This is a genomic window from Cryobacterium sp. TMS1-13-1 (assembly GCF_004403125.1).
In the GTDB taxonomy this organism is placed as follows: domain Bacteria; phylum Actinomycetota; class Actinomycetes; order Actinomycetales; family Microbacteriaceae; genus Cryobacterium; species Cryobacterium levicorallinum.
In genome coordinates, this window is record NZ_SOGX01000010.1 from 56,351 (window position 1) to 111,580 (window position 55,230).

A 55,230-nucleotide genomic window follows, 5' to 3' on the forward strand; every position below is an offset into this window, starting at 1 on the left:
CTCGTCTGCGGGCAGCGATCCCTTCCAGCCGGCGTAGGTGTCGATCATGATCAGGGTCGCGACGAGCCCAGGATGGCGGCGGTAGAGCTCAAGCGCCACAGTGCCACCCCAGGACAGGCCTGCGACGTGCGCGGGCCCGAGCTCAAGCGTTTCGATCAGCCTTGCGAGCCCGTCCGCAAAGCCTGCTAAACCGAAGCCCTTCGGAAGGTCGGAGGACCGGCCAGCCCCTGGCTCGTCCCACGCCACGACAGTGAATTCGTCGGCCAGGCCGGCAAGCTGCGGTTGCCAGATGCGACTGTCCTCAGCCGCGCCATGGACGAAGACTAAGGGGGGCCCCTCACCGACCCGCTCGTAGGCGATCTGGACGCCATCTGCCTCGACAAACTCCACGTTTGAACCATACTCGGGCCCAGACAGGGTGTCACGTGGGGAACCTTCTACGGGACAACGCCATGAGAGAACTGCCTGAATTGTCCGGCTCCCCGCATGATCACGAAAGGCACTGCGGTCGCGGCTGACATGTGTCTGTGCAGGAGCATCTCACCTTCGCCGGCCGGCTTCAAGCCAAATCAGTGCAACCAGGCTATTGGCGGCCGATCACAATGCTGATTGAGTCGCCGGCTGGCAAAGTGTCTCCGGCAGGTGGAGACATTGAAATGACGGTGCCAACAAGAGTTTGGTCGGAAACGGTCTGGTTCTGTGTTTGGACGTCGTAGTCGACAAGCGCCTGCTGCGCCTCTTCTTCGGTCATGCCGACAACGTCTGGAAATGTGGGCTGCACCCCAGTACTGGAGTACACAATGACCGTTGAGCCCAGTTGCGCCCGTGTACCGGCTGCCGGATCGGAACGTATCGGTGTTCCTTCGGGTTGATTGGCGGCTGTCTCTCCACCGCCGGCGTAGGTGAATCCTGCGGATTCCAGAGTCGTTTGTGCCTCTGCCATTGATAAGCCCCATACGTCAGGGACGGCGGCGCGAAGCGTGCGCAGGGCACTGGGGGAGGCGTCAACAAAGTCGTCTCCACCATATTTGGCATTGGCTACGGACATGACGTCAGGCCACATCCGATGGCGGGCCGTAGCGGCGTATCCGCTGTCAAAGTACATGGAGCGTTGGTCGAGGGAGCCCGTGACGCTCACGACACCGGCCACGGTTGCCACCTCGGTGCTGGCGCCACTCATCCAGGTATCGGCCGCGCCACCCGTGGTGCCGGTTTTTCCGATCATCGGAACACGGGGACTGGTCCGGTAGTACGACGAGCGGGCGGTGCCCTCACTCATCACGCGCTGCATCGCGTAGGCCATGGCCCCCGCGATGGCGGGTTCAACCGAGGCGCTGCACTCGGACTGGGGAACGGGCAGTTCGGTGTCATCGGCGGCCACGATTCGATCGATGACGACGGGTGTGCAGGTCACACCGTCGTTGGCGATGCCTGCGAAGGCGACGGCCATGGTGAGGGGCGCGACTTCGTTGGTGCCGAGCACGGAACTAGCACCCTGGCGAAGCGGATCACCGTCAGCTCGGTGCACGTCAAAAGCCTCCGCAGTCTTGCGGATACCACACAAGTCCAGCTCTTTGGCCATGCCCAGGAACCCCGTGTTGTAGGAATTTATGGTCGATTCGAGCGCGCTGTAATTGGAACCAGTTTGTCTCAATGAGTCGTTGCGGGGATTCCACCCTGGGTAACGCTGCGGACCCCGGCAACTGTCTTGAAATGCGCCCCAGTGAGACGTGCGCGCAGAGTCGACGCGCTCGTTGAGAGAATGCCCTTCGTTCAACCATTCGGCCAGCGTGAAGACCTTGTAGGTGGAACCGGGTTGGAAACCGCTCGAGCCCCCAGCCGCACGGTCGGTGTTGTAGTTGATCGCGGTGTAGTTGGCCCCGGAATTCAGCACGGCCGGATCCTGGCTGTAGTCCTTGTTCTGGGTCATCGCGAGCACCCGGCCGGTGCCGACCTGAACGCTGGAAATGACGGCACCCACGTCTCCCGCGTCGGAGATCTTGGGAATGTTTTCGTTCATGGTGGTCACGGCCGCACCCTGCAGGTCCAGGTCGAGCGTGGTGTAGACGTCGTACCCACCACGGCGAAAATTGAGCATCCGTGTTTCTTCGTCCTCACCAAAAGTGGGGTCCGTCTGCAGTGCGTGTACGACGTAGTCGCAGAAGTAGGCATTGGCACCGGACGTCGCGCAGCCGGTACTGGGCGCCGTGATGACCGGGGTGATCACCGTGGCGACCGCTCCCTCGTACTGGGCCGCAGAGATCTTCTTCTCGGCGAGCATCTCCCCCAGAATATAATCGCGGCGCATCTTGTTGGCGGCATAGCCGTTGGCTGCACCGTTGGTGACATTGTCCGGCATATCGAGCTGGAACTTTCGCGGGTTGTTCACGATCGCCACTAGGCTTGCGGCCTGCGGCAGGGTCACCGTCGACGCTGTCGTGTTGAAGTAATGATTGGCCGCTGCCTCAATGCCGTAGACCGTTCCGCCGAAGCCCGTGATGTTAAGGTACTGGCGAAGAATGTCTACCTTGTCGTACTCCTTCTCCACGGCGATCGCAAAGCGCATCTCCCTGAGTTTGCGCTCGACGGTGATCTCCGTGGCCGCCGTGTAGCAGAGGTCGCTCTGCTCTTGTTCGGCAATGACCTCGCACTTTTGTACAAGAACGTTTTTCACATACTGCTGGGTGATCGATGATCCTCCCTGCAGCGAATCATTAACCATGGTGCTCACAACCGCGCGCAGCGTGCCCTGAATATCGATACCGTTGTGCTCAAAGAAGCGAGGATCTTCACCGGAGACCGCGGCATCCTTCACAAATTGACTGATGGCATCCGATTCGACCTCGACCCGGTTCTGGTCGTAGAACGACGCAAGCAGCACACGGGTGCCATCGCTCTGGGTGGCATATATATTGCTCTTCTGCGAGAGCTGCTCGATTCCCAGATACCCCGGCAGGCTATCAAAGACCGTGATGGTGTTCGCCGCACTCAGGCCGGCCAACGCGACCACCGGCGTCATCCCCGCCGTCACAAGGATCCCGACGACCACACTCGTCCCGACAAGCCCCATAAATGCGCCGAGAGCCTTGCCTCGCGTTCTCGTGGGGACACTGACATTAGTACCTGAAATTATCGCTACCTCATAGATCGACTAGTACGCAAAAACGGGACGAGTGCGCCTCGTGCTTGCACGCCCTACACGGGGTCTCGGTCTCACCCGTGGTGGTTGAACTCCTGGAGGAGCCTCTACGGGCTAGATGCCAAGGATCAACAAATCTTCCGTCGAGGTCTCCCCAGCGGCCCCGGCAAAGAGTTCAAATGCAGAAACAATTGCGGCCTTTTCGTCGGGTGACAATACGGACAGGATTTCGGCAATATTGTCTCGGCGCTGCTCGAGGGCATGAGTGACAAGGTTTTGTCCCGCTGGAGTGAGTTCAATGAGTACCTCCCGTCGACTGGTTGGTCGGGTTGTCCGCCTCACCCAACCGGCTTCGACAATGCGATCGATTGCCCGGCTCAACGTGGAGGGGAGGACGCCGATGGCTTCGCCCAAGACGCCCATCCGCAGAGGCCCCGAGTTGTCCAACACCACGAGAACACGAAACTGGGGCAGAGTCACGATTTCCAGGACGCCTGCGACGGATCGAGCCACCACACCCATCAACGCACGAGAAGCTGTCAACGCGGCGTCCGCCGCGCGAGCATCAGAATCATTGACAGGAATTACGTGAGTCCTCATCTCTTGCAATAGTTGCAAACACGCAACGATTGCAAGCATACACTTTTGGTGAGTTTGCTCCAAGATGAAGCTCAATGCCAAAAGGTAATCACCTCAACGAAGTGGCTTCGTCGACTCCGGCTCTCGGAAACCTATCTACAGTTCGCACCGGAACTCGATAGGGGGAAACGTCACGCTGCGGGGCACGGTATGCGCCCTGGGTCCTATTCGTCTAAGGACCTGCCAAGGAGCCAGAGCGACTGCCGCCGCCGCCGGATAAACGAGGTCCCGCAAAGGGGACGCTGAGCGGGCACGTCCGCGTGGATACTGGGTTCTGCGGGTTACTAGCCCGAGGATGTCGCGTTTACCCCGCCCTTTGAACATTCTCGCTAGGGAGCTTCAACTGCGACAGCGAAGCAACTCCTTTTGCGGCCTTCGCAAAAGCCAAGGCTTGGCGATATCAACTAGATTCAGCGCGAGAGTAGAACGATGCCTCGACATCGCGGCGACGCGCGACATCGTCGACGACGCACTGCATGAAGTCCTCGTCGCGATCGTCAATGACAACGTCCTCCACGGCGTCGGCGGGCGCTTCGCCTGGCCATGACGTCTGCCGAGTCGAACGATCCCGATCCAGCCGCGTCCCCGAGATCGCGACCCATTCGCGAAGTCGCTGGCGGGCATCTGCGAAGTCACGGTGCCAGCCGAGCGGGGCGGATCCGTGCTGGTCGGGGTCGTAGGCGCCGAGCCAGTGGAGGTGCAGCGCGGAGAGTTCCCAGACGAGTTTGGGGTGTCGATGCCAGAACGGCGGCACAACGGATGCCGGCAGGCCGTAGGTGCGTCGCAGCCAGTTTACCCAGCGGTTGAGTTCGATCCTTTCGGCCTCGGCGTCGTCGGCGCTGAGGAGGTTCCAGTTGATCGGATGCGGCGGCTCCGCAGTGAGCGGTCCGTCGAGATCTTCCAACGAGCTTGCTCCGAACGCGTCGTCGTGTTCACCGGATGCCCACTCGACCAAGGACTCTGCCATCGCTGCTTCACCACCCCGAGCTGGCGTGAGCAGCTTCCGTCTCGCTGACGATTGCCGTCTGCGTTGCCGCAGCGTCCTGTTCGCTGCCCGGAGCCGAGCGATTGCTTCTCGTGACCTGATAGTTAGGGCGCGCGAGATCATGGCCGATCTTCTTGGCAACGAACTCTTCGCGTTGAATGACTTCGCCGTCGCGCTCGACCTGGAAGGTGCGCACATACCCTTCTGCGACAAAGCTGTCACCTTTGGCGAGTCGGTTAAGAGCCCGTTCGGCGGTGGCGCGGTAGGCGACGAGGTCGTGGAACGTCGGCTCGAGCGCGGTGAAGCTGCCGCTGTATTCGTGACGGAAGTGCGGCTGGCCGACGCGCACGTACAAAGTGCAGACCGTGCTCGACGGCAAGTGGCGCTCGCTCGATGGGCGGCCGATGCACGAGGCCGTGGTGGCGTTCTCCGAACTGCACGAATCCTTGTTCGCCGACGAGCTCACGCGAACGCTCGGTGTGCAGTGGCAGACGCGGGAGCGAGGGCGCGATCGCCACCCGGCGTGGGCTCTGACGGGCGTGCCTGAGGCGCTCGTCGCGGAATTCTCGACCCGGGCTCGGCACATCGATGTCGAGACCGACCGGCTGATCGAGGAGTATGTGACCAGTCATGGGCGGCGTCCGACGCTGGTGACGATCATGAAGCTGCGCGCGCAGGCCACGCTCGCCACCCGGCCCGCGAAGCAGGTGCACTCGCTGGCGGACCTCACGGCGGCGTGGCGCGAACGCGCTGCCCGCGTTCTCGGGCACGACGTTTCGACGTTGGCGGGTCTTACGTCGTCACCGGTGATACTTCGCGAAGAGGACCTGCCGCACGAGGCTGTGGATGCGCTCGGCTTGAGCGTGATGACGGCCGTCAGCGAGAAGCGCGCCACCTGGCGGCACTGGAATCTCACGGCGGAGGCCGCGCGCCAAACGATGCCGTACCGGTTCGCGTCGGCCTCCGATCGGGAAGCCGTCGTCGGCCTCATAGTGGATGCTGCCGAGCGCGCGTCCCTGCGCCTCACGCCACCAGAGCTGGCGGTGAGCCCTCTGGAGTTTCAGAGGGAGGACGGGACGTCGGTGTTCCGACCGAGGCATTCCATCGTGTTTACCTCGAGTGAGTTGCTCGCGGCAGAGGCTCGGCTGCTTGAGCGTGCTGCTCTTTTGACTGCACCACGGGTGGCGCTCGGTTCGGCCGCCGCCACGTGGCACCAAAACGGATGCGCCGTCGCGGCCTACCGAGACAGGTACGCCATCATCGGCGCGAAGCCGCTCGGCGTGGTACCGGAATCGACGGCCCAGAAGCTCGACGCATCGCGGGCACACGCCGCGCTCGCTGAGGCCCAGCGACTGGCTGATGGTCACGCCTTCGATGCACGCGGACTAACTGTCATCGCAGGTCTTCCACCTGCAGGCATCCGGATCTAAAATATTTCTTGGCAACCTCTATAACGCGCCGTCGCCCGTTGCGATGGCATGACTTTGAGTCCCTTCAGGTTCTTGTTGCCGAACATCTGAGAGGTCGCGCCATGTTCGAATTCATCCTGGCCGCCACGGCCCGCAGCTATTTCTTCTCGCGCCGGTTCATGCCGACCACCATCGTGATCGACGCCATCAACGCACAGCGCGGGCTGAAATGGGGGTGCCAGCGATGCTGCTTGCCGTTCCGTATGCGATCGCTGCTGCCTATTGCCGAGCCCAGATTGAAGCCGGTGGTGCGGGCTGGCTGAACCTGCTCGTGTTGCTTTTTCTGTGGAACACACTCAAGTTTGTTTTGATCGGGCCCATCAGCCTGCTGAAGTTGATCGCGGTGCGCGTTCGTGAAGCCCTGGCGCGGCGTCGCTTGACGCGGGCGCTGCTCGCTGACGGCGACAAGCGCTTCGGTGAGCCAATGCTCCTGTCGAGACGCAGCTGACGCCACGTCACAGCCGGCGTACCTCCTGGTAGCGGCATGATTGGCTCACACAAGTCCGCGCACAGGAGGCTTCACTATGACGATCCCGCAGGAGCATTTCGACGACCTGATCAGCCGCACCGCGCTCGCTGCGCTGTTCTACTATCCGGGGAACGCGGTCGATGATGACAGCCCCAACCTGCAGAACGACATCGCGTACTGCCTGGAGCCCGTCGTCGGGATTGCTGACGAGGACGCCGAACGGCTTCGGGTCGCGATCGGGCGTGTGATCACGAATCCGACGGCACATCGCTCGGAACTCCTTGCCCTGGTCATTGAGCTGGCTCCGCCGCCTGCTGAATAGTCATGAACGGTCCATCTGAGGAAGGTGACGCGGCGCGGAAGGCGCTGGCGGAGCATCCGTCTCTTGATGAAGCGGCGGAGAAGCGGCGCCAGTATGTGGCGGCAAACCGCGACCGGATCCGAGAGCTGAATCGTCTCTGGCGGGCGAACCATCTCGACCGGGCCCGGGAGCTCAATCGGGATTCGATGCGTCGGGCCGCGGCCCGTCGGCATCGCGAGGCGGAGGCGCGGGGGAGGGAGCGGGCGAAGCGCTGCGCTGGCGGGTGGAGCACCCCGAGCGCAAGCGTGAGTATCAGCAGCGGTGGGTGGCGGAGAATCGCGAGAAGGTACGCGAGTACTACAACCGCTACTACGAGGCTCATCGCGCTGAGGTGAATGCGCGGGCTGCGGCCAGGCGGGATGCTGACCCGGAGCACACGAAGCAGATCACCCGGCAGTGGGCCGACCGCAACAAGGAGCGCCGGGCCGAGTTGCAGCGCAATCGTCGCAGCGACCCGGAGATCTACCAGTCCGAGCTGGAGGCGCACGCAGCCGCGAGACGTCTCAAGCGCAGCCTGAGTCGGGCCGGCCTGCCTGCCGCCGAAGCTTCTGCACGCGACGACCGCGGCTGAGCGTCGGGCCAATGAGCGTGAAGCCGACGCGTATTTCAATGACCCGTCCCGGCCGGAGCATCTGCGGCAGTTCACAGTGTTCGCCGAGTCGCTGACCGAGCACATGCTCCAGAACGGTGCCAGCATACGCGAGTTCGCCGACGCCTACGTGGAGACCAGGGCGCGCTTGGGTCTCCCGCCAGTGCCGGTGGAGACCATCGTCTACGCCCGTGCCGTCGAGATAGTCGCCGAGCGGATGCGCCGGGTCGATCTCCTGACGGGCCGCGACGTCACAGCGGCCGTTCGTGCCACGAAGGCCATGGTTCGGCGCGAAGAGCGGCAGCAGCAGTTCGAGCGACTCATAAGAACGGTCGTGACTCATGCGCACCGCAACAGTGCACGGTTTCGCGTCGACGCGGAGATCGATTACCTGGCTAGGACTCATCGGGGAAAGCCTCGTGTGCCCGTCGAGTCACTGGTCGTGCAGCTTGCGATGCAGGAGGTCTTTGGGCGCGTGCCCACGAACAGGCTGACAATCGATGATGCTCGGAGTGTTGCCCGCGTCGCGAAGCAGCGCGTTGCGATGTCTTTCCAAGCTCGTGCGGATGCGGTAGACGAACGGATTCATCGACCGTCCGTCGGGTAACTGGCCTTTGGCTTGCCACATCTGGATGTAGGCGGATTTCGCGATCTCCCTGGACGCCTGCCCAGATCGGTCAAGCGCGGTCGCGACCGTTGTGCGGAAGCGCGGGGATAGTCACAGCCGGTCACCACATCAGGTGTGCAGCCCGAGACCAGGAGTTCGACGCGCGCTCGGTATCGTATGTCGACTGGGTGGGTTTGGGACCAAGCATGAGGACTTGATGCGCGCACGTTTATTCAACGTTTATTGCGTCGAGACCAGCCGAGATGGGCCGAGGTATTGCGATAGAATTGCAGCAGATATCACAGGGAACACCTGATCAGATCGAGATCGGACGAGATCTCGCGATGAGAGTCGCTCGTCCAAAAAGGGTCCGCCGCAATCCGATTGTCGTAGGTTCGATTCCTACCGGGGCACCACACGGGAGCGAACGGCGCAATCAGGTGCGAGCGCGTTTCTGCTGAATGCACATTCGGCCGTTTTATATTGTCTGGGCTGCACCGAGCCCCAGCATTCCGACCGCATAGAACACGTTGTCGCCGCTGACGGCACTCCACACTCCGAGGCCAAAGAAGACCAGGCCCAATATCATCAGCGCCAGCGGTGCTTCTGTTCGTTGTGTCATATCCGACTGACTCTTGTCGTTGACTCTGGAGACGAGCGGCTCCCAGTGTGGCGCGAATCGACGTGAAGGCCAAGGCTTCGTCTGCCGTCCGGGTGCTGCGGCAGCACGAATTCTCGAGGATTGCTAGATTCAAGTATGCGAGAACTCCAGGCGCGAATCATCGCGGAACTCAACGTCTCACCCACCATCGACCCGGCCGCCGAGATTGGCCGCCGGGTGAAATTTCTCAAGGACTACCTCAAGCGCACCGGCGCTGCGGGCCTGGCGCTCGGCATTAGCGGCGGTCAGGACTCCACCCTCGCCGGCCGGATGTGCGCGCTCGCCATCGATGAACTCGTCGCCGAGGGGCATCCGGCAACCTTTGTCGCTGTGCGCCTGCCATACGCGGTGCAGCGCGATGAAGCGGATGCCCAACTCGCGTTGGAATTCATCCGCCCGCAATCGCAGGCCGTCTTCAATATCGAACTCGCCGTCGAGGGTTTCGAAACCGAGTTTCTCGCAAGCCTCGACGTGGCGATGACCGACTTCACCAAGGGGAATGTCAAGGCGCGCTCCCGCATGATCGCGCAGTATGCGCTCGCCGGCCAGCTCGGCCTGCTCGTGGTCGGGACCGACCATGCAGCCGAAGCGGTCACCGGATTCTTCACCAAGTACGGCGACGGCGGCACCGATATTCTGCCGCTGACCGGCCTGACCAAGCGCCAGGGCCGGGCCCTGTTGATGGAGCTCGGCGCCCCCGAACAGCTCTATTTGAAGGACCCGACCGCTGATCTACTCGACCACACGCCCGGCCAGACCGACGAAGCCAATCTGGGGCTGCAATACGAGCACATCGACGATTTTCTCGAGGGGCTTCCGGTCGAGGACGAAGTGGCCGAGGCAATCGAAGCACGCTTCCTGAGCACGGAGCATAAGCGGCGGGTGCCAGCTTCGTTGTTTGACGACTGGTGGCAGTAAGCGCCCCAGCGCTACGAAAAAACGAGCCGGTCAGTGCTGCGAGAGCGCCGACCGGCTCGTTCAGGTGGTGCTGATTGACCTAGCTGGTCGGTGCGGAGGACGAACGCGTGAGCGGGTCTGTGCTGCGCACCTCGAGCTTGTTCACGTCGTCGAGCAGACGCTGGGTCTCCGTTGATGCGTCGGCCGTAGCCGCCGTCGAAGTGGCTGCCGGCGCACGGTTGACCGCCGCAGGAGTGAGCGGTGCAGCTCGCACCGATGCGGGGGCGGACTCTGCCGCGCTGTGCTGGTCGTGGTGCTGCTGGGCAACCCAGGCTTCCTGCTCGGCCAGCAGGTTCTTCTCGGCGCCGGAATTCTGGGCCTTCCAACGATCGAGATCGCCCTGGAAGATTTTGCGGGCACGCCCGGGCTTGTTCTGCCACTCCACCAGACGGTCGCGAAACTCGACCAAGGCCGGTTCCAGCTGGTACCCGAATGTGGCCGAGGTGCGCTTGAGCTCATACAACTCGTGGGCGGCCCAGTTCGCGGCGATGCCCGAACCGCGGATCGGCAGCAGTCGAACCTGAATGTCGGCCTGTCCGACCGCACGGTCGCTCATGACCTGCTCCTGCGGGGTCAGTGAATTCCAAACGGATGCCTCGGTGGCGGCATCGATGAGAGCGGCGATCGCGGCCACCTTAATCTCCCGATCCCGCTGAGTGAGGAGCCGCTTGACGGCCCCCCGGGAGATCAACGCCGCCAGCACGCTGGCGATGACAATCGCACCAATGAAGACGATTGCACTGAAAACCACCGGTTTTGTGCTGACGTCTGTGAGCCAGGTTACGAAGCTATTCCACCATTCCATGTCGAGGATTTTATCCGCGCAGTTTCTGTTCTGCGGGACCAGCCTCGGCGTGCCCCCACGCAATTGGGACCAATGGGTGCAGCGCGGCACCAATTTGAGCACTAGCGGAAACAATCGATGGCGTCTTCGATGCGGCAGAACACACCGAGATCGCGCGTGCGCATGGCGAAGACTATTCTGCGGGCGCTGTACCGCTCACCGTCGATGCCGGCGTGGCATTCGAGATAGCCGATGACAGCGCCAAGGGGGTCGACGACGCGCCACAGTCTCTCCCGCACGGGGATGAATTCACGGCCACGAATGCGGGCGATCGGTGCGATGAGAGTGGTCATGATTGCTCCTTCTGCTTCGGCCGGCCGCGGTTGTTTCCTCCACCGTATGGGCGACCACCGACATCCGCTTTCGGCGAACAGTCGGCGCTGCTGACGCAGCATTCGGCAGCGGCGACGCCGGACGAGTTAGGGTAGAGGAGTGCAAACTTTTGTGATCGCAGGTGGATGTTTCTGGTGTCTCGATGCTGTCTATCGGGTCTTACGCGGTGTGAGTGAGGTCGTGTCGGGGTATACCGGCGGCACCACCGCCGACCCGAACTATGAAGCGGTCTGTACCGGGCGTACCGGCCACGCCGAGGCCGTAGCGGTCACCTTCGACCCGAAGGTCATTCCGGCCAGCGTCATCCTTGACGTGTTCTTCACACTGCACGACCCGACCCAGCTCAACCGGCAGGGCAACGATATCGGGACCCAATACCGGTCGGCCATGTTCTACACCGACGATGAGCAGAAGCGGCTGTTTGAGACGGCCCGCGATCGGGCGAGCGAGTGGTGGGGCGCCGGCATCACCACCACAATCGAACCGCTCGGCGACTACCACGATGCCGAGGATTACCACCAGGACTTCTTCAACAAGAACCCCGGGCAGGGCTACTGCATGGCCGTTGCCGTGCCGAAGGTCAACAAAATTCGCAAGTCGTACTCCGAGTACCTCGTCGGCTAGTTTCTTCTCCACAACGGCTTGTCGGCGGGATTCTCCACTGATTCGCTTGAATCGATCCGTCGCAGCCCATGGGGGCGGCACACTCACAGTGTGCGACCCGGGAACGACGAAGACTGGCACGAGTTGTTGTTCCCGGGCCGTGTGCGCTCACTCTTTGTCGAGCGCCCAGCGAGCGTCTTCGCGACAACCGTGCCGGGAGAAACCATGAGCGACCACATCACGATATCCGGAGTCATCGGCACCGATCCCAGTGTGATTTTCGGCAAAAACGGGACCCCGATCACTTCCTTTCGGCTAGCCTCCCGTCAGAGCCACCATGACCAGGCCAAAGACGAATGGATCGTCGACGAAAGCTGCTGGTATTCCGTCAAGACCTTTCGCCAGCTGGCCACGAATGCGGGCAAGTCGCTGAAAAAAGGCGAGCACATTGTCGTCTCCGGACGGCTGGTCGTTCGCAAATGGACCAACGCCGAGAAATCCGGAACTTCCGTGGAGATCATTGCTGACTCTGTCGGCCACGACCTCACCTGGTACACCACGACGCCGGTGCGCTCTGCGGCACCCTCGCGTACCAGCACCGATAAGGCTGAGCCGGACCCGGTGGAATTCCCTGAATCGGAGGAATCGGCCAGCGCGTTCGAGGCGGAGCGCGGGCAGAACGATCCTGCCGGAGACGGCTTTGTACCGATCGACACCGACGCGGATGTGGATGCCTACGCGCGTTTAGACTCGTAACATCGTCCACGCGTGTGGACCGGGGGAGGCAATACGTGAGCGTGGCAGAACCACAACCGCAGGATCAGTTCGTCGTGACTACGGCCGGTCGGCGCGCCGGCCGCTCGCGGTTCTTTCTGTCTACCGTGGCCGCGGTGGGCGCTGTGCTGCTCCTCGGCGTCAGCCTCGCCGCGTGTACCGGTGTCCCCGCAGAGCCCGCCGCGACCACCGCCGTTCCCACTACGTCGGCGACACCGGATTCCTCGGCCACTCCAGCGCCCGACCCGGCGCTGATACCGACTGGAACCGCCGGGGAGAATCTGGTCTACTTCAACTTTCTGGCCGCGGCGGTAACCAAGGCCGACCCCGCTGCTGACGGCCGTGCCTACATCGACGCCCTCGTCGCCGGCGGGTTCGACCGCAGCGCGATGGAAGTGAGCTTCGACCGCACCCAGGCCGATCTCGTCGCCGACTCCGTACAATTCTCCGTGCGCTTCGCCGGCGAATGCCTGATCGGTCAAATCGGCCCGGCCAGCGACGGCTTCCACAGCGTGGTCGCGCCGATCCTCTCGACCGGTTTGTGTCTGGTTGGGTCCAGTCGACAAATAGACTGGTAGGTATTATGGCCGAATTTATTTACTCAATGGTCCGCGCTCGCAAGGCGATCGGTGAAAAGCTGATTCTTGACGACGTCACCATGTCCTTTTTCCCCGGTGCCAAGATTGGTGTGGTCGGCCCGAACGGCGCCGGAAAGTCCACCATTCTCAAGATCATGGCGGGTCTGGATACCCCCAGCAACGGCGAGGCGCGACTCTCCCCGGGCTACACCGTCGGCATCCTGATGCAGGAACCGCAGCTCGATGAGAGCAAGACCGTGCTCGAAAACGTGCAGGAGGGCGTCGGGCCGATCAAGGCCAAGGTCGACCGGTTCAATGAGATCAGCCTCGCTCTTGGCGAACCCGACGCCGACTTCGACACCCTGCTCGCCGAAATGGGCATTCTGCAGGAAGCGATCGATGCAGCGGATGCCTGGGACCTCGATTCCCAGCTCGAGCAGGCCATGGATGCCCTGCGCACCCCGCCGGGCGACTCCGAGGTCGCCAACCTCTCCGGTGGTGAGAAGCGCCGCGTAGCGCTGACCAAGCTGCTGCTGCAGAAGCCCGACCTGTTGCTGCTCGATGAGCCCACTAACCACCTCGATGCCGAGAGTGTCCTCTGGCTCGAGCAACACCTCGCCAAATATCCCGGCGCCGTGATCGCCGTCACCCACGACCGGTACTTCCTCGACCATGTTGCCGAGTGGATCGCCGAAATCGACCGCGGACACCTTTACCCCTACGAGGGCAATTACTCCACCTACCTCGAAAAGAAGCAGGAACGACTGCTCGTGCAGGGCAAGAAGGATGCAAAGTTGTCGCGCCGTCTCGCCGACGAGCTCGAGTGGGTGCGCTCCAACGCCAAGGGCCGTCAGGTGAAGTCGAAGGCCCGTCTGGCCCGCTACGAAGAGATGGTCACCGCCGCTGAGAGCACCCGCAAGCTGGACTTCGAAGAAATCGTGATTCCGGTCGGCCCGCGCCTCGGTGCCCAGGTCATCGACGCGACCAAGCTCGAAAAGGGCTTCGACGGGCGCATGCTCATCGACAATCTCAGCTTCACCCTGCCGCGCAACGGCATCGTCGGCATCATCGGCCCGAACGGTGTGGGAAAGACCACCCTGTTCAAGACCATCGTCGGCAAGGAACCGCTCGACGGCGGCGAGCTGAAAATCGGTGACACGGTCAACATTTCCTATGTCGACCAGGACCGTGGCGGCATAGATCCGAACAAGACCCTGTGGGAGGTCGTCTCCGACGGCCAGGACTACATTCAGGTCGGCAAGACCGAAATTCCCTCGCGCGCCTACGTCTCGACCTTTGGTTTCAAGGGCCCAGACCAGCAGAAGAAGGCCGGCGTCCTCTCCGGTGGCGAGCGCAACCGCCTGAACCTGGCTCTCACCCTGAAGCAGGGCGGAAACCTGCTGCTCCTCGACGAGCCCACTAACGACCTCGACGTCGAAACGCTTGGTTCGCTCGAGAACGCGCTGCTCGAGTTCCCCGGGTGCGCCGTGGTGATCACCCACGACCGGTGGTTCCTGGACCGGGTGGCCACGCACATCCTCTCGTATGAGGGAACCGACGACAACCCGGCCAACTGGTACTGGTTCGAGGGCAACTTCGAGTCCTACGAAGAGAATAAGATCGAGCGTCTCGGCCCCGACGCGGCCAAGCCGCACCGTTCCGCCTACCGCAAGCTCACTCGCGATTAGAAAGTCAAACAAGTGAAGCTGCACGTACCGATCCGTCTGCGCTGGTCCGACCTCGACGCCTACGGTCACGTCAACAACTCCGAGATGCTGCGCCTGCTGGAAGAGGCGCGCATCCTGGCCTTCTGGGTGACCGAAGACGACGGGGCGATCGGCGCGAGCACGGCCGTGCTCGACGGGCGTCCGGGAGCGGCGACCCTGACGCTGATCGCCCGGCAGGAGATCGAGTATCTGGCGCCGGTGCCCTACCTGCGTCAGCCGCTCGACGTGCGGCTGTGGCTCGGCAAGCTCGGTGGCGCGAGCCTCGACGTTTGCTATGAGGTGTACAGCCCTGAGGGGGTCATGCCGGAGATACTGTATGCGCGGGCGAACACGACCATCGTGCTCGTCGATGCGACGAGCCAACGCCCGCGCCGCATCAACGATACCGAACGCGCCGCCTGGACTCCCTACCTCGACGACCCGATCGAGTTTGCCCGCCGCTGAGCCAGCGCGGGCCATCGATCGCCGCGCCTGCCGGGATCGTTAACCGGCCAGAACCGTGTCGCCAGCGACAGTGACGGTGACCTGGTCCAGTGCACGTGGTGCTGGGCCGCCGAGCACGTCACCCGTGGCGAGGTCGTAGCGCGACTGGTGGCACGGGCAGTCGAATTCGGTGGCGGCGGGCTCCACCTTGCAGCCTTGATGCGTGCAGATCGCGCTGAAGGCGACGACCGTGCCTTCCGTCGGCTGGGCGAGCAGGATTGGTTGACCATCGAGGGTGGCCGCGATGCCACCGCCAACCGGGATATCGGCCAGTTTGGCGACCTCGGTCCCGGCGGGTGCCGTTTCCGCGCCGGGATCCGTGGCTGAACCGGTCGGATCGGTCGCGCTCTCGGTCTCGGTCGGGGACGCGTCCGTGGAGGCGGTACCGGTATCCGGGGTGCTGCTACAGGCAGCCAGGGCGACCGCTGCGGCGGCGCTTCCCCCCACCAGGATCATGCTTCGACGGGACAGGTTGATTGCCGGGGCCATGATTCTCCTTGAGGAACGTATTAGCGGGTAGGTTGGCGCTGCTTCAGCTATCAACGAAGCGGCTGGTGGTTCGGTTCAGTGTTTCAGGACGTCAATTGAACCGCAATGGCCCCGGTTCCGTGTTAGCAGGGGAGGTAGGCCATGGCCGATGAGCGTGCCGAACTATTGCGTGCCCTCCACGACGAGCACGGGCCTATGCTGTGGCGCTATGTTGTGCGGCTGACCCACGACACCGCCCTCGCCGACGACGTGGTGCAGGAGACGCTGCTGCGCGCCTGGCGCCGGCCACGCCTGCTCGATCAGACCGCGGTGTCGGCCAGGGCGTGGCTGTTCACGGTGGCCCGAAACCTGGTGATCGACGACCGACGCTCGGCCCGCGCCCGACATGAGATGCCGACCGACCAGCTGCCCGAACTGCCCACCGACGATCAGACCGACGCCCTGCTCGATGCCTGGCTGGTAGCGGATGCCCTCACCGACCTCTCGCTCGACCATCGGGCCGTCATCGTCTGCGCCTACTATCAAGGCCAGTCCGTCGCGGAGACCGCACGACACCTGGATATTCCCGAAGGAACCGTGAAATCCAGGCTGCACTATGGCCTGCGAGCCCTGCGTCTCGCACTGCAAGAACGAGGAGTGACGGAGCGATGAACACTCCTGCCGACCGGTACGCAGACTGGGACGGCGCCTACGTACTGGGCGCGCTTTCACCGGGCGACCGGCGTGACTACGAACGACACCTGAACGACTGCGCTGCCTGCAGTCAGGCCGTCGCCCACCTCGCCGGGCTGCCCGGACTGCTCGCTCTGGTGCCACTGAATCAAGCGGCGCAGCTCGGTCACGCGACCGGTGCGGCAGTGGACTCCGGCACATTGCCGTCCGTCGAACTGCTGCCCCGGCTGTTGACGGCGGCACGGGCCCGCTCCCGGCGGGCCCGCCGGCGCACGGTGGGGGCCGTGCTTGCGGCCGCCGCGATCGCGGCATCCGCTGCCCTGATGGTGCCCGGCTGGCTGGACCAGCGAGTCACCAGTGCCAGGGAACCGGCCGTGGCCATGACCGCCGTCGTTCCGAGTCCGCTCACCGCCAGCTTTCGCCTCACCGGCGAAAACTGGGGCACCCGCATCGACGCGAGCTGCAGTTACGCGAAGAGCGGCAACGACTTCGGCCCGCAGCCCTACGCCCTGTTCGTGACCGACACCGCTGGCGACGAGAGGCTGGTGGCGAGTTGGATTGCCGGCCCCGGCACCACGATCACCGCCGCGGGCACCATGAGTGTCGCCGAAGACGATATCGCGAGCGTGGACATTCGCTGGATGCCCGACGAACGCGTGCTGCTGGAGTCCAAACCGAGCTGGTAGCTGCGGAACTATTCGAGGATTATGGGCACGCGCAACATGCCCTCCTGCGCCACGGTGGCCAGAAGCACGCCGTCGCGGCTGAAAATGCTGCCCGTAGCAAGGCCGCGACCGCCTTGGGCGCTCGGCGAATCCTGCACGTAGAGCAGCCATTCGTCGACCCGGCCGAAGCGGTGCCACCACATGGCGTGGTCGAGGCTCGCGACCTTGAGACCCGGCGAGGCCCATGCGACGCCGTGCCGACGCAAGATCGGTTCCATGATCGAGTAGTCGCTCGCGTAGGCGAGCGCGGCGCGATGCACGTCGGGGTCGTCCGGCAGCGCCGAAAACGTCTTCATCCATACGGCCTGACGCGAGGTGTGCTCGCCGTTGACCTTGAGGTAGATCGGAGAGGGAACGTGACGCATATCGAAGGGGCGTTCGCTGGCCCAGTAGCGCGCCACCGAATGGTCGATGTGCGCGAGCGAAGCGGATGCCGTCGGCAGGCTTTCCGGGTCGGGAATGTCTTTCGGCATCTCGATGTGGTGTTCCAGGCCTTCGTCGGCGTCCTGGAACGAGGCAATCATCGACAGGATCGGCACACCGTCCTGATAGCACTGGGTGCGGCGGGTCGAAAACGAGCGTCCGTCGTGAATGCGTTCGACCGAAAAGGTGATCGGCTGGTTGACATCACCGGGGCGCAGAAAATAGCCGTGCATCGAGTGCACATGGCGTTCATCGGGCACGGTGCGCATTGCGGCGACGAGGGACTGGGCCAGCACTTGCCCGCCGAAGACGCGACCCAGCGGCATCCACTGGGAAGGGCCGGTGAAGATGTCTTCGTTGGTGCGGGCTCCGGTGTCGGTCAGATCGAGAACAGCCAGAAGGCCTTCCATCGGCTTGTGCATGCTGTCTCCTCTGGCAAGTTTGCGTGCGCGGCCAACGGTCGTGGCGCATCTTGGTAGTTTAGAAGGTGATGAGCCAGTCATTCACTCTTACCGATTCCCAGTCCCTCAGCGATCTGATCGTGTTTCTGTCACGGTCCGGTCGCGTTCTCGATGGTTCCGTGCGCTTGATCGCATCGGAGGGGGTGATCGCGGTGTACACCGCGATCTTCTACCCGCGCGGCCTGCTCGATGTCAGCCCGACCGTGCTCGGCTTGCGCACCTTCGCGTTGACCACGCCGGTCGATCTCGACAAGGTCGTGCCGGTGCGTTCCCTGATCGAGCGTCTCAAACGGCTCGAATCGACGACCAGCGACCTGACCTTGCCGGTGACGGTGACCGTTCCCCTCGAGGTAAACACCGTGACCTGGGCCGGAATCTCGCCGCCCAAGGGGGGCTGGGACCGGCACGGGCAGACGACGGCCGCGCATCTCGAAGCCGCCGCCCGCGCCGGCATCGACGAGGTCGCTGCCGCGATTCCGGAAGGAACCGGCGAAATGATCGTCGAGCGGGTGCGCGCCGAAGTGTGGGGCCGTCAGGTCGATGGACTCGAATTCGTGCCGACCGGCGCCGGGTTTGCCGCGTTCAGCCTCGGCTTTCTCGCCGCCGACGAACCGGTGCAGCTCTACGAGTCGGGCCTGTGGACCCGCCTCAGCACGAGTCGCGGTCACGTTTTGGTGCGGCGCAAGCCCTGGACCCTCCAGCCGTAGCAACGATCACCCCGGAGGCTTGTGCTGCTGGCCGTCGCGGTCGGGCGTCGTGCTTCTCGGGGTCTTAAGCGCGCCCTATCTCGTGGCCGGGCCAGCGGAGCGCTGCGATCTCATCTGCGTTGATGAACGGTAAGTGCCTGACAGGCTGCAATACCGCTTGGACAAACGTGGACTTGCCTGCACCATTGGACCCAGCAAGGACATGGAGGACGGGTGAATTCACGCGGTCTTGTCGTTGGGGCTGCGAACGACGGCGTTGCCTTGGCATCGTCTTCATGACGCACCTGAAGCACTCCGCTACAGGTTGCGACGAGGATAGCTGCCAACAGGAACGCCCGTAAGGGGAACCTGAAGTGGGGCAGCTACAACGTTCCGGCGGTGGATAACCTAACGCGTCGGCTGAGTCGCAGCGTGGGAGTTGGGCTAGCGTGGGCATTATGACGCGCGTGTGGCTGACGGAATGGGAATGGGCGTGCTGCGGCGATGCTTTTGCCATCGGCGATGAGGTCGACTTCGGTATCGAGACGCGAACGCCGCGTGCTGCTCTCGCTGACGTGCTCGGACCGGAACTTTTCGCCACGGTGGACACGATGGAGTCGCACCATGAGGAAGAGTTCACCGATCGTGTGCGTGGCCGGGTCGTCGCCATACACGCGGTCACGCAGGATGTTATCGAGCGTCGGTCGCTTCGTCGGCCCGGCCACGGCGCCCCGCCCGAATCGATCATGACGCCGGAGGGCGACGAGCGGGCGAGGGTTGGCCGCGAGTTCGGCAATGAATCGTTCCTCGCAACTTCACATTCTCGATACATGATCGAGATCGAGCCGGTTTCGAATACAGCGATGTTGACCTCGGTTCAGGGAGTTCGGCTGCGTATCGACGAAGAAGCCGAACCGCTCCCTGACTTCCCTGTTCCACCGCCCGAGAAACGCCGACGCTCACTGGAGGGCTGGCTCGTCGACGTGGGGGAGCACGCATAAAGCGTCCGCTCGCGGAACCCCCTGCGGGACAGGTGACGCAATGCCGATGAAGTAGCCGGTCGTGACTGCCTGCACCTACTTCGTTTGGTTGGGGTGTTTCGTAAACACGTTGACGATCTTCACCGTTCTGCCGTCAACGTAGAACCAGATGCGCGCTCCACCAGAGAGTTCGTACTGCCATTGATCGTGGGCAACGCCGTCGCGAACAATCGTCGCCAAATGGCCCTTGAGCTGATGGCACCTGGGGTCTGATTGATTGGGCGCTTTCGTGAGCCGGTCCCAGGCATCCACAGCGGAGCTTTGCTGGGTTGCGACGATGTCGCGCCACCCGGTCGCGGCCTGACTCGTGGAGTGCTCGATGACGAATTCTGACGATTTGAGCGGCCGAGAAATGGGCCCCTTCTTCGGGGGCACTAGACGCGGGGCTTCTTGACCGCCACCGGTTCGCTCAGCCAATCCGGTTCGTCCTGACCCCAGCCCGCAGCGACCGCCTCTGCGGTGTTCTGCCAAGCCTGAATCTCGGTGAGGATACGACCGGGCTGATTGACGACGAATGCACCCCGCGCGGTGTCGATGATGTCCCGGGCGCACGTGCGCTGATCCTGAACACTGAGAAGTTTGATCCATGGGAACGGGCCGGCCAAACGATCCTCTAAGGTGCCGTTTTCATCAAGCGACACGGCGATCAGCTGCGCCGCGACCTCAAGGATCCGCTCGTGGGCAGCAGCCTCCCGCTTGGTCGTGAGGACCAGGGATTCGCCATCACGCCGAGAGACCTCAACGGGCGCTTCCTCTGCGGCAGCGAAAACAGCCGCCGAATTGCGGGACAGCTCCGACGATTGCACGACGCGCTGGCCTGCAAAGTTGAATGATGTCGTCATAACCACATGCTATTCCGAACATGTTCTGAATTCAAGTCTTACGGAAGATAGGTGACCGGCAGGCGGTGCACGCGAGCGATACCGTGGAACGCCAAATCACGCGCCTCCCGCTAGACCGAGGGCTCGAGGCGGCAAAAGCGCCGACAGCAGTCCAGAAGGGGAACCCTACGGGAATTGGGCGGAGCCGAGCGAGCAGATAACCCAGTGGTCCCCGCGTGGCACTACGCCGCTACCGCCGAAATACTATGGCTAGGATCTGCACTTTCTGTGCGGTCTCTTCTTCTTCGTGATTGGTGCCTTCTCGGAGGAGGTGGCCACTGACGTGGTGGTCGTCGAACTCGGCAATACTACGGTTGGGTACGCCGATGAGGAGGCCCCGCCCCCCTATGTCGATTTCACGACATCGGCCAGAATTATGGCCACAGTAATGACCACTCCACCTATCGAGCGCAGCACTGTGAAGATACTTCTGAATTGCGTGCGGCTCCGGATAGTTGTTCCCATTTTGAGGCTCCCTTGCGATGTAGCCTATCGAGTCCAATAAAGCTCACACACGAGTCACGACCACTTCGATGAGACGACGCCCCAAAATCGAGCAAAATCCCGAGTCGCGAAGGCAATCGATTTGCGTCGGCGGCCCTCACTTGTGCCCGAAGGCCGAACCCTCTGCGGCACGTCCGCCCGTGGTGCGCGCCCGGGGCTGGTGCTAATGAACGTCAGGAAGCATCATTGACGAATGGCAGACGATGATGACATTGAGCTGGCGCTGATTGAGGCGCAAGATGCTGAGTACCGCAGGACGTTCGTGCCTCCGGTTCCGCTTCCTGATGACGTGCTTCGCGCGGCCGCGGGGTCCGACGACGTCTCTGTGAGGTGGCAGCTTGGCGCTTACCCATTTGTGTTGCCGGCTGACGTGTTCCTGGCCTTGATCGATGACCCCGAAGAGGCAGTACGGGAGTCCACAGTCAGGCATTGGGCGGCGACAACGAGTCAGCTTGAGCTCGCGCTGGCGCTGCGGCCGGAGCTCGACGAACAGTTGATCTTCCACGATCACGCACCGCGCAGGTTGATGGACCGGCGTCCGGTCGGCGTCGCTGATGGCCCGCTACGTCGGCACTACCTCGATCAGCACGGCGCGAGTGAAGCTGAGCGCGGCAAGTTTCAGTCGTTGTGCGACGACTGCCCGAGTGAAGAGCAGCTCACCGTGACTCTCGGAGATTTGTGGGAAATCGTCCACACGGGGTGATCGTCCGGAGATAACCGTCAAAGAAGGATCCAGGTTCGTCATCATTGCCGTTAGCGCGCGTACCAGAGGCGGAACCTTGATCGAGACGATGTCAGGCCAGAAGGAATGAACGCAGTGCGATGATCTAGGAGTCGAATGAATCGAGGTGTCCGTCGTGGGACGCCCCGGTGAGATCAACTCGTTTCACGTCTCGGCCGCGGTCGATGAACTCAGCCTCTTCTTGAGCGGTGAACATCCCCGCTTCTGCGCAAACAATAAGCTTGACCAGGATGCTTATAGGGTACCCGCGTATCAACGGGGTAGCCCGGTCAACCGTTTACCGTGCAATCCAGCGCGCCGGCGACACTGCCGGTTTGATTCGAAAAAAGCTTCACCGTGCAGCGCCGGAATCCGCACCTGTGCAGCCTAAACGTGAATTTCCGTATCGATCCTTTTCAGCCCCCTTCTCTTGTCGTCCAGCGGGTCTCGGTGGCAGAATCGGTGGCCAGCAGTGCCGCCCAGACGTCGGCGCGCGCCGGAAACGATCCCAGGTCGCGGGCGAGCAACTGCTCTGCCTGCTGAATGCGGGCACGCACCGTGTGTCGGTGCACGCCGAGCTGGTCGGCGGCCGCTCCGAACTGCCCGTTGCAGAGCAACCAGGCGTGCAGGGTGGCGAGTAGTTCCGTGCCGTGGGTCTGGTCGTGGGCGAGGACCGGGGCGAGCGTGGCCAGGCCGACCTCGCGGGCATCCGTTCTGGCCAGCAGCGCGAGCACACCCTGCCGCGCGACGACGTCAAAGCCGGTCACGCCCATGGCACCCTCCCGCGCCCGGGCGAGCGCCTGCTGGGCCTGGTCGAGGCCCCGAGGCAGCTGGCGATACTCGGTTGGCTCCGAGAGGCCGGCGTGCAACTCAAACAGCGTGCATAGGTCCGAGAGGATGCCGTCGGCCGCCCGGTCGAGACAGAGCACGATGGTGTCCTCCTGGCGGGCGAAGAACAGCTGCCTTGGAGAGTCCTCGACGCGCAGCTCCAGGTACTCCGTGATGGCGTCGCGGCGCGTGGCCGGCGCGTCAACGACCGCGACCAGCACCGGCCCGACCGGAAGTGCACCCCACATCTGCCGGGAAATCTGATCTACCAGTTTCTGGTCACCGCCGAGCAGGGTGTGCATCAGCCCGGAGCGCAGCAGCGCCTGTGCGCGATCGAGAGCGTTGTTCTGCTCGAGGGCGAGACCGGCGAGGGCGATCACGCTCGTGACGACCTCGGTGCTTGCCTGGTCGAGGGCACGCGGCCCGCCCAGGGCGAGCACGCCGCGCAGGTGGTTATGCCCGCCGAGGGTCTGCAGGGAAAGCGTCTCGCCGCCGGCCTCGACGCTGCTGCTCGATCGCTGGCCGCGCCCGAGCAGGCGGCGGGCTTCGTGCTGCACGGTCGCGCGGGTGTCGGGGGCTGCGCTGAACGTCTCGCGGGGAAACACCCGATCGAGGGTGCCGCTCGCGTCGAACAGCGCGACCCAGTGGCCGAGCTGGTTCGACAGCTCGGCGAGGGTCGCGCTCAAACCGTCGGGGCGGAGTGCGGCGAGCGCGATCGCTCGCTGTGCCCGCAACGCCCAGGTCGCCCCGGCGTAGCGATCCTCGGCGACGAGGTCGCCGGCCGCTCGCGCCACGGCAATGAACGGTGTGCGATACGGCACCTCGAACAGGGGAAGGCCGAGCGATTGGCAAGCGGCGAGCAGTCCCTCCGGGGTGCCGTTTCGAATGACTTCGGTACCGAAACCGAGCGCGGTGAGGCCCCGGTCGCGCAAACGCTGCACATAGCGGCGGTAGTCGGGATCCGCTTTCGGATCGGTGCCGAACTGGGTGCCGGTGGTGAGCAGCACCTGGTCAGCGGACAGGAAGGGGGTGGGGTCGACGAGGTCGGAGCTGTGTACCCACTCCACCGGTGCATCGAGCGCGACCGGTTCGGCGATGCCGAGCAGAGTCAGACCGAGCTGGGGATCAGCGAGCAGGCGGCGCAGTGTGGGGAGCATGGGAGGCCTTATACAGGTTGGAGATCTTGGTGGCCCCAACTATACAACCCGGCTATGTTGCGGCGGCCCGGTGTTGCCTAGCATTGCTCCGTGCTGCAAATGGCACAGTGCTCCCATGGCACAGCGGTATCGTGCCGCGATGCCGCCCGTCGTTTTGGATCGGAAACTCTGATGACCCTCCTGGATACCCCGCGCCCCACCAGTACACCGGTTGGTGGCCCTCAGCTGGCGCAGGAACGCAAGCTCGTCACGAGTATTCCCGGCCCGAAATCACGAGCGCTGAGCCAACGCAAGGCCCTGGCCGTGTCGGCCGGCGTCGGGATCACGCTGCCGGTGTACGTGGTGGCCGCCGGCGGGGGCGTTGTCGTCGACGTCGATGGCAACTCGCTCATCGACCTGGGATCCGGAATCGCCGTGACCGGCGTTGGTAACAGCGCGCCGCGCGTGGTGGCGGCCGTCGCCGCGCAGCTGGCCCAGTTCACCCACACCTGTTTCACCGTGGCGCCCTACGACTCCTACATCGAGGTGGCCGAAGCCCTGAACCGCCTCACCCCCGGTGACCATGAGAAGCGCAGCGTGTTGTTCAACTCCGGCGCCGAAGCGGTGGAGAACGCCGTCAAGATCGCCCGGCACTTCACCGGAAGGCAGGCCGTCGTCGCCTTCGACCATGCCTACCACGGCCGCACCAACCTCACGATGGGGCTGACCGCCAAGAACCAGCCGTACAAGAACGGTTTCGGGCCTTTCGCCCCCGAGGTGTACCGAGCGCCCATGTCGTACCCGTTGCGCGACGGCGGCCTGGACGGCGTCGTAGCGGCGAACCGGGCCATCTCGCAGATTGAGAAGCAGATCGGCGCGAGCAACCTCGCCGCCATCATCATCGAACCCATTCAGGGCGAGGGCGGCTTCATCGTTCCAGCTCAGGGATTCCTGGCCACTCTGCTGGCCTGGTGCCGCGCCAACGAAGTCATCTTCATTGCCGACGAAATTCAGACCGGCTTCGCCCGCACCGGCCACATGTTCGCCTGTGAACACGAGGGCATCGTGCCTGACCTGATCTGCACCGCGAAGGGGATCGCCGGCGGCCTGCCACTGTCGGCGGTTACCGGGCGCGCCGACATCATGGATTCGCCCCAGGCCGGCGGCCTCGGCGGCACCTACGGCGGCAACCCGCTCGCCTGCGCCGCAGCGCTCGCCACCATCGACACCTACGAGAGCGACCACCTGGTTGAACGGGCCGTCGCCATCGGAGCCATCCTGAACGAGCGGCTCGGCGCGCTCGCCGCCGCCGACTCGCGCATTATCGAGGTGCGGGGCCGCGGCGCCATGATCGCCATCGAACTCGTCGACCCCGCCACGGGGGAGCCGGATGCCGCCCTGACCGGTCGGGTCATCGCCGCCGCCCACGCCCAGGGCGTCATCCTGCTGGGCTGCGGAACGTACGGCAACGTCATCCGCTTTCTGCCGCCGCTCAGCATTCCGGACCATCTGCTGCTCGAGGGCCTGCAGGTTATCGCCGACGCACTGGCTGAGACACTGGCCGTCGCATGAGCGCCGTGTCCCTCACCGGCCAGCCGGCAGCGCAGGGCAGTGCAGAGCTGCTGGCCCGCGTGCCCGACCAGCTGTACATCAACGGCCAGTGGGTGAACGGGACGGAGGAGCCCTTTGCGGTGACCGACCCGGCGACCGGGCAGGCTCTCAAACAGATTCAAAACGCATCCGTCGCCGATGGTGCCCGAGCCCTCGACGCAGCGGTTGCCGCAGCGGATGCCTGGGCAGCGACCCCGGCACGGGTGCGCGCGGAGATTCTGCGCCGCGCCTTCGACCTGCTGCAAGAGCGTCGGGAGGATTTCGCCACGCTCATGACGCTCGAAATGGGCAAGCCGATCGCCGAGGCCAACGGTGAAGTGACCTACGGCGGCGAGTTTCTGCGCTGGTTCAGCGAGGAAGCCGTGCGTATCAGCGGCCGGTACGGTGCCAACCCGGAGGGCACCGGCACGATGGTCGTCACCCAGCGGCCGGTGGGCCCGTGTTACCTGATAACGCCGTGGAACTTTCCGCTCGCCATGGCCACTCGCAAGATTGCCCCGGCGCTCGCCGCGGGCTGCACCGTGGTCGTGAAACCGGCCGAGCTGACCCCGCTGACCACGCTGCTGTTCGTGCAGTTGCTCGCGGATGCCGGCGTGCCGGCCGGCGTGGTGAACGTTATTACGACGACCGAGTCGCAGGCGGTGTCGGCCCCGATCATCGCCGACCCCCGGTTGCGCAAGCTCAGCTTCACCGGGTCGACCGGCGTCGGGCGTGCCCTGATCGCCCAGGCCGCCCAGAACGTGCTGCGCACCTCGATGGAACTCGGCGGCAATGCCCCCTTCGTAGTGTTCGCCGACGCCGACCTCGAGCAGGCCGTCACCGGCGCCATGCTCGCGAAGTTCCGCAACACCGGCCAGGCCTGCACGGCCGCCAACCGGTTCATCGTGCACGCGTCTGTTGCCGATGAGTTCGCCCGTCGACTGACCGAGCGGGTCAATGCCCTCGTGTCGGGACCCGGCATCGATCCCACGGTGAACTTCGGGCCGCTCGTGACCGAGGCGGCCGTCGACAACGTGGCTGCCCTCGTGCAGGACGCCATCGCGCGCGGCGCCACGCTGCTCACCGGCGGCATCCGCTCAGAGGGGCCCGGCTCGTTCTACGCCCCCACTGTGCTGACCGGAGTGAGCGCCGACAGCCGCCTCGTGCTGGAGGAAATCTTCGGACCGGTCGTCGGCATCCAAACCTTCGAAACAGATGAAGAGGCCATTGAAATGGCAAATGACACCGAATATGGTCTGATCGGTTACGTTTTTACCACTGATATCAACCGTGGTCATCGTATGATCGAGAGTATCGATACCGGCATGATGGGCCTGAATACCGGCCTGGTTTCCAATGCCGCAGCACCATTCGGCGGAGTCAAACAGTCCGGGCTCGGTCGTGAGGGCGGCCTCGAAGGTATCCATGAATACCTCTCGACCAAGTACACCCTCATTCCCTCGTCATAACTCAGTCAACACAGGAGCAACCATGACCACGATTGATCGTGACGTCGTTATTATCGGCGCCGGGGCATCCGGTCTCACCGCCGCCACCGAACTGCAGAAGGCGGGCCTGAGCGTGGCCGTGCTCGAAGCCCGCGACCGTGTCGGCGGGCGCCTGTGGACTGATGAGATCGAGGGCGCCATGCTCGAGATCGGCGGCCAGTGGGTCTCGCCCGACCAGCACGCCCTCAAGGAGACCCTGGCCGAACTGGGCCTCGCCACCTACCCGCGCTACCGCTCCGGTCACAACGTGTACATCAACGGTTCCGGCGTGGTCAGCCGGTTCGACGGTGAGATCTTTCCGGTTCCGGCTGGCACCGAGGCGCAGATCGTCGGCCTCATCGACAAACTTGACGCCCTCGTGTCCGAAATCGACCCGGATCGACCGTGGGAGCATCCGCTCGCCAAAGAACTGGATGAGATCTCCTTCAGCCGCTGGCTGGAGACCCAGACCGACGATCAGGAGGCCCGCGACAACATCGGCATGTTTATTGCCGGGGCCATGCTCACCAAGCCCGTGCACGCCTTCTCGGCGTTGCAGGCGCTGCTCATGGCGGCAAGCGCCGGGTCGTTCAGCAACCTCGTCGACGCCGATTTCATTCTCGACGAGCGCGTGGTCGGCGGGTTGCAGCAGGTTCCGCTGCTGCTGGCCGAGAAGCTCGGCGGTGATGTCTATCTCGGGCAGCCGGTGCGCAGCCTGACCTGGGAGGGGGACGGAGTCATCGTCGTTGCCGACGGTATGACGGTCACCGCCCGGCACGCGATCGTGGCGGTTCCGCCGCCCCTGATCAGTCGGATCAGCTTTGACCCGCCCCTGCCTCGCCGCCAGCAGCAGCTGCACCAGCACCTCTCCATGGGCTTCGTGATCAAGGTGCACGCCGTCTACGAGACGCCGTTCTGGCGCGCCGACGATCTCTCGGGCACCGCGTTCAGCCCGTACGAGCTCGTGCATGAGGCCTACGACAACACCAATTTTGAGGACCCACGCGGCACCCTGGTCGGTTTCGTCTCCGATGAAGAAGCGGATGCCGTCTTCGCGCTGACCGCAGTCGAGCGCAAGGCCCGCATTCTCGAGTCGCTCTCGCACTACTACGGCGAGCAGGCGCTGCACCCGGTCGTCTACTACGAAAGCGACTGGGGCTCCGAGGAATGGACCCGCGGCGCCTACGCGGCGAGCTTCGATATGGGCGGACTGGCCCGATACGGCGCCGAACTGCGCAGTCCCGTCGGCCCGATCTCGTTCTCCTGCAGCGACATGGCCGGCAAGGGTTACCAGCACGTGGACGGCGCGATCCGGGTCGGGCAGGAGACCGCCGCGGCGATCCTTGCCACGCGCATGGTCGCGTGAGGTTTCTGGTCGGCTACACGGCGACCCCGGCGGGAGCGGATGCCCTCGCCCTCGGCGTGCGTCTTGCCCGCGCGCCCGGCGCCGAACTCGACGTGGTCCTCGTTCTCAATGCGGGGGATCGGGCGACGCTCACCCCCACCGATCCCGGCTACGACCGGCTGCTGCTCGAGACGGCCGAGGGCTAGCTGGCCGAAGCGCTCACCCTGGTACCCGCCGGAATTTCGGTGCGCACCCACCTCGAACACGCCGATTCCTTCACCCAGGGGCTGCTCGCCGCCGCCGCTCGGCTGCAGGCGAACCTGATCGTCGTCGGCGCGGCAACCCACGGACTGCTCGGCCGCTTCGCGATCGGCAGCGTCGCGGGCGGCCTGCTGCACTCCTCCCACGTGCCCGTGGCGCTCGCCCCCGAAGGCACCCGGGTGATGGGTACCGACGAGCCGATCCGCCGGGTCACCTGCGCGGTCGGAACCAAGGCGGGAGCCGACGGACTACTGACGGCCGGCATCCTCTTGGCGCGCACAGTGGATGCCCCGCTGCGGTTGGTTTCCCTTGTCGCGATCGATCGTCCCGGCGCCGACGAACAGACGATCGTATTGGCCGCCGACCATGCCCAGGCAGTGCTCGACTACGCCACCGACTACCTTATGGACGGGCTGGAGGTGACCGCCAGCGTCGCCTCCGGCAGCAGCATCGAGCACGCCGTGCGTGGCCTGCCCTGGGACCCGACCGAGGTCTGCCTGGTCGGCTCCAGCCGACTGGCTCAGCCCCATCGCCTCTTTCTGGGTTCCATCGCGGCCAAGATGCTGCGCGAACTGCCGGTGCCCCTGATTGTGGTGCCCCGTGATTTCACCGTGACAGTGGAGGAATAACAGAGCATGACTCAAGAACTCAACGCCATCGCCGCCGTTGACCAGAAGGTCGGCGGCATCTCCACGAAGGGCCTCAGTGCTGGCTCGGTCGGACTGGTCGGCGCCGTCATTATCGGCATCTCCTGCATTGCTCCGGCCTACACCCTGACCGGTGCACTCGGACCAACCGTGGCGGAGGTTGGGCTGCAGCTGCCGGCGATCTTCGTCGCCGGATTCATTCCGATGCTGCTGGTCGCCCTCGGCTACCGCGAGCTGAACAAAGCCATGCCCGACAGCGGCACCTCGTTCACCTGGGCGACCCGCGCGTTCGGGCCGTGGATCGGCTGGATGGCCGGCTGGGGACTCATCGCAGCGACCGTCGTCGTGCTCAGCAACCTCGCCGGGATCGCGGTCGACTTCTTCTACCTGATGCTCTCGCAGATCTTTGGCAACAGTGCTGAGATCGCGGGGCTCGCTGGCAACCCGTTCATCAACGTGGGCACCTGCCTGGTGTTCATCTTCGCAGCCACCTGGATCAGTTACCGGGACATGCAGACCACCCAGAAGGTGCAGTATTGGCTCGTCGGCTTCCAGCTGATCGTGCTGGTCGGCTTCGGCATCATGGCCTTCATTCACATTGCCAACGGAACGGCGTTCGACCCCACACCCGTCTCGCTGTCGTGGTTCAACCCGTTCGCCGTCACCTCGTTCTCGGCATTCGCGGCGGGTCTCAGCCTGTCGATCTTCATCTTCTGGGGGTGGGACGTCACCCTGACCATGTCGGAGGAGACCAAGGGCTCGCGCTCGACTCCCGGCCGAGCTGCCACGCTCACCGTGATCATCGTGATGGTGCTCTACCTCTTCGTCGCCATAGCGGCCATCTCCTTCGCCGGCGTCGGCGGCGTTGGCGTTGGCCTCGGCAATCCCGAGATCCAGGGAAACGTGTTCTTCGCCCTGGCGGGCCCGGCACTGGGCCCGTTCGCGGTGCTCATGTCGATCGCGGTGCTGTCCAGCTCGGCCGCCTCGCTGCAATCCACCTTCGTCTCCCCTGCGCGCACCCTGCTCGCCATGGGCCACTACGGCGCATTGCCGCCGGCCTACGCGAAGGTCAGCCCGCGATTCTTCACTCCCGGGTACGCGACCATCGCCTCCGCTGTCGTTGCCGCCGGGTTCTACACGATCATGCGTTTCGTCAGCGAAGATGTGCTCTGGGACACCATCACGACCCTCGGCATGATGATCTGCTTCTATTACGGTCTGACCGCGTTCGCCTGCGTCTGGTATTTTCGCCGGCAGTGGTTCGCCACCGTGCGCAACGCCTTCTTCACCTTCGTGTTTCCCTTGATCGGCGGCATTATTCTGTCGGTGCTGTTCTGCACCACCCTGGTCGACAGCATGGATCCGAACTACGGCAGCGGCTCCGAGATCTTCGGGTTGGGTCTGGTCTTCGTGCTCGGCATGGCGATCCTGCTGATCGGTGTCGTCATCATGATTGTGCAGGCGCGGGTACGTCCGGCGTTCTTCCGCGGCGAGACGCTCAGCCTGGCTGCGCCGCGCTTTGGCGAGCGGGAGGAGTAGCCGGGCTGCGGCATCCGCTGAGTGAAAGCGGATGCCGCCACGACGACGGCGACACGAGTGGGCACGCTCGCTGCCTCTAGGCTGTGGGAATGCCCATACTGTTGCAGCTTGACTCGTCCGCAGACCTCGTGACTTCGCGGTCGCGGGCTATCACGGCGACCTTCGCCGATACCTGGCGCAGTCTCGGCACCGACCACACCGTCGTTCACCGTGACCTGCACCGCGAACCGCTGCCCCACCTGACGGATGCCGTGCTGCACTTTCCGCCCCGGTTACGCCCCGCGGGTGCGAACCCGAGCGCGGAGCAGGAGGCCCTGCAGCAGGTTTTGATCTCGGAACTGGTCGCCGCTGACGTGCTGCTGATCGGCGTTCCGCTGTACAACTACTCGATGCCGTCGACCTTGAAAGCGTGGATCGATTACATCCACCTGCCGGCGGTGACCGCTCCGTTCGACGACCCAGCCAGCCAGCAGCCACTGGCCGGTCGCCCGGCCGTGCTCGTTTCGACTCGCGGCGGGGTTTACGACGCGGGAACATCCACGGAATTCGACGATCACGCACTGCCGGCGCTCAGCCTGATTCTGGCGGACGCACTGGGAATGACAGTGGAAACGATCGTGGCCACCCGCACGCTGAGCGAACGTTTCGGCGCCCCCGCCGACGAGGTCGCCAAGCAGCACCAGGAACTGGCCGCGGCGCACGGGTCCGCTGCCCAGACCGCTCGCCGCCTGGGCTGACCCGCGCTCGATCGGCCGGTCTGCTGCGTCGGTTGGAACGACTACTTCAGTCCAGAGCGGATGCGAAGTGCCCGGCCAGCTCCAGTACCTGGTCCCGGTCGGCTGCTTCAACCGGCCGTTGGCCGTTGATGAACGTGCCCAGTCGCACCCAGTCATCGCCGACGACGAAGTCGACCGCGCAGGCCGAGACCGTGCCGACCGGGCATAGGAGGTAGGCCGGTTCGGTGACTCCCGCGACGCTTACCGCCTCATGGTTTGTCCATACCCCGCTCTGCACCTGGGCGGGATCAAAGGCCCACGCACCGTGCGGCAGTATCTCCAGGTTGGCGAGGGATGCGTCCGAACCGGCCGGCCCCACGATGCAGCGAGTCACACCAGCGAGTGTTGCCGCTCCGGTCATGACGTTCCAACCGCCGCTGTGGTAGGTGGTGTGCACGGGCAGCTCGGCCACCTGACCTGCACGGTCAGTTCGTCATATGCCGGATTGGGAATACCACCCACAGGCACGTCGTAATTTCCCCAGGTGCAGCTCAACCCACCGGTGTTCTGCACGGCATAGGTCACCGGCGAGACGGATGGTGCCCAGTTCAATCTCGGCTGATAGTCGTTGGGATCAAAGAGAGCCTCGAGTTCGGCGGTCGAGACCAGGTTGGCGCAGGTCACATCGAACCGCGAAGTGGGCGCCGACGAGAGCCCGGCTGCTGGTGTTGTCGACGGAGCTGTCGACGGCCCCGAGGATGCTTGCAGCTGAGTCAGCGAAGATGATTGGCGGCACATCTCAGTGAGGCACAGATTGATTACCTGTGCCACCGATTATTGACGATCATAGATACCACCATCGCGGGGCCAATACTTCATCCGACTACGTCCGAAGTATTGCTACAACGGTGGCCACTGTGAGCGGACTGGGTGCCGTTGGTACCATGGTCGACACAACGAGGTTGGATGGCCCTAAAGCGGATGCCCGTCTCGCCTGGTTCATCGGGGGAGCGCTCCTGCTCGCCACGGTTATCATTGGCGTGGAACAACCGGCGATGTCCCAGATCCCCTTTGGGGGCAGTCTCCGAACGATGCTGTTCAGCGCAGCCGCGCTTCTGTTCGCCTGGGGTATTCGCGGTGCCGGCAGCGTCACGGCACGCCGTCCGCTCGGAACCGCCGCTTTGACGGCACTGGCCGCGTGGCTGCTCCTGGGATCGGCGCTGGAGGAGATCATCCCCGCAAGCTTTTCGAACGATCCTGCGCCGAGTGCGCTGTTGATGTTCGGCTATATTGACTCCTTTGTACGGTTCTCCCTGACTCTCCTCGGGTACGAATGTCGATATCGGATCGGAACCCGTGAAATTCTGCATGCAGAATGCATGCGGCGGGACTACGCTGTGGGCATGAGTACCGAGATCATTCAGGTTCGGGACGTGCCGGCCCAAGATGCCGAGGTTCTGCGTGCGCGCGCGGCTTCGCGGGGCATGTCATTGTCGAGCTACCTCCGCGAGCTGATTCACGACGACACGTCGCGCCCCACGATGGTCGATGTTCTTATGCGAATCGGTACCCGAAGCAGCGTTGCGGGCAGTCGTGACGACATCCGTTCGTATATTGAGGATGACCGCCGGTAGTGCCGGTCGTCGATGCCTCGATCGTCGTGCGGCTGCTGCAGAACCGTCGGGGCGACAAAGGACTTCAGGAACGGTTCAATCAGCAGCGGTACGTGCATGCCCCGACGCTGATCGATGCTGAGGTGAGCTCCGCCATTCGCGGGCTTCTACTGACCTCGAAACCCATGATCAAAATTGATCTCAACCGGGCGGAGGAGATGCTCGCCGATTTCGCGGACTTGCCCTTGTTGCGCTACCCGATGCAACCGTTCCAGCGACGGGTCCTGAGCCTGCGGCACAATTTCACCGCCTACGACGGGTTCTATGTAGCGTTGGCCGAGTCGTTGGCTATGTCACTGCTCACCGACGACCGCAAGTTCGTCACGGCCCCCGGTCACACTGCCATCATCGAAACTTGGCCTTAGGGGAGTGGATACACTGTTCGAGTGAAGGTGCTGGAGGGATTTCATCGGGCGGACCGGGCATTTTTTGCCCGCGAGGTGCTCGAACTCGCACCCGAAGTTCTCGGCTGCATCCTGCAACGCACGGATGACGATGGCACTGTGTCCATTCGAATAACCGAGGTCGAGGCGTATGCCGGTGAACGCGACCCCGGCGCGCACTCCTATCGGGGTATGACCAATCGGAATAAGACCATGTTCGGTCCCGCCGGGCACCTCTACTGCTACTTCACCTACGGAATGCACCACGCGGTGAACCTCGTCGCCGGCCAACCAGGCCAGCCCTACGGATGTCTCATTAGAGCCGGAGACGTGCTCGAAGGAGCCGATATTGCTCGCACTCGTCGAGAAAGCAAGCCACGAAAGGTTCCCCTGCTCGATCGGAGTTTGGCGCGAGGTCCTGGTTGCGTCGCGCAAAGCTTTGGGGCATCTCTGGCCGACGATGGCGATGATCTTTTCGGGGGACAGTGGACATTTTTCGTACCAGATGACGGGGCGGTCGTCCCGCATCTGACCGGACCACGCGTGGGCGTCAGCGGGCCCGGCGGCAGTGCGACGGACTTCCCCTGGCGATTTTGGCTAGCGGATGCCCCGTCGGTCTCGGCCTACAAACCGGGCCGCTCGTAATCTGGCTCAGGATCATCCTTCGGGTGGGTACCAGACGCGGTCAATGTCGAGCGTGGCTCTGCAATTCAGGAATTGAACTCGATGTCCTCACAGTCTCTGGAGAATCCCGGACGGGCGGATAGTTCCAGTGCCACGGTTCAGCGCGTGGCGATATCGATGCCGAAACGGGCTGAGCTGCGAGCCCCTCCGTGCGGAAGCGCGCGAGAGCCTTGGGAAGCTCGGTGCGGAGTTCACGGCTGGGGAGAACGGAGAAGGAGGCTGCGATTGTCATGTCGGCGACCTACGCCGCGTGACACGTTTGTGTGCACGCATGTGTGGCGTTGTCCGAGTAGTTCGGCAATCGCCCGCGGCTTTCCCGATCGAAGCCATGGCCGTCACGACTCCGAAAATAAGCGCCCGAGCCGACATCACGCGCGCGAGTCGTCTGCTGCTATTTGGCGGCGAGCAACCGTTCCACGCGTGGCTTGACCTCGGTGGCGAGCAGGGTGATGGACTCGAGCAGGTGTTCCTGGGGGAGTCCGCCGTGGTCGCCCTGCAAAAAGTGCCGCATGTGGCCGAGGTGTCGGTGCAGGTCGACGATGCGTTCGGCAACGTCGTCCGGGTCGCCGATGAAATAGGCATTGGGGGCGTCGACCTGGGCCAGGTAGGAACCTCGTTGCGGCGCTGGCCAGCCGCGCAGCCGACCCATCTCCACGTTGAGGTTGACCCAGCCCGGATACATCCGCTCCACCGCTTCCTTCTTGGTCGGAGCGACCAGGCCGAAGGTGGCGACCGAGACTTTGATGTTGTCGCCGGTGTGGCCGGCTTGCGCCGCCGACTGCCGGTAGAGATTGGCGAGCGGCGCGAACCGGTGCGGCTGCCCGCCGATGATGGCGTAGGCGAGCGGGAGACCGAGGCGCCCGGCCCGAGCCGACGACGGTGCGCTGCCGCCGGTGGCGATCCAAATGGGCAGGGAGCCCTGCACTGGACGCGGCACGACGTCGAGCTGGGGGAGCGAGGGACGCGCGGTTCCCGACCAGGTCACGTTCTCCGTGGCGCTGTTGTTGAGCGTGAGCAGCAGGTCGAGCTTCTGGGCGTAAAGCTCGTCATAGTCGTTCAATTCGTAGCCGAACAGCGGAAAGGTCTCGACCGAGGAGCCGCGGCCGGCCGTGATCTCGATGCGGCCGCCGCCGGAGATGGCGTCTGCCGTGGCGAACTGCTGGAACACCCGCACCGGGTCATCCGTTCCAATAATGCTGGCGGCGCTGCCGAGTTTGATCCGAGTCGTCGCCGCAGCGGCCGCGGCGATGATCGCGCCGGGTGATGAGGCGGGCATGGAGACGGTGTGGTGTTCACCGATGCCGAAATAGTCCAACCCCGCCTGGTCGGCGTGCACGATGGCGTCGAACAGGTTCTTGATCGCCTCCGCGGTGGAACGCGAGCTGCCGTCGGGGCCCCGTTGAGTGTCGCCGAAGCTGTAAGCGCCGATTTCCAAGGTGTTCTCCATTGTGTGAGTGACTTAGGCCGCGACCGCGAGCGGACGGGCCTGCTGAATAAGGGCGCGAAGCTGGTTCGCGGTGTGACTGCCGGTGAAGATCTCGGTGGCCGGCTCAAAGGAGCGGCCGGCGGCGAGGGGGCCGGCATCGATCGCGTCGTAGCCGAGTCGGTCGATGAAACTTTCGACGACTGCCTTGGCTTCGAGGTCGTCACCGGCCAGGGCGAGCGCTCGCCGCATCGGCACGCCCGCGGCCCTATCGTCTTCTTCGAGCTCGTGGTAGCCGATGTGGTTGAGCGACTTCACCACCCGGGCATCGCGCAGAAACTCTTCGACGACCTCGCTCGTTGTGCGCGAGTCGCGCTCGAAATCATCGAACACGCCGTCGACCGGTGCCCAATAGTTCATCGCGTCGATGACGATTCGGCCGGCGAGCTCGCCCGGGTTGAGCGTGCGGTACTTGTGCAGTGGAATCGCGAGTACCACCAGATCGGATGCCGCGGCCTGGCTTGATTCCACCGCCACCGCCCCCGGGGTCACAATGCCGACCAGCAGCGCGTTGTCCGCCGCGGGCTGCGTGGTCGCGATGCGCACCTGGTAACCGGCTTTCACCGCCTGCCGAGCCAGAGCAGTTCCGACCCGCCCGGCGCCCAGAATGCCGATAGTGGTGGTGTGCTGACTGCTCCTGGCACTTTGACTGCTCATAGCGCTGCTCCCGTCGAAATATGATGCTTTACAGATCATATGTCGCTAAGAATATCTATGCAACCGCATGGTTTGGGATAGGATGACTGGCATGACTTCCGAATCGATTCTGCCGGCCACCGTGCCGGGAGATCTGGGGTGGAACCTCGCGATGGTTTTGCGCGGCTATCAGCGGCAGCTGGAGACCGCTGTCGAGGGGCTGCCCGGGGGAGTGCGCTGCTATCAGGTGCTGTCCACCGTCATTCACCGTGACCTGCCGTCCCAGCAAGCCATCGGGGCGCACCTCGCCATCGATCGCACGGTCTTGACCTACCTGCTCGACGGCATGGTGGACGCCAAGCTGGTGGAACGCGTTCCCGACCCCACCGATCGTCGGGCCCGAAAGATTCGGGCCACAACAGAGGGCTTGAGCGTGCTCACCCGGTACGAGACGCGCGTTGCCGCTGTGGAAGCCAGCATCCTCTCCGGAATGGACGACGATGACGCCCACCGGCTGGCCGGGCTGCTCGGCGCGCTGGCCACGAGCGTGCACCGCGCCGATCCAACGGCGAGCCCCTGCGCGGCCGCCGAGTCGCTCGCACTGTAACAGGCCCAGCCCGGTTAGTTTGTCGGCTGGATCAGCCATTTGGAGCGCACCTGCACGTTGGCGTCCTCGTAGCCGAGGTGCTCGTAAAACCCCAAAACCAAGTCGTTGCCCGAACGCACCATGAGCTGAACCTTCACGACACCGTTGGCGCGAAGCCAGTCTTCTGCGGCAGCCATCATCCGCTGTCCCAACCCGGTTCCACGCATGCGGTCGTCGACCGCGAGATAGTACACCCAGCCGCGGTGCCCATCGTGGCCGACCATGACCGTACCCACCAACCGCTCCGCGTCGAACGCACCGAGCACCGTGGAGGTGTCGCCGTCGGCTCGGTACACCTAGTCCTCGAAGCTGTTCACCATCGCGAAAGCTGCACGTTCCAGATAATCCCAGAGGATGCCCTGCTGCAGCGGTGGCAGGTTGGCCGCGTCCACGGCGACTTTCATGTGGCCCAGCCACCGGTCGCGGGCATCCGGATTGACCTTGAACGGTTGGTGCCGCTGGCGCAGACGCGGGTGACCGCGCTGCTCGCTGTAAGTGCCTGGACCGCCCCAGAACTGCTCGAGGAACATGACCAGCCGGTGTTCGGCCGGGCCGAGATCCTCTTCGGGATACATCGGCTTGAGCACCGGGTCGGTCGCGACGCCCACATAGAAATCGTGCACGAGCCTTTCGAAGAATGGCGTTCCACCGACCTCGTCGAAGAACGTCGACACCGCGGCAGGGCCGTTCTCGCCATCGCGCAGGTGCACGCCAGCGGGGGTGGCGGGCTGATCGGTCGGGTGTCGTTCAGAGGTCATTCGGTGCAGCTTTCTCTTCGGTACGGGTCAGTCAATGCCGTCGCCGCGAATTTCGGGGTCTGGTGCCTTCATCGGAGCCGGCACGTCTTTGGGCTTGGCCTTGCGCGGCCCGCGGGGCTTCCGCACCGCGACCGGGCCGGTTCGCACGCCGGCTACGACGTCGGGCACGGCTGCCGCGGCCTCTTCAGCCGCGTCGAGGGCTCCCTCGATCGGTTCAACGGTCGAGCCGTCGATGGTGCCGTCGCCGGTGGTCATGACGACGCTGTTGAGCGGGGTCAGCGGAACGCCCATGCCGTCCAGGGCCTTCTTCATGTGCAGGCGCAGGTCGCGGGCGAAGTCCCACTTGGCCGAGACCCGGGTTTTGACTACGAGCCGGGTGACGAGGGCTTCGGCGCTGATCGACTCGAGGCCCCAGATCTCCGGCTTTTCGAGGATATATGCGCGCCACTTGCGGCTCGAGGCCAGGGCGCTGGCGACGCGCAGCAGCTCGTCCTGCACGGCCTCCACGTCGGAACTGTAGGGGATGGCGAGGTCGATGATGACGCGTGCCCAGCCCTGCGACATGTTGCCGACTCGCAGAATCTCACCGTTGCGCACGAACCAGAGCGTGCCGTCGACATCGCGCACCTGAGTGATGCGAATTCCGACCGTTTCGACGACACCGGATGCGAATCCCACGTCGACGATGTCGCCAACGCCGATCTGGTCCTCCACCACCATGAACAGGCCGTTGAGGATGTCCTTCACGATGTTTTGCGCACCGAAACCGAGGCCGGCACCGATCGCCGCGGTCAGCAGCGCGAAGGAGCCGAGGATGTCTTTGTTCAGGGTCGTGACGATGAGCAGCAGCGCGGTGATCAGAATGAAGACGTTGACGATGTTCGCCAGCACGGCGCCGAGTGTGCGCGAGCGCTGCACAACGCGCACGGCAGCCAGGGGGGAGACGTTCAGCGCCTGGGTGTCGTCGACCTTCTGGTTCTTCTTGACGCCAGAGACGATCTGTTGCACGACCCGGCGAATCACGAATTGCAGGGCCCAGCGCAGGGCGAAGGCGAAGACGATAATTGCCGCAATGGCGAAGATCTTTCCGACGTAATCGGTCCACGGAATTTTAGCGATGGAGGTGGCGAGGTTGGCCCAGAAAGTTTCCCAGTTCATATCCAAGCCAGTCTACCGAGGGGCCTCGGCGGTACCCGGGAAGTTGCCCGGGTCAGAGCGGGCGCAGCCCGCCATGCGGCCGACGCGGCCCGGCGCCGGCAACGCCGCCAGCCTGTCCTCTCGGTATGCGTGGAGTTTGCTGTGAACCTCCAGGGCAAACGAAAACCCCGCGACCTGGCTGGTCGCGGGGTTCGCAGTGCTCGGTGGTGCTAACTATTCGGCGTCGCGGGCCTGCACCCGGAGCGAACGCTCGACTCCGGCCAGGTTTTCGACCACGAGGCGGCGCAGAGCGGCCGGCTCCGGGTTGGAGTCGAGCCAGGCCTGCGTCGCGTCGGCGAGGGCCTGGTTGTTCAGCGGTGCCGGGTAGAGGCCGATCACGAGCTTTTCGCCGATCGAGAAGCTGCGCGCCTCCCACACCGACTGCAGCATGTCGAAGTACTTTGCGACGAAGTGCTCGAGCAGGCCTGAGTCGTTGACCCGCAGGAACCCGGCGGCTGTCGTGCGCACGATGGTCGTCGCGGCGGTGTCGACGTCGATGAGTGACGACCAGGCGGTGAGCTTACCCTCCGCAGTGGGCAGGGCGGCCCGGGCCAGGGCAGCCGACTGTGCGCCGGTCGCCGTGTTGTCGGCCGTGAGGGCCGCGTCGATCTCAGCGGCGTCAGCGCGGCCACCGGCCACGAGGGCGGTGAGTAGCTCCCAGGCCAGGTCGGTGTCGACGGTCAGGCCATCGAGTACGGTGCTGCCTGAGCGCAGCGCCGCCACGTTCTCGAGCTGCGCGGGGGTGGCTGCGACGGAGGCGAAGAACTTCACGAATTGGAACTGGGCATCGCTTCCGGCCGCCGCGCCCTGTGCGAGCGTCCAGAGTGCATCGGCGACCTCGGTCGTTACGGCTTCGCGGTACGGCTGCGCCACGTAGTAGCTCGCGGTGAGCACGACCTGGCCGAGCACGGTGCGCAGCGTGGTCGACTCGGTTTCGGTGGCGACATTGTTCAGCACCAGGCGCACGAAGTCGCGGGCCGTGGTTTCGGCGTCGCGGGTGGCGTCCCAGACCGAACCCCAGACCAGGGCGCGGGCGAGCGGGCTCTCAATGGCCGAGAGGTGCTCGAGCGCGACGGCCTCCGAGGCCGGGTCGAGGCGCACCTTGGCGTAGCTGAGGTCGTCGTCGTTGAGCAGGATCAGGTCTGGGCGTTTCTGGCCGACGAGAGCGGGGACATCCGTTGTGGAACCGTCGACGTCAAGCTCGACCCGGTGCGTGCGCACGAGCTTCTGCGCGTCGTTGAAGGTGTAGAAACCGATCGCGAGGCGGTGCGGGCGAATGGTGGGGTAGTCGGCTGCGGCGGTCTGCAGCACCGTGAATCCGGTGATCGTGCCTGTCTCGTCCGCGGCGATCTCTGGGCGCAGGGTGTTGACGCCGGCAGTCTCGAGCCAGAGCTGGGCCCAGCCGCTGAGGTCGCGGCCGCTGGCAGCTTCGAGCTCGACCAGCAGGTCGGAAAGCTCGGTGTTGCCCCACTGGTGCTTCTGAAAGTAGGAGCCGACGCCGGTGAAGAACGCGTCGATGCCGACCCAGGCGGCGAGCTGCTTGAGTACAGAGCCACCCTTGGCGTAGGTGATGCCGTCAAAGTTGACGAGCACATCGTCGAGGTCGCGAATTGTGGCGACGACCGGGTGGGTCGAGGGAAGCTGGTCCTGCTTGTAGGCCCAGCTCTTCTCCATCACGGCGAAGGTGGTCCAGGCTTCATGCCACTCGGTGGCCTCGGCAGTGGCGATCGTCGACGCCCACTCGGCGAAGCTCTCGTTGAGCCAGAGGTCGTTCCACCAGGTCATGGTGACGAGGTCGCCGAACCACATGTGGGCGAGCTCGTGCAAAATAGTGACGACGCGGCGTTCCTTGATCGCGTCGGTCACCTTGGAGCGAAAGATGTACGTTTCGGTGAAGGTGACCGCGCCGGCGTTCTCCATGGCGCCGGCGTTGAACTCCGGCACGAACAGCTGGTCGTACTTGTCGAAGGGGTAGGCGTAGCCGAACTTCTCCTCGTAGTAGGCGAAGCCCTGGCGGGTTTTCTCGAGGATGTAGTCGGCGTCGAGATATTCGCTGAGGCTCTTGCGGCTGAACACGCCGAGCGGGATGGTGCGTCCGTCGCTCGAAACGAGTTCGCCGCGCACGACGGCGTAAGGACCAGCGATGAGGGCGGTGATGTAGCTCGAGATCACGTGGGTCGGTGCGAACGCCCAGGTGCTGGCACCGTTGCCGGCGTCGGTCGGCTCGGGGGTGGTTGAGTTGGACACGACCTGCCACTTGCTCGGCGCGGTGACGGTGAAAGCGAATTTCGCCTTGAGGTCGGGCTGCTCGAACACGGCGAAGACGCGGCGAGAGTCGGGTACCTCGAACTGGCTGTAGAGATAGACCTCGTTGTCGACCGGGTCGACGAAGCGGTGCAGTCCCTCACCGGTGTTCGTGTACAGCGCGTCGGCGACGACCGTGAGAACGTTTTCGGCCTGCAGATCATCCAACTGAATGCGGATGCCGTCACTTACGACGGCCGGGTCGAGCGCCCCGCCGTTGAGGGTCACCGAGTGCACCGTGGAAGTGATTGCATCGATGAAGGTCGAGGCGCCGGGGGTCGCAATGAAGCGCACCGTGGTGGTGCTGCCAAAGGTGGTTGGACCGGTAGTGAGATCGAGCACGACGTCGTAGCTCGCGACGGTCACGAGCGCGGCGCGCTCCTGGGCTTCGATGCGGGTGAGATTTTCTCCAGGCAACTTGGTTCTCCAATTCGGTTCACGATTGTGAGGCTTTGGCGCTCGTGGCGCCATCGCACCCCTTAAGCCTAACCATGACTGGTTGCCGCGCTGGCTAAGGCGTGGCTCTGCTCATCCTGGTGAGAGTGAGCAAATGATGTGCAGGTTCGGCGGCAACTCGTCAGGGTCTGTTGGCGCCGGTCATTGGGTTTCGTCGGTATGGTCAGATGCGCCCGGGGCGTCAGCGGGTGGCTTGACCGTGACTGGCGGGGTGCTACCGCTCACCCTGAAGGAGGCGAATTGGCGCGTCATTACGGCCCCTGCACCGTGCAGCGGAACGTAGCTGCCGTCGTTCGGCCCGTCGCCTGGCTCCTGATCGGGCTGCCAGCGCCCAGTTTCGATGCTGCTTGTGCCCAGGAGTCGCCGGGTCGGTGCTGCACCCGTCGACAAGGCGCCGGCGTAGCGGCGGAACAGCCGCTCGCGTTCGGCCAGAGCGGGCAATGGCACCTCGACGGCGAGGTCGGCCCGGCCGGGCCGTTCGGCGAGGGCTCGCTCCAGGACTTCGACCCGGTTGGTGGTCATGACGAAGGCCGCATCGGCGTCACCGTCAAGTCCGTCGAGAGCGTCGAGCACCTCGAACAGCAGCGGCTGCGGCGTGGCGTGGCGCTGCATCGCGACCAGGTCGATGTCCTCAAGGACGACGATCGACGGCGCAAACGTGCGTGCGATCTCTGCTGCGGCTGCGATGTGCACGATGCTGGAGCCGGTGAGCAGTACGGCCGTGATGCCCGGTGTTTCGCTCAGCAGGTGGCGCACGGTGAGCGTCTTACCGGTGCCGGGAGGACCGTAGAGCAGTACTCCGCGCTTCAGGTGCTGGCCGGCGGCGAGCAGGGCCTGGCGTTGCTCACCGATTCCGATGACGTGGTCGGAAATGGTGCCGAGGATTCCCTCCGGCAGCACGATCGCCGCAGCGGGCACGAGGGGGCGTTCCAGAAAAGTGATTCCGGCGCCGGACCCGTATTCGGTTTGCACGAATGAGAGCACCTGCCGGCGCAGCACGCTGTGCTCGATCATGAGCTCGCGCAGGTGAGCCAGAAACGCGTTCACGATCTCCGGCGCGACCGCCATGATTTCGAGTTCGGCGGTGTTTCGCCCGAATTGCGGGTTCGCGGCGCGCTGCAGCACCGCTAGGGGCTGTCCGTCAAAGTGGAGGCGACGGAGTCCGAAGGCGACCACCTGACGGGTCGACGTCGGACCGGTCGCCCTGGCCGAGTAGTCCACCGGACCGGGGCCGAGGCCTTGAAACGGGCTCGCGACGAGCTCGGAAAGGGTGGAGTGAAACCGCTGCTGGCCGCCGGATACGCCGAGCAATGCATCAGGGTCGGGGCCGTTGAGGCTGGTCAGGGCGATATCGGCATCCACCAGTCGATGATCGGTGAGGGTCATCGCCGGCTGGGTTGCGACGACCGGGGTCGGAACGGTTCCGTCGGCGGTGACGAACACCGCGGCCACGTTATCGAGGGTGGCAATGTCGTCACAGGTGTAGGCGCTCGCCGCCGCTGTCGCCGCTGTCGCCGGTGCGATCGTCGCTGGCGGTTCTGACGGTTCTGACAGTTCTGCCGGGGGCTGAGCGGTGCATCCGCTGAGCGCCACGATGGCGAGAAGAACGGTCGGCGCGATGCGACTACGGCGTAACATTCGGTCAGCCTAGCAGCGGGCATTTTGGTGCATGACCTGCGCTTTCCTTGATATTCCGTAACCAAAAAGAGGGCATACCTGAATGGATCCCATAATGGTGTACTCACGGAATGAGCCGACAAATAGCGGTGCGCCTGCCCGACGAATTAGTGGAATACCTTGACCAGGCGGTGGGTGAAGGGCGGGAAAGTAGCCGTGCTTCCGTGATCACTCGAGCTCTCGAACGAGAACGGCGACGCGAACTCGCCCTGCGCGACGTGCGCATTCTGACCGACCGTTTCGCTCAAACCGACGATCTGGACGGACTCGCCAGCTTTGGCGCGAGTACTCCGTCTGACCTCGCCTAACGATGCGGGTAATTCACATAGCGCACCTCGACAAGGCCCGGCCGGTCCTCGTTCTCACCCGCGAACTCGTGCGCCCCCACCTCACCCGAGTTACCGTCGCACCGATCACCAGTACCGTGCGGGGCCTGTCGACCGAAGTCCCGATAGGCCCCGAGAACGGCCTCGACCAGGACTGCGTGGCGAGCTGTGACAATATCGTGACCATTCCGGTCGCCAGCCTCGGCCGCCAGATTGGCTTTCTGCTGCCCCAACAAGAGGTGCGGCTGAGTGCCGCCATCGCCGCCGCATTCGACCTCGACTGACTACCAGGCGCCCGGTTTGTAGTCCTTGAGGAAGACCCCGTAGACGTCTTCGCCGGCCTCGCCGCGCACGATCGGGTCGTACACCCTGGCCGCGCCATCAACCAAGTCGAGCGGGGCATGAAAGCCCTCCTCGGCCAGGCGCACCTTGGTCGGGTGCGGACGCTCATCGGTGATCCAGCCGGTATCGACGCTCGTCATGAGAATGCCGTCCTCGAGCATCTCCTTGGCGCTGGTGCGGGTGAGCATGTTCAGCGCGGCCTTGGCCATGTTGGTGTGCGGGTGGCCCGGTCCTTTGTACCCGCGACCGAACACGCCCTCCATGGCCGACACGTTCACGATGTAAGTTCGTCGGGCAGCGGATGCCGTGAGCGAGGCCCGCAGACGGCTCACCAACAAGAATGGTGCGGTCGTGTTGCACAGCTGCACCTCGAGCATCTCGAGTGGGTCCACGTCTTCGACGTTCGCGGTCCAGCTGTTCCGCGAGTGCAGGTCGGGTACGAGACCGCCGGCGTCGATCGCGGTGCCAGCGGCGAGTCGCTCAAGCGACGAGGACCCCGCCGCGAGTGCCAACCGGGTGAGGTCATCCGCTGTGAGGGCTCCGGCTCCGGACGCCGCCGCGAGCAGCGGGTGACCGGAGACCGACGCGGCCAGGGCGAGCGGATGCGCATCGTTGGTGTGCCCGAACGACACGATCTCGGGCAGCGGCCCGTCGGGCAGGGGAGATTCCTCGGCCTCGACGAGCGGGGAGTACGAGCCGCGCGAGCGGCGCACGGTCTGCGCTGCGTTGTTGATGAGAATGTCGAGCGGACCCTGGGCCGCAACCGAATCGGCCAGGGCGATCACTTGGGCCGGGTCACGCAAATCGATACCGACGATGCGCAGGCGGTGCAGCCAATCCTTCGAATCGTCCATCGCGGCGAAGCGGCGCACGGCATCGCGCGGAAACCGGGTGGTGACGGTGGTGTGAGCGCCGTCACGCAGCAGGCGCAGTGCGATGTACATGCCGATTTTGGCGCGGCCGCCGGTGAGCAGGGCCCGCTTGCCACTGAGATCGGTGCGAGCGTCGCGCTTGGCGTGACTGGAGAGGGCGCAGCTCGGGCAGAGCTGGTGGTAGAACGCGTCGACCACGGTGTACTTCTGCTTGCAGATATAGCAGGCGCGCGGAACGAGCAGCTCGCCGGCAGTCGCCGCGCTGGTGCCGAGGGAGAGCTGGGCGCCGCGGGTCTCGTCGTCGATGCGGGTCGGGGCGCCGGTCGCTGTGGCGGCGATGACGCTGCGATCGGCGTCGGCGATGACCGCGCGTTTCTCCAGGCGCCTGGACATCTTGACCGACTTGAACATCTTGGCGGTCGCTTGGCGCACGGTGACGAAGTCGGCGCTGTCCGGGTCCACGTCGCGCAGCGAGGCGAGCACCCGCAGGGTCACTTCGAGGTCCTCCGGGTCGATTCCGGCGAATTCGGGGGCCGGCTCGCTCGATTCGGCTGCGCTCGCGTTGATGGGCGCAGTGGTGGGGGGCGCGGTGGTCATCCGCGAATTCTACGCGGGCCGACTGTGAGCATCCGTTCAACCGACGACAAACGGGCGTGCGCGACCGAAACCGCCCACGCCCGCCGGCAACTACTGAACTAGTTCCTGAATGGGAATGGCGATGGTCGGCGGCTCGTAGGTGTGGTCGAACGGCATCTGGTCAGTGTCGAGCAGCGGGTTGTCGTCCTGCGTCTTCACCAGTTCGTGCGCTTCCTCGTGGGTGTTCACGCTCGGCATCGAACCCGGCAGTGGGCGGTTGGCCGATTCCCGCAGGAAGAAGATGGCGATCGCCCCGATGAACGAGGTGGCCATCAGGTAGAAGGCCGGCATCATGTCATTGCCGGTGCCCACGATGAGCGCCGCAATGATGAACGGCGTGGTTCCGCCGAAAATGGCTACGGCGAAGTTATACGAGATGCCCATCGCTCCGTAACGGCTCGCCGTCGGGAACAGCGCCGGCAGGGCGGAGGCGAGGTTCGAGACGTAGAACGTGACCGGGAACGCAATAAGCGCCAGGCCGAATAGCGTCGACCAGATGTCACCAATACCGATCAGCAGGAACGCCGGGTACGCCAGCACCACCGTGCTGATTGCCCCGATCCACAACACCGGCCTGCGCCCGATTCGGTCAGACAGGCGGCCGGCCAGCGGGATGCACAGAGCCATGACCACGAGAATCGGAATGGTCAGCGCCGTACCGTGCAGCTCGTCATAGCCCTTGTTCTCGGTGAGATAGGTGGGCATATAGGAGGTCAGCGCGTAACCGACGGTGTTCGCGGCGGCGACCAGGATCATCGCGATGATGATGTTGCGCCAGTACGCCTTGAAGATCTGGATCGGGCCCTTAGGGGTTTCGGCCGTGGCGCCCACTGGGTTCTTCTGGGCGGCTTCCTGGGCGTCGAGGGTGGCCTGAAACGCGGGCGACTCGTCGATCTTCATACGGAAGTAGATGGCAACCAGGCCGAGCGGCCCGGCAATGAGGAATGGGATGCGCCAGCCCCAGGCCTCCATAACATCCTGGCCGAGCGTGAGCTGCAGCACAGAGACGAGGGAAGCGCCGATGGCGAACCCGAGGTAGCTGCCCATGTCGAGAAAACTCGCGAAGTAGCCGCGCTGCTTATCGGGCGCGTGCTCACTGACGAAGGTCGTCGCACCGGCGTACTCGCCACCGGTCGAGAACCCTTGTACGAGTTTGACGAACACCAGCAGAACCGCTGCCCAAACGCCGACCTGCGCGTAACCGGGAAGCAATCCGACGGCAAATGTCGAGGCGGCCATCAGAATCAGCGTTGTGGCGAGCACCTTCTGGCGGCCGATTCGGTCACCAAGCCAGCCGAAGAACACGCCGCCGAGTGGGCGGGCGAAGAATGTGGCGGCGAAGGTGCCGAGCAGAAACAGCGTCTGGACGGATGCGTCAGCCTCCGGCAAGAAGACCGGCCCCATGGTGGTGATGAGGTAGCCAAAGATGCCGACGTCGTACCACTCCATCGTGTTTCCCACGATGGTGCCGCCGAGGGCGCGCTTCATGATCGGTTTGTCAACGACATTAACGTCGGACACTGCAATGCGGCGACGCCGGAGAGCCTTCGTGGGCTTGACTGTGCCGGCGCCGGTTACGCCGGAATTCTTGTTGGACGGGCTTCGGTCAATGGGCATGTTATTTCTCCCAGGGAGATATTGTGCTTGCGACGTGTAGCTGTACTGCGTGGTGCAGATTTTTTTCAACCCGTCTACACTACCCGAACGGGGGGTATCTCCCTAATGGAGGTCTCAGGATCGGGGATGACCGAACCCCCGTGGGGCACGCTTAGGCTGGTGCGATGACTGATTCCGTAGATTTCTGGTTTGACCCCTCGTGCCCCTGGGCCTGGATGACTTCGCGCTGGGTTGACGAGGTCGCCCGCCTGCGCAATTTTGACGTGACCTGGCATGTGATGAGCCTCGCCGTTCTCAATGAAGACCAGGAGGTGAGCGACGAATACGCGGCGTTCTTTCCGCGGGCACTCAAGTACACCCGGCTCGTGGCAGCCGCTGCCGAATTGCACGGCCAGCCGATGGTCAAGGCGCTCTACGACGCACTGGGCCAGCAGATTCACCCAGGCAGCAATACGAACCCGGACGAGGTCATTCCGGCCGCACTCGCCGAGGTCGGCCTGCCGGCCAGCTTCGCCGCCTACGCCGACAGTGACGAGTACGACCGCCAGATGCGGGCGAGCCACTTTGACGGCATCAACCGGGTCGGTCAGGACGTCGGAACGCCCGTGATCGCGGTGAACGGTGTCGCTTTCTTCGGCCCGGTCATTTCCCCGGCCCCGATGGGTGAGCAGGCCCTGGCCCTCTGGGACGGCGTCGTCGCGCTGGCGAGCTACGACGGATTCTTCGAACTCAAGCGCAGTCGAACCCGCGAGCCTATTTTCGCCCAGGCCGTCAGCACGTCGGCCAGCACAAAATAGACTGCTCATATGCGCATCCACATCGCCACGGACCATGCCGGTCTCGACCTCAGCCACCACCTGATCACGCACCTGCGTGCGGCCGGGCACGAGGTCGTCGACCACGGGCCACAGACCTACGACGCCCTGGATGACTACCCTGCTTTTTGTATTAATGCAGCGCAGGCCACCGTCGACGACCGGGAAACCGGCATCGAGGCGCTCGGTGTCGTGTTCGGCGGTTCGGGCAACGGCGAGCAGATGGCCGCGAACAAGGTGTCCGGCGCCCGCGCCGCCCTGGTCTGGAACCTCAGCACGGCCCGTCTGGCCCGTGAACACAATGACGCCAACGTTATTTCCATCGGTGCCCGCGAGCACACGATCGAAGAGGCCACCAGCTTCATCGACGCGTTCATCGCCGAGCCGTTCAGCGACGAGGAGCGTCACGTGCGTCGTATCCACCAGCTCGGAGAGTATGAAACGACCGGAACCATCGCCGGAAAAGACGTCGACGGCGTCGTGAACTGAGGTGCCAGAGGGCCACTCCGTTCACCGCATCACCCGCCAGTTTCAGCGCAACTTCGTCGGTCACCGGGTCACCGTTTCCTCCCCGCAGGGACGGTTCGTGATCGGTGCCGCCCAGCTCAGCGGGCACACGGTGACGGATGCCCGCGCCGTCGGCAAACAGATGTTTCTGGAGTTCGACCACTGGTTGTGGTTGCGCATCCACTTGGGCATGTATGGGGCGTGGGATTTCAGCGGCGAGATTCAGATGGATGCCACGATGGCTTCGGCCAACGGCCGGATGGGGCAAACCAACCAGCACGGCACGGATCTACCAACGTTTGACGCTGCGGGGGAGAACTCGATCTTCAGCATCGGTGCGCCCCGCCGCACCCGGGTGCGCATGTCGGAGCAGGAGAAAGAGATCGACCTCGCCGACGCTTTTCCGCCGGAGCCGGTCGGTCAGGTGCGGGTGCGGCTGCTCAGCGGCACGGTGTGTGCCGACCTGCGCGGACCGACCGCCTGCGAGGTGCTCGACCCGTCCCAGGTCGAGGCCGTGATCGCCAAGCTGGGGCCCGACCCCGAGCTTGAGAATACGCCGGAGGCGGAGCAGCGCTTCGTCAGCGTCGTGCGCAAGAAGCCCACGCCGATCGGCCGCCTGCTGATGGACCAGACCGTGGTCAGCGGAATCGGCAACGTGTATCGCGCCGAAATGCTCTTTCGCGCGGGACTCAACCCACACGCCCCGGGTAAATCGCTCAGCGACGAGACCGTACGCGACCTGTGGAGCGACTGGGCACACCTCCTCCACATCGGGGTGGCGACCGGCCAGATGATGACCATGGACGGCCTCGACGGCGAGCCGTACCGACTCGCCATGAAGAATCGGGCCGACCGGCACTGGGTCTACAAGCGGGAGGGGCTGCCCTGCCGGGTCTGCGGCACCCACATCGTGCTTGAAGAGATGGCCGCCCGCAAGCTGTACTGGTGCCCGCGCTGCCAGGCCTGAGTCCCTGTGGTGTCAGCGCACCGGGCGGACTGCGAAAATAGAAGCATGAACCGAATTGCCAGGCCCCGTCGTCGCGTCGCAACTTTTGTGAGCGTCGTCGGTGCGGTCGTGTTGGCCCTCGGCCTCACCGCGTGTTCCGGCGAAGACGGGGCCGGCGTGATCGACACGGTCGGCAGCGTTGACTTCGTGAATCCGCTGGCCATTCCGCCGCTGGCTGAATCAACCGTCAACGCCGCCGGTGAGCGGATGTTCGACCTCACGGCGGAGGCTGGCACGACCGAGTTCACTCCGGGCGTCGCGACCGAGACCTGGGGCTACAACGGCAGCTACCTCGGCCCGACGATCGTCGCCCGGCGCGGCGAAAACGTGCGCATCAACGTCAACAATGACCTCGACGTAGCCACCACCGTGCACTGGCACGGCGCCAATTTGCCCGCCGAAATGGACGGCGGACCGCACCAGATGGTCGAGCCCGGCGCCGAATGGAGCCCCAACTTCGAGATCGACCAGCCAGCCTCAACCCTCTGGTATCACCCGCACCCGGCAGGCGACACCGAGCACCAGGTGGAGATGGGTCTGGCTGGGGTCTTCATCGTGCAGGACGACGAGGAGGCAGCCCTGAACCTGCCGCGCAGCTACGGCGTCGACGATATTCCGGTGGTGGTGCAGGACCGCCGTTTCGACGAGAACGGGCAGTTCGTCACCGACGTGCGCGGCTACATCGGTCCGATCGGTGACCAGCTGCTCGTCAACGGCACCCTCGCGCCCTACCTCGACGTCACCTCCGAGGTGGTGCGCCTCCGACTGCTCAACGGGTCAACCTCCCGGGTGTACGACTTCGGATTGAGTGATGGCCGGTCCTTCGACCTGATCGGAACCGACGGCGGACTGCTGGAGGAGGCGGCGCCGATGGACGGCATCCGTTTGTCGCCGGGGGAACGCGCCGAAGTGCTCGTTGAGCTGGTGCCGGGGGAGACCGTGAACCTGCAGTCGAACCCGCCAGACCTCGGCATCTCAGCCAGTGCCGCGACGCGCAACGCCGGTGACGACACCCTCGATGTGCTGGAGCTGCGCGCCGCCGACACGCTCAGCAGCATCGGGGAGACCGCCAGCACCCTCGCGAGCATCGAACCGCTCGACAAAGCGGATGCCACAGTCGACCGGTCGTTCACTTTGAACGGTTACACGATCAACAATCGGCTGATGGACATGACCCGCATCGACGAGACGATCGAGGCCGGCGCGACCGAGGTCTGGACCGTCGACAACGCCATGCCGCTGCCCCACAACTTTCACGTGCACGCCGTGCAGTTTCAGGTGCTGCGGGTGGGCACCGAGCCGCCGCCCGTCGAGCTGGCCGGCTGGAAGGACACGATCTACCTCGAGCCCGGAGTGCGCTACGAACTCATTATGCAGTTTGCGGAATATACCGACCCCGACTTTCCGTATATGTTCCACTGCCACATGCTCTCGCACGAGGACGCGGGAATGATGGGCCAGTTCGTCGTGGTCGAGCCCGGCGAGGAAGCAGGCACCCCGCCGACCGCTCACGACGCCATCGTTCCCCAGTCGAACCTGGCCGTCGGGAGCGGGCCGCGGGCACTCGCGCCGGCCCACGGTCACTAGCTATCCGCATCCGCTTAACGAGAGAAAGCCGCCAGCTTGAGCTGGCGGCTTTCAGTGTTTCTGCATTAAACAGAGGGGTCGACGGGAATCGAACCCGCGTCATAAGTTTGGAAAACTCAGGCTCTACCATTGAGCTACGACCCCAGGCCCAAAATCTGGGCACTCGAATATCGTAGTACAGGAAACCGGGGGTCGTTTGCCAGTGCGGGCGCATCCGCTCGAAAGGCGTGCATTAGACTGGCTGAGGTCAATCCGTGTGTCGCGAGCTATCGCGTGCGCCACCGGATTGGTTCCCCAACAAAGTAGTACCGATGGGTCGAAGTAGATCCGGGGCGTAGCTCAGCTTGGTAGAGCGCTCGTTTTGGGGGCGAGAAGTCGCAGGTTCAATTCCTGTCGCCCCGACATTATCCGCAGCACACCGTTTCAATACACAGGAGAGTCTCGAGTGAAGTCCACGGTCGAAAAACTGAGCCCCACGCGCGCCAAGCTCACCATCACGGTGAGCCCAGACGAGCTGAAGCCAGCCATCACCCATGCTTACGGCCACATTGCCGAAGACATCAACATCCCCGGTTTCCGTAAGGGCAAGGTCCCGCCGGCAATCATCGACCAGCGCGTCGGCAAGGGCGCCGTTCTGGAGCACGCCGTCAACGAGGGTCTCGACGGTTTCTACCGCGCGGCTGTCGAAGAGAACAAGCTGCGCCCGCTCGGCCGTCCAGAGGCCGACATCGTCGAATGGCCCAGCAACACCGACTTCTCCGGTGACCTGCTCCTCGCTATCGAGGTTGACGTGCGCCCGGAGATCGACCTGCCCAGCTACGCCGGCCTCAAGCTCACCGTTGACGCCGTCGCGGTGTCCGACGAGGAAGTCGCCGAAGAGCTCGACAAGCTGCGCAGCCGCTTCGGCACGCTCATCACGGTGGATCGCCCCGCCAAGACCGGCGACTTCGCCCAGATCGACCTGAACGCCGCGATCGATGGGGAAGAGGTTGACACCGCGAGCGGAATCTCCTACGAGGTTGGCTCCGGCGACCTCATCGACGGCATCGACGAGGCGCTTGACTCGCTCAGCGCCGGCGAGACCACGACCTTCAACTCCGACCTCATGGGCGGAGACCACGAGGGTGAGACGGCCGAGATCACCATCACGGTTATCGCCGTCAAGGAGCGCGAGCTTCCCGAGGCGAACGACGACTTCGCTCAGATCTCGAGCGAGTTCGACACGATCGCCGAGCTGACCGAGAGCCTCAAGGTTCAGGTTGAGAAGTCCAAGGCCTTCGGCCAGGGCAGCCAGGCCCGCGAGCGTCTCCTCGAGACGCTTCTCGGCTCGGTGGAGGTACCGATCCCTGCCGCGATCATCCTCGACGAAGTCAACCGTCACCTCGAAGGCGAAAGCCGTCTGGAAGACGACACGCACCGCGCCGAGGTCACCGAAGCCAGCGAGAAGACGTTCCGTCAGCAGATTCTGCTCGACACGATCGCCGAAGCCGAGCAGGTCAAGGTCAGCCAGGACGAACTCACCCAGTACCTCATTCAGGGTGCCAGCCAGTACGGAATGGACCCCAGCGAGTTCGTGCAGACGCTCAACACCAACGGCCAGATCCCGTCGATGGTGGCTGAGGTTGCCCGCAACAAGGCTCTCGCCATTGCCCTGGGCAAGGCCGAGGTCGTTGACTCTAACGGCAAGCCGGTCGACCTGAGCGAATTCACCGGCCCGGTCGGCGACGACACTTCTGTTGAAGCGGATGCTGCTGACAGCGCAGTCGAGGCAGCTCCGGCCGCCGAGGCTGACGCTGAGGTCGCAGCTGAGGCCGACGAGAAGCCCAAGAAGAAGAAGGCTGCTGCCAAGAAGTAGTACCGGTGTGCGTGAAAGGCCGGCTGGCCAGTACTTTTCATAGGTGCTGGTCAGCCGGCCTCTTGCATGCCGCCGGGCACCTGTGCGATGGCCGGTAATCTGCCGAGGGCGAACAGAGCCATTTTGACGCTCGCGCTCCGATAGATTCATTGAGAAGCGACAACTGAAACGGAGCACGACATGGCCGACCCGACACCCACCAATGGTGTATTTGACCGACTGCTGAAGGACCGCATCATCTGGCTCGGCTCAGAGGTCCGTGACGAAAACGCGAACGAGATCTGCGCCAAGATCCTCTTGCTGGCAGCGGAAGATTCCAAACGCGACATCTACCTCTACATCAACTCTCCCGGCGGCTCGATCACCGCCGGCATGGCGATCTACGACACGATGCAGTTCGTACCCAACGACATCGTCACGGTCGGTATCGGCATGGCAGCCTCGATGGGTCAGTTCTTGCTTACCTCGGGGACCAAGGGTAAGCGGTACATCACCCCGAACGCTCGCGTGCTTCTGCACCAGCCGTCCGGCGGGTTCGGCGGCACGGCCGCCGACATCCAGACCCAGGCTCGCCTCATCCTCGACATGAAGCAGCGCCTCTCCGAGATCACGGCCGCGCAGACCGGCAAGACCCCCGAGCAGATCAACGCCGACGGTGACCGCGACAACTGGTTCAGTGCGCAGGAAGCCCTTGAGTACGGTTTCGTCGACCATCTCCGCGCATCCGCTTCGGATGTCATCGGCGGCGGCGGCACCGACCCCGACGCCACCAAGTAGTCCGCCGAAACTGAACAGGAAGAAATCATGACTATCCCCACATTCGGTGGAACGGCCTACAGCTCGATGGGCGGCTCGACCAAGCACTTGACTAATAACGGCGCACCTGAATCGCGCTACATCCTCCCCACCTTCGAAGAACGCACCGCCTACGGCTACAAGCGCCAGGACCCGTATGCCAAGCTGTTCGAGGACCGCATTATCTTCCTCGGCGTGCAGGTTGACGACGCCTCCGCCGACGACGTGATGGCCCAGCTCCTCGTGCTCGAAAGCCAGGACCCGGACCGCGACATCACGATGTACATCAACTCGCCCGGTGGATCGTTCACCGCCATGACGGCGATCTACGACACTATGCAGTACATTCGTCCGCACGTGATGACGGTGTGCCTCGGCCAGGCGGCATCCGCTGCGGCCGTATTGCTCGCCGGTGGAACCGCCGGCAAGCGCCTCGCGCTGCCGAACGCGCGGATCCTGATTCACCAGCCCTCGGTTGGTGGGCAGGGTGGCGGCCAGGCGTCGGATATCGAGATTCAGGCCGCCGAGATTCTGCGCATGCGGGTCTGGCTCGAAGAGACCCTCGCGCACCACTCCAACCGGAGCGTTGAGCAGGTCAACAAGGACATCGATCGCGACAAGATCATGAGCGCGGCGGAGGCCCTCGAGTACGGCCTGATCGACCAGGTTCTGACCAGCCGCAAGAACCTTCCGATGTTGGTAAAGTAGCCTCACACCTAAATACCGCTGCGGCGCGTCGCCTTCGGGGGGCGCGCCGTTTCGGTTTGTGGCGCGCTGCACGCAAGTGTCGTACGCACAGGCTAGGCTCAATTGCAGCGAGACCAATGGAGGAGGCGGACATGGCTCGAATAGGCGAAAGTGCCGACCTGCTCAAGTGTTCCTTCTGCGGAAAGAGCCAGAAGCAGGTACAACAGCTCATCGCCGGCCCCGGCGTGTACATCTGTGACGAGTGCGTCGAGCTGTGCAACGAGATCATTGAAGAGAGACTGGCAGAGGCCGGCTCTGAAGCGACCGCCGGTGAATTCGACCTCCCCAAGCCCAAAGAAATCTTCGGTTTCCTCGAGGAATACGTCATCGGCCAGGAACCCGCCAAGCGTGCCCTCGCCGTCGCCGTGTACAACCACTACAAGCGTGTGCGGTCTCGTGCCACGCTCACCGCGGCCGAGGCGATCCACGACGATGTCGAGATTGCCAAGTCCAATATTCTGCTGATCGGCCCGACCGGCTGTGGCAAGACCTACCTGGCCCAGACCCTGGCCAAGCGTCTCAATGTACCCTTCGCCGTAGCGGATGCGACGGCCCTCACCGAGGCCGGCTACGTCGGTGAAGACGTCGAGAACATTCTGCTCAAGCTGATTCAGGCCGCCGACTACGACGTCAAGCGCGCCGAGACCGGAATCATTTACATCGACGAGATCGACAAGATCGCCCGCAAGGCCGAGAATCCGTCGATCACCCGCGACGTCTCCGGGGAGGGCGTGCAGCAGGCGCTCCTGAAGATCCTCGAGGGCACCATTGCCTCCGTGCCCCCGCAGGGTGGGCGCAAGCATCCGCATCAAGAGTTCATTCAGATCGACACCACGAACGTGCTGTTCATCGTGGCCGG

61 protein-coding genes and 2 tRNA genes (2 of these 63 only partly in view) are annotated in these 55,230 nt (G+C 64.1%); 39 read left to right on the forward strand and 24 right to left on the reverse strand.

Translation table 11 applies throughout. The features are described 5' to 3' along the window. The 5 genes from E3T31_RS09560 to E3T31_RS09580 all read right to left on the reverse strand — a co-directional run. A protein-coding gene (locus E3T31_RS09560; protein ID WP_134468542.1) for an alpha/beta fold hydrolase crosses the window boundary here: on the reverse strand, window positions 1–390 show its start. It extends 414 nt beyond the left edge of the window; the window shows 390 of its 804 coding nt (coding positions 1–390); its start codon is at window positions 388–390; the stop codon falls past the left edge of the window. 193 nt (window positions 391–583) lie between these two features. Further along, window positions 584–3,049, reverse strand: a complete 2,466-nt coding sequence (locus tag E3T31_RS09565) for a transglycosylase domain-containing protein (protein WP_206750313.1) — start codon at window positions 3,047–3,049, stop codon at window positions 584–586. A gap of 204 nt (window positions 3,050–3,253) precedes the next feature. Continuing rightward, entirely contained in the window at window positions 3,254–3,778 is a 525-nt protein-coding gene (locus tag E3T31_RS09570; protein ID WP_092342381.1) for a MarR family winged helix-turn-helix transcriptional regulator, read from the reverse strand. A 400-nt stretch (window positions 3,779–4,178) separates the two neighbouring features. Next, window positions 4,179–4,745, reverse strand: coding sequence for a hypothetical protein (locus E3T31_RS09575; RefSeq protein ID WP_241977808.1), 567 nt, complete (start codon window positions 4,743–4,745; stop codon window positions 4,179–4,181). A gap of 7 nt (window positions 4,746–4,752) precedes the next feature. Further along, the gene (locus E3T31_RS09580) at window positions 4,753–5,112 is read right to left on the reverse strand and encodes a single-stranded DNA-binding protein (RefSeq protein ID WP_134468544.1); all 360 of its coding nucleotides are present in this window, start codon (window positions 5,110–5,112) and stop codon (window positions 4,753–4,755) included. Window positions 5,113–5,128: 16 nt separating this feature from the next. On the opposite strand from E3T31_RS09580, the gene E3T31_RS09585 reads away from it, so the two are divergent. From E3T31_RS09585 to E3T31_RS09605, 6 genes are all read left to right on the forward strand, one after another. Further along, the gene (locus tag E3T31_RS09585; RefSeq protein ID WP_370304434.1) at window positions 5,129–6,193 is read left to right on the forward strand and encodes a relaxase domain-containing protein; all 1,065 of its coding nucleotides are present in this window, start codon (window positions 5,129–5,131) and stop codon (window positions 6,191–6,193) included. Between the two features lie 101 nt (window positions 6,194–6,294). Next, a complete protein-coding gene (locus tag E3T31_RS18700) occupies window positions 6,295–6,495 on the forward strand; it encodes a hypothetical protein (protein ID WP_370304436.1) in 201 nt (66 codons plus the stop codon). Then, a complete protein-coding gene (locus tag E3T31_RS09590) occupies window positions 6,417–6,680 on the forward strand; it encodes a hypothetical protein (protein WP_370304438.1) in 264 nt (87 codons plus the stop codon). The genes E3T31_RS18700 and E3T31_RS09590 overlap by 79 nt, the downstream gene beginning before the upstream one ends. A gap of 76 nt (window positions 6,681–6,756) precedes the next feature. Further along, on the forward strand, window positions 6,757–7,023 hold the full coding sequence (locus E3T31_RS09595) for a hypothetical protein (RefSeq protein ID WP_134468546.1): 267 nt from the start codon (window positions 6,757–6,759) through the stop codon (window positions 7,021–7,023). A gap of 304 nt (window positions 7,024–7,327) precedes the next feature. Further along, complete coding sequence (locus E3T31_RS09600) at window positions 7,328–7,633, forward strand: hypothetical protein (protein WP_134468547.1); 306 nt, start codon at window positions 7,328–7,330, stop codon at window positions 7,631–7,633. A 76-nt stretch (window positions 7,634–7,709) separates the two neighbouring features. Next, window positions 7,710–8,258 (forward strand): hypothetical protein, encoded by a 549-nt coding sequence (locus tag E3T31_RS09605; RefSeq protein ID WP_134468548.1) that lies wholly within the window; start codon window positions 7,710–7,712, stop codon window positions 8,256–8,258. A 478-nt stretch (window positions 8,259–8,736) separates the two neighbouring features. Here E3T31_RS09605 and E3T31_RS17785 read toward each other — a convergent pair whose 3' ends face one another. Continuing rightward, window positions 8,737–8,880, reverse strand: coding sequence for a hypothetical protein (locus E3T31_RS17785; protein ID WP_166788458.1), 144 nt, complete (start codon window positions 8,878–8,880; stop codon window positions 8,737–8,739). 135 nt (window positions 8,881–9,015) lie between these two features. Between E3T31_RS17785 and nadE the strand changes: the two genes are divergently transcribed. Next, on the forward strand, window positions 9,016–9,837 hold the full coding sequence (gene nadE, locus E3T31_RS09610; protein ID WP_134468549.1) for an ammonia-dependent NAD(+) synthetase: 822 nt from the start codon (window positions 9,016–9,018) through the stop codon (window positions 9,835–9,837). A gap of 79 nt (window positions 9,838–9,916) precedes the next feature. On the opposite strand, the gene E3T31_RS09615 is transcribed toward nadE, so the two are convergent. Then, the gene (locus tag E3T31_RS09615) at window positions 9,917–10,681 is read right to left on the reverse strand and encodes a hypothetical protein (protein WP_174844870.1); all 765 of its coding nucleotides are present in this window, start codon (window positions 10,679–10,681) and stop codon (window positions 9,917–9,919) included. A 101-nt stretch (window positions 10,682–10,782) separates the two neighbouring features. Then, window positions 10,783–11,013, reverse strand: coding sequence for a hypothetical protein (locus E3T31_RS09620; RefSeq protein ID WP_134468550.1), 231 nt, complete (start codon window positions 11,011–11,013; stop codon window positions 10,783–10,785). Window positions 11,014–11,152: 139 nt separating this feature from the next. Between E3T31_RS09620 and msrA the strand changes: the two genes are divergently transcribed. From msrA to E3T31_RS09645, 5 genes are all read left to right on the forward strand, one after another. After that, entirely contained in the window at window positions 11,153–11,677 is a 525-nt protein-coding gene (gene msrA / locus E3T31_RS09625; protein ID WP_134468551.1) for a peptide-methionine (S)-S-oxide reductase MsrA, read from the forward strand. A 204-nt stretch (window positions 11,678–11,881) separates the two neighbouring features. Beyond that, window positions 11,882–12,412: a single-stranded DNA-binding protein gene (locus tag E3T31_RS09630; protein ID WP_134468552.1), complete on the forward strand. Its 531-nt coding sequence runs from the start codon at window positions 11,882–11,884 to the stop codon at window positions 12,410–12,412. Between the two features lie 35 nt (window positions 12,413–12,447). Further along, entirely contained in the window at window positions 12,448–13,008 is a 561-nt protein-coding gene (locus E3T31_RS09635) for a hypothetical protein (RefSeq protein WP_241977809.1), read from the forward strand. A gap of 5 nt (window positions 13,009–13,013) precedes the next feature. Beyond that, window positions 13,014–14,696: an energy-dependent translational throttle protein EttA gene (gene ettA / locus E3T31_RS09640; RefSeq protein WP_134441430.1), complete on the forward strand. Its 1,683-nt coding sequence runs from the start codon at window positions 13,014–13,016 to the stop codon at window positions 14,694–14,696. 12 nt (window positions 14,697–14,708) lie between these two features. Then, the gene (locus E3T31_RS09645) at window positions 14,709–15,179 is read left to right on the forward strand and encodes a thioesterase family protein (RefSeq protein WP_134468553.1); all 471 of its coding nucleotides are present in this window, start codon (window positions 14,709–14,711) and stop codon (window positions 15,177–15,179) included. 39 nt (window positions 15,180–15,218) lie between these two features. Here E3T31_RS09645 and E3T31_RS09650 read toward each other — a convergent pair whose 3' ends face one another. Then, window positions 15,219–15,707 carry a ubiquinol-cytochrome c reductase iron-sulfur subunit gene (locus tag E3T31_RS09650; protein ID WP_134468554.1) on the reverse strand — a complete coding sequence of 163 codons (489 nt, stop codon included), beginning with the start codon at window positions 15,705–15,707 and terminating at the stop codon, window positions 15,219–15,221. A gap of 141 nt (window positions 15,708–15,848) precedes the next feature. Between E3T31_RS09650 and E3T31_RS09655 the strand changes: the two genes are divergently transcribed. After that, window positions 15,849–16,358: a sigma-70 family RNA polymerase sigma factor gene (locus E3T31_RS09655; RefSeq protein ID WP_134468555.1), complete on the forward strand. Its 510-nt coding sequence runs from the start codon at window positions 15,849–15,851 to the stop codon at window positions 16,356–16,358. After that, window positions 16,355–17,065, forward strand: coding sequence for a zf-HC2 domain-containing protein (locus E3T31_RS09660; protein WP_134468556.1), 711 nt, complete (start codon window positions 16,355–16,357; stop codon window positions 17,063–17,065). Before E3T31_RS09655 ends, E3T31_RS09660 begins: the two co-directional genes overlap by 4 nt. An 8-nt stretch (window positions 17,066–17,073) precedes the next feature. Here the strand turns inward: E3T31_RS09660 and E3T31_RS09665 are convergent, their stop codons facing one another. Next, the gene (locus E3T31_RS09665) at window positions 17,074–17,949 is read right to left on the reverse strand and encodes an acyl-CoA thioesterase II (RefSeq protein WP_241977810.1); all 876 of its coding nucleotides are present in this window, start codon (window positions 17,947–17,949) and stop codon (window positions 17,074–17,076) included. 68 nt (window positions 17,950–18,017) lie between these two features. Here E3T31_RS09665 and E3T31_RS09670 point away from each other — a divergent pair, with 68 nt between their 5' ends. Both E3T31_RS09670 and E3T31_RS09680 read left to right on the forward strand, forming a co-directional pair. After that, window positions 18,018–18,695 carry a hypothetical protein gene (locus E3T31_RS09670; RefSeq protein WP_104133071.1) on the forward strand — a complete coding sequence of 226 codons (678 nt, stop codon included), beginning with the start codon at window positions 18,018–18,020 and terminating at the stop codon, window positions 18,693–18,695. 437 nt (window positions 18,696–19,132) lie between these two features. After that, entirely contained in the window at window positions 19,133–19,675 is a 543-nt protein-coding gene (locus tag E3T31_RS09680) for a DUF6578 domain-containing protein (RefSeq protein ID WP_134468557.1), read from the forward strand. A gap of 75 nt (window positions 19,676–19,750) precedes the next feature. Here E3T31_RS09680 and E3T31_RS09685 read toward each other — a convergent pair whose 3' ends face one another. Both E3T31_RS09685 and E3T31_RS09690 read right to left on the reverse strand, forming a co-directional pair. Continuing rightward, window positions 19,751–20,089, reverse strand: a complete 339-nt coding sequence (locus E3T31_RS09685; RefSeq protein WP_241977811.1) for a hypothetical protein — start codon at window positions 20,087–20,089, stop codon at window positions 19,751–19,753. Further along, window positions 20,089–20,556: a prevent-host-death protein gene (locus tag E3T31_RS09690; protein ID WP_134468558.1), complete on the reverse strand. Its 468-nt coding sequence runs from the start codon at window positions 20,554–20,556 to the stop codon at window positions 20,089–20,091. Before E3T31_RS09690 ends, E3T31_RS09685 begins: the two co-directional genes overlap by 1 nt. A 736-nt stretch (window positions 20,557–21,292) precedes the next feature. On the opposite strand from E3T31_RS09690, the gene E3T31_RS09695 reads away from it, so the two are divergent. Further along, window positions 21,293–21,802, forward strand: coding sequence for a hypothetical protein (locus tag E3T31_RS09695; RefSeq protein WP_134468559.1), 510 nt, complete (start codon window positions 21,293–21,295; stop codon window positions 21,800–21,802). A gap of 434 nt (window positions 21,803–22,236) precedes the next feature. Here the strand turns inward: E3T31_RS09695 and E3T31_RS09700 are convergent, their stop codons facing one another. Then, window positions 22,237–23,805, reverse strand: a complete 1,569-nt coding sequence (locus tag E3T31_RS09700; RefSeq protein WP_134468560.1) for a PucR family transcriptional regulator — start codon at window positions 23,803–23,805, stop codon at window positions 22,237–22,239. A gap of 171 nt (window positions 23,806–23,976) precedes the next feature. Between E3T31_RS09700 and gabT the strand changes: the two genes are divergently transcribed. The 7 genes from gabT (at window position 23,977) to E3T31_RS09730 (ending at window position 31,390) form a co-directional block, all read left to right on the forward strand. Further along, complete coding sequence (gabT, locus tag E3T31_RS09705; RefSeq protein WP_134468561.1) at window positions 23,977–25,356, forward strand: 4-aminobutyrate--2-oxoglutarate transaminase; 1,380 nt, start codon at window positions 23,977–23,979, stop codon at window positions 25,354–25,356. Further along, window positions 25,353–26,843 carry an NAD-dependent succinate-semialdehyde dehydrogenase gene (locus E3T31_RS09710; protein ID WP_134468562.1) on the forward strand — a complete coding sequence of 497 codons (1,491 nt, stop codon included), beginning with the start codon at window positions 25,353–25,355 and terminating at the stop codon, window positions 26,841–26,843. Before gabT ends, E3T31_RS09710 begins: the two co-directional genes overlap by 4 nt. Window positions 26,844–26,865: 22 nt before the next feature. Continuing rightward, window positions 26,866–28,227, forward strand: a complete 1,362-nt coding sequence (locus E3T31_RS09715) for an NAD(P)/FAD-dependent oxidoreductase (RefSeq protein ID WP_134468563.1) — start codon at window positions 26,866–26,868, stop codon at window positions 28,225–28,227. Next, a complete protein-coding gene (locus E3T31_RS18325) occupies window positions 28,224–28,412 on the forward strand; it encodes a hypothetical protein (protein WP_241977812.1) in 189 nt (62 codons plus the stop codon). The genes E3T31_RS09715 and E3T31_RS18325 overlap by 4 nt, the downstream gene beginning before the upstream one ends. Before the next feature lie 33 nt (window positions 28,413–28,445). Continuing rightward, entirely contained in the window at window positions 28,446–29,096 is a 651-nt protein-coding gene (locus E3T31_RS09720; RefSeq protein WP_370304595.1) for a universal stress protein, read from the forward strand. A 6-nt stretch (window positions 29,097–29,102) separates the two neighbouring features. After that, window positions 29,103–30,653, forward strand: coding sequence for an APC family permease (locus E3T31_RS09725; RefSeq protein ID WP_134468564.1), 1,551 nt, complete (start codon window positions 29,103–29,105; stop codon window positions 30,651–30,653). Between the two features lie 89 nt (window positions 30,654–30,742). Further along, complete coding sequence (locus tag E3T31_RS09730; RefSeq protein WP_134468565.1) at window positions 30,743–31,390, forward strand: FMN-dependent NADH-azoreductase; 648 nt, start codon at window positions 30,743–30,745, stop codon at window positions 31,388–31,390. 46 nt (window positions 31,391–31,436) lie between these two features. On the opposite strand, the gene E3T31_RS09735 is transcribed toward E3T31_RS09730, so the two are convergent. Beyond that, the gene (locus E3T31_RS09735; RefSeq protein WP_134468566.1) at window positions 31,437–31,841 is read right to left on the reverse strand and encodes a hypothetical protein; all 405 of its coding nucleotides are present in this window, start codon (window positions 31,839–31,841) and stop codon (window positions 31,437–31,439) included. 436 nt (window positions 31,842–32,277) lie between these two features. Between E3T31_RS09735 and E3T31_RS09740 the strand changes: the two genes are divergently transcribed. Genes E3T31_RS09740 through E3T31_RS09750 form a run of 3 tightly spaced genes read left to right on the forward strand, consistent with a single transcriptional unit; the run spans window position 32,278 to window position 34,070 of the window. Then, window positions 32,278–33,003, forward strand: coding sequence for a hypothetical protein (locus tag E3T31_RS09740; protein ID WP_134468567.1), 726 nt, complete (start codon window positions 32,278–32,280; stop codon window positions 33,001–33,003). After that, window positions 33,003–33,407 (forward strand): type II toxin-antitoxin system VapC family toxin, encoded by a 405-nt coding sequence (locus E3T31_RS09745; RefSeq protein WP_134468568.1) that lies wholly within the window; start codon window positions 33,003–33,005, stop codon window positions 33,405–33,407. The genes E3T31_RS09740 and E3T31_RS09745 overlap by 1 nt, the downstream gene beginning before the upstream one ends. A 21-nt stretch (window positions 33,408–33,428) precedes the next feature. Beyond that, window positions 33,429–34,070 (forward strand): DNA-3-methyladenine glycosylase, encoded by a 642-nt coding sequence (locus E3T31_RS09750; RefSeq protein ID WP_134468569.1) that lies wholly within the window; start codon window positions 33,429–33,431, stop codon window positions 34,068–34,070. Window positions 34,071–34,500: 430 nt separating this feature from the next. On the opposite strand, the gene E3T31_RS09755 is transcribed toward E3T31_RS09750, so the two are convergent. Together E3T31_RS09755 and E3T31_RS09760 are read right to left on the reverse strand one after the other, a co-directional pair. Beyond that, a complete protein-coding gene (locus E3T31_RS09755) occupies window positions 34,501–35,556 on the reverse strand; it encodes an LLM class flavin-dependent oxidoreductase (RefSeq protein WP_134468570.1) in 1,056 nt (351 codons plus the stop codon). 12 nt (window positions 35,557–35,568) lie between these two features. Next, window positions 35,569–36,249, reverse strand: coding sequence for an NADPH-dependent F420 reductase (locus E3T31_RS09760; protein ID WP_134468571.1), 681 nt, complete (start codon window positions 36,247–36,249; stop codon window positions 35,569–35,571). A gap of 91 nt (window positions 36,250–36,340) precedes the next feature. On the opposite strand from E3T31_RS09760, the gene E3T31_RS09765 reads away from it, so the two are divergent. Continuing rightward, window positions 36,341–36,835: a MarR family winged helix-turn-helix transcriptional regulator gene (locus E3T31_RS09765; RefSeq protein WP_166788460.1), complete on the forward strand. Its 495-nt coding sequence runs from the start codon at window positions 36,341–36,343 to the stop codon at window positions 36,833–36,835. Between the two features lie 14 nt (window positions 36,836–36,849). Here E3T31_RS09765 and E3T31_RS09770 read toward each other — a convergent pair whose 3' ends face one another. The 5 genes from E3T31_RS09770 to E3T31_RS09790 form a co-directional block, all read right to left on the reverse strand. Beyond that, a complete protein-coding gene (locus E3T31_RS09770) occupies window positions 36,850–37,170 on the reverse strand; it encodes a GNAT family acetyltransferase (RefSeq protein WP_134468573.1) in 321 nt (106 codons plus the stop codon). Then, entirely contained in the window at window positions 37,171–37,632 is a 462-nt protein-coding gene (locus E3T31_RS09775) for a globin (protein ID WP_134441191.1), read from the reverse strand. Window positions 37,633–37,659: 27 nt separating this feature from the next. Continuing rightward, window positions 37,660–38,790: a mechanosensitive ion channel family protein gene (locus tag E3T31_RS09780; protein WP_134468574.1), complete on the reverse strand. Its 1,131-nt coding sequence runs from the start codon at window positions 38,788–38,790 to the stop codon at window positions 37,660–37,662. Window positions 38,791–39,003: 213 nt separating this feature from the next. After that, the gene (gene pepN, locus E3T31_RS09785; protein WP_134468575.1) at window positions 39,004–41,550 is read right to left on the reverse strand and encodes an aminopeptidase N; all 2,547 of its coding nucleotides are present in this window, start codon (window positions 41,548–41,550) and stop codon (window positions 39,004–39,006) included. A 180-nt stretch (window positions 41,551–41,730) separates the two neighbouring features. Then, window positions 41,731–43,227: an ATP-binding protein gene (locus tag E3T31_RS09790; RefSeq protein ID WP_241977816.1), complete on the reverse strand. Its 1,497-nt coding sequence runs from the start codon at window positions 43,225–43,227 to the stop codon at window positions 41,731–41,733. A gap of 110 nt (window positions 43,228–43,337) precedes the next feature. Here E3T31_RS09790 and E3T31_RS09795 point away from each other — a divergent pair, with 110 nt between their 5' ends. Beyond that, complete coding sequence (locus E3T31_RS09795; RefSeq protein ID WP_134468576.1) at window positions 43,338–43,574, forward strand: YlcI/YnfO family protein; 237 nt, start codon at window positions 43,338–43,340, stop codon at window positions 43,572–43,574. 2 nt (window positions 43,575–43,576) lie between these two features. Next, window positions 43,577–43,876: a type II toxin-antitoxin system PemK/MazF family toxin gene (locus E3T31_RS09800; RefSeq protein ID WP_134468577.1), complete on the forward strand. Its 300-nt coding sequence runs from the start codon at window positions 43,577–43,579 to the stop codon at window positions 43,874–43,876. On the opposite strand, the gene E3T31_RS09805 is transcribed toward E3T31_RS09800, so the two are convergent. Both E3T31_RS09805 and E3T31_RS09810 read right to left on the reverse strand, forming a co-directional pair. After that, window positions 43,877–45,403: an SDR family oxidoreductase gene (locus E3T31_RS09805; RefSeq protein WP_134468578.1), complete on the reverse strand. Its 1,527-nt coding sequence runs from the start codon at window positions 45,401–45,403 to the stop codon at window positions 43,877–43,879. 90 nt (window positions 45,404–45,493) lie between these two features. Next, complete coding sequence (locus E3T31_RS09810) at window positions 45,494–47,059, reverse strand: MFS transporter (RefSeq protein ID WP_134468579.1); 1,566 nt, start codon at window positions 47,057–47,059, stop codon at window positions 45,494–45,496. A 164-nt stretch (window positions 47,060–47,223) separates the two neighbouring features. Between E3T31_RS09810 and E3T31_RS09815 the strand changes: the two genes are divergently transcribed. From E3T31_RS09815 to E3T31_RS09830, 4 genes are read left to right on the forward strand one after another with little or no spacing between them, the layout of a single operon-like run. Further along, window positions 47,224–47,856, forward strand: coding sequence for a DsbA family protein (locus E3T31_RS09815; RefSeq protein ID WP_134468580.1), 633 nt, complete (start codon window positions 47,224–47,226; stop codon window positions 47,854–47,856). 9 nt (window positions 47,857–47,865) lie between these two features. Beyond that, window positions 47,866–48,363 carry a ribose-5-phosphate isomerase gene (locus E3T31_RS09820; protein WP_134468581.1) on the forward strand — a complete coding sequence of 166 codons (498 nt, stop codon included), beginning with the start codon at window positions 47,866–47,868 and terminating at the stop codon, window positions 48,361–48,363. 1 nt (window position 48,364) lies between these two features. Continuing rightward, window positions 48,365–49,348 (forward strand): Fpg/Nei family DNA glycosylase, encoded by a 984-nt coding sequence (locus tag E3T31_RS09825; protein WP_134468582.1) that lies wholly within the window; start codon window positions 48,365–48,367, stop codon window positions 49,346–49,348. Window positions 49,349–49,393: 45 nt separating this feature from the next. Continuing rightward, a complete protein-coding gene (locus E3T31_RS09830) occupies window positions 49,394–50,974 on the forward strand; it encodes a multicopper oxidase family protein (protein ID WP_134468583.1) in 1,581 nt (526 codons plus the stop codon). Between the two features lie 73 nt (window positions 50,975–51,047). Here the strand turns inward: E3T31_RS09830 and E3T31_RS09835 are convergent. Beyond that, window positions 51,048–51,118: transfer RNA gene (locus E3T31_RS09835), tRNA-Gly, on the reverse strand. Window positions 51,119–51,302: 184 nt separating this feature from the next. Here E3T31_RS09835 and E3T31_RS09840 point away from each other — a divergent pair. The 5 genes from E3T31_RS09840 to clpX all read left to right on the forward strand — a co-directional run. Continuing rightward, window positions 51,303–51,376, forward strand: a tRNA-Pro gene (locus E3T31_RS09840). A 43-nt stretch (window positions 51,377–51,419) separates the two neighbouring features. Further along, a complete protein-coding gene (gene tig, locus E3T31_RS09845; RefSeq protein ID WP_166788461.1) occupies window positions 51,420–52,829 on the forward strand; it encodes a trigger factor in 1,410 nt (469 codons plus the stop codon). A gap of 180 nt (window positions 52,830–53,009) precedes the next feature. After that, complete coding sequence (locus E3T31_RS09850) at window positions 53,010–53,606, forward strand: ATP-dependent Clp protease proteolytic subunit (protein WP_092450832.1); 597 nt, start codon at window positions 53,010–53,012, stop codon at window positions 53,604–53,606. Window positions 53,607–53,672: 66 nt separating this feature from the next. Further along, complete coding sequence (locus E3T31_RS09855; protein ID WP_241977922.1) at window positions 53,673–54,332, forward strand: ATP-dependent Clp protease proteolytic subunit; 660 nt, start codon at window positions 53,673–53,675, stop codon at window positions 54,330–54,332. A gap of 131 nt (window positions 54,333–54,463) precedes the next feature. Then, window positions 54,464–55,230, forward strand: partial view of an ATP-dependent Clp protease ATP-binding subunit ClpX gene (gene clpX / locus E3T31_RS09860; RefSeq protein WP_092450827.1) — the 5' portion only. 511 nt of this gene lie beyond the right edge of the window; 767 of the gene's 1,278 nt are visible here — the first part of the coding sequence; its start codon is at window positions 54,464–54,466; its stop codon lies beyond the right edge, outside the window.

Excerpts from the sequence above, each read along its gene's own strand:
- E3T31_RS09855 (WP_241977922.1), top strand. The coding sequence starts at position 53,673 with ATGGGCGGCTCGACCAAGCACTTGACTAATAACGGCGCACCTGAATCG.
- E3T31_RS09595 (WP_134468546.1), top strand. The coding sequence starts at position 6,757 with ATGACGATCCCGCAGGAGCATTTCGACGACCTGATCAGCCGCACCGCG.
- E3T31_RS09830 (WP_134468583.1), top strand. The coding sequence starts at position 49,394 with ATGAACCGAATTGCCAGGCCCCGTCGTCGCGTCGCAACTTTTGTGAGC.
- E3T31_RS09615 (WP_174844870.1), bottom strand. The coding sequence starts at position 10,681 with ATGGAATGGTGGAATAGCTTCGTAACCTGGCTCACAGACGTCAGCACA.
- ettA (WP_134441430.1), top strand. The coding sequence starts at position 13,014 with ATGGCCGAATTTATTTACTCAATGGTCCGCGCTCGCAAGGCGATCGGT.
- E3T31_RS09775 (WP_134441191.1), bottom strand. The coding sequence starts at position 37,632 with ATGACCTCTGAACGACACCCGACCGATCAGCCCGCCACCCCCGCTGGC.
- nadE (WP_134468549.1), top strand. The coding sequence starts at position 9,016 with ATGCGAGAACTCCAGGCGCGAATCATCGCGGAACTCAACGTCTCACCC.
- E3T31_RS09800 (WP_134468577.1), top strand. The coding sequence starts at position 43,577 with ATGCGGGTAATTCACATAGCGCACCTCGACAAGGCCCGGCCGGTCCTC.
- E3T31_RS17785 (WP_166788458.1), bottom strand. The coding sequence starts at position 8,880 with ATGACACAACGAACAGAAGCACCGCTGGCGCTGATGATATTGGGCCTG.
- E3T31_RS09690 (WP_134468558.1), bottom strand. The coding sequence starts at position 20,556 with ATGACGACATCATTCAACTTTGCAGGCCAGCGCGTCGTGCAATCGTCG.
- E3T31_RS09715 (WP_134468563.1), top strand. The coding sequence starts at position 26,866 with ATGACCACGATTGATCGTGACGTCGTTATTATCGGCGCCGGGGCATCC.
- E3T31_RS09680 (WP_134468557.1), top strand. The coding sequence starts at position 19,133 with ATGACGCGCGTGTGGCTGACGGAATGGGAATGGGCGTGCTGCGGCGAT.
- E3T31_RS09590 (WP_370304438.1), top strand. The coding sequence starts at position 6,417 with ATGCTGCTTGCCGTTCCGTATGCGATCGCTGCTGCCTATTGCCGAGCC.
- E3T31_RS09575 (WP_241977808.1), bottom strand. The coding sequence starts at position 4,745 with ATGGCAGAGTCCTTGGTCGAGTGGGCATCCGGTGAACACGACGACGCG.
- E3T31_RS09570 (WP_092342381.1), bottom strand. The coding sequence starts at position 3,778 with ATGCTTGCAATCGTTGCGTGTTTGCAACTATTGCAAGAGATGAGGACT.
- E3T31_RS09725 (WP_134468564.1), top strand. The coding sequence starts at position 29,103 with ATGACTCAAGAACTCAACGCCATCGCCGCCGTTGACCAGAAGGTCGGC.
- E3T31_RS09795 (WP_134468576.1), top strand. The coding sequence starts at position 43,338 with ATGAGCCGACAAATAGCGGTGCGCCTGCCCGACGAATTAGTGGAATAC.
- E3T31_RS09655 (WP_134468555.1), top strand. The coding sequence starts at position 15,849 with ATGGCCGATGAGCGTGCCGAACTATTGCGTGCCCTCCACGACGAGCAC.
- E3T31_RS09620 (WP_134468550.1), bottom strand. The coding sequence starts at position 11,013 with ATGACCACTCTCATCGCACCGATCGCCCGCATTCGTGGCCGTGAATTC.
- E3T31_RS09850 (WP_092450832.1), top strand. The coding sequence starts at position 53,010 with ATGGCCGACCCGACACCCACCAATGGTGTATTTGACCGACTGCTGAAG.
- E3T31_RS09730 (WP_134468565.1), top strand. The coding sequence starts at position 30,743 with ATGCCCATACTGTTGCAGCTTGACTCGTCCGCAGACCTCGTGACTTCG.
- gabT (WP_134468561.1), top strand. The coding sequence starts at position 23,977 with ATGACCCTCCTGGATACCCCGCGCCCCACCAGTACACCGGTTGGTGGC.
- E3T31_RS09650 (WP_134468554.1), bottom strand. The coding sequence starts at position 15,707 with ATGGCCCCGGCAATCAACCTGTCCCGTCGAAGCATGATCCTGGTGGGG.
- E3T31_RS09695 (WP_134468559.1), top strand. The coding sequence starts at position 21,293 with ATGGCAGACGATGATGACATTGAGCTGGCGCTGATTGAGGCGCAAGAT.
- E3T31_RS09670 (WP_104133071.1), top strand. The coding sequence starts at position 18,018 with ATGAGCCAGTCATTCACTCTTACCGATTCCCAGTCCCTCAGCGATCTG.
- E3T31_RS09780 (WP_134468574.1), bottom strand. The coding sequence starts at position 38,790 with ATGAACTGGGAAACTTTCTGGGCCAACCTCGCCACCTCCATCGCTAAA.
- E3T31_RS09790 (WP_241977816.1), bottom strand. The coding sequence starts at position 43,227 with ATGTTACGCCGTAGTCGCATCGCGCCGACCGTTCTTCTCGCCATCGTG.
- E3T31_RS09765 (WP_166788460.1), top strand. The coding sequence starts at position 36,341 with ATGACTTCCGAATCGATTCTGCCGGCCACCGTGCCGGGAGATCTGGGG.
- E3T31_RS09805 (WP_134468578.1), bottom strand. The coding sequence starts at position 45,403 with ATGACCACCGCGCCCCCCACCACTGCGCCCATCAACGCGAGCGCAGCC.
- E3T31_RS09665 (WP_241977810.1), bottom strand. The coding sequence starts at position 17,949 with ATGCACAAGCCGATGGAAGGCCTTCTGGCTGTTCTCGATCTGACCGAC.
- E3T31_RS09660 (WP_134468556.1), top strand. The coding sequence starts at position 16,355 with ATGAACACTCCTGCCGACCGGTACGCAGACTGGGACGGCGCCTACGTA.
- E3T31_RS09710 (WP_134468562.1), top strand. The coding sequence starts at position 25,353 with ATGAGCGCCGTGTCCCTCACCGGCCAGCCGGCAGCGCAGGGCAGTGCA.
- E3T31_RS09755 (WP_134468570.1), bottom strand. The coding sequence starts at position 35,556 with ATGGAGAACACCTTGGAAATCGGCGCTTACAGCTTCGGCGACACTCAA.
- E3T31_RS18700 (WP_370304436.1), top strand. The coding sequence starts at position 6,295 with ATGTTCGAATTCATCCTGGCCGCCACGGCCCGCAGCTATTTCTTCTCG.
- E3T31_RS09630 (WP_134468552.1), top strand. The coding sequence starts at position 11,882 with ATGAGCGACCACATCACGATATCCGGAGTCATCGGCACCGATCCCAGT.
- E3T31_RS09760 (WP_134468571.1), bottom strand. The coding sequence starts at position 36,249 with ATGAGCAGTCAAAGTGCCAGGAGCAGTCAGCACACCACCACTATCGGC.
- E3T31_RS09700 (WP_134468560.1), bottom strand. The coding sequence starts at position 23,805 with ATGCTCCCCACACTGCGCCGCCTGCTCGCTGATCCCCAGCTCGGTCTG.
- E3T31_RS09810 (WP_134468579.1), bottom strand. The coding sequence starts at position 47,059 with ATGCCCATTGACCGAAGCCCGTCCAACAAGAATTCCGGCGTAACCGGC.
- E3T31_RS09820 (WP_134468581.1), top strand. The coding sequence starts at position 47,866 with ATGCGCATCCACATCGCCACGGACCATGCCGGTCTCGACCTCAGCCAC.
- E3T31_RS09815 (WP_134468580.1), top strand. The coding sequence starts at position 47,224 with ATGACTGATTCCGTAGATTTCTGGTTTGACCCCTCGTGCCCCTGGGCC.